We start from the raw sequence: 56,391 nt of genomic DNA on the forward strand, positions 1-56,391 counted from the left end.
TCCCAGGCGCTGGTGGTGTTAAAGATGTTGGCCAACTTGTTGACCAACGTCGACTTGCCGCTCGATTCGCCGCCGAGGATCGCTACGGTGCGCACGAAGAACGGCTTCACCTCGGTCGGGATGTAGTCCCAATAGCGGAACGGATCCTGGCGGATCTGATTGCCGCTGATGTTCATGAACGAACGCTCGGGGTCGACCAAAATGGTTTCGATGCCCAGATGCTCGCGGTAGCGCGGCGCATCCTGCGCTTCGCTGGAATAGATGAAGCTCGGCACGATGCCCTTCTGTTCCATAAAGGCCTTCATGCCGTCGCTCCACACGTTCCAGCCGTGCGGATAGGGTTCGATGCCCTGCTCGTCGAACGAGTGGATATGGATATTTTTCTGGTACTTGAAGGTTTGCAGCAGCCAGCGCAGGCGATCGCTGACCGTCGGCTGTTGCGACATCGAACTGTTCTCGAACAGCTCGCGATCGCGCGGCTCGTCATGGCACAAGATAACGTGCAGCTCGTCCACCTGGCTGCAGGCGCGCTGGATCAGGTAGATGTGGCCGGTGTGCAGCGGGTAAAATTTACCAAACACCACGCCGACTTTAACCTCTTTACGCGGGAACTCCAGCCCGAGAAAACGGTGCAACGCCTCGAGCTTTTGCGCGCTCGGGCTTTTGATCTTGTCGTTCAACAGCTGGCTGAGATAGCCTTTGGTCATGCCGCTGGCATCCGCCACCTGCTGCAAAGTACAGCCCTTTTGCTTAATGGACGTCTTCAGGTAATCAAATTGCGGCATGGCCACCTCCGTTTAGTATGCTAAACAAAATAGCATATCTTTCTCGCCGTCGGCGACATTAATAAAACTCTTCCAGCACGTCCAGCGCGTCCGCCAGCTTCTTGACCCCGAACACCTGCATGTTGGCCGGCGGCTTCTTCGGCATGTTGCCGTGCGGCACGATGGCGCGCTTGAAGCCGTGCTTGGCCGCTTCGGAGATGCGCTCCTGGCCGCTCGGCACCGGGCGAATCTCCCCCGCCAACCCCACTTCGCCGAACACCACCAGATCGTTCGGCAGCGGCCGATCGCGCAGGCTCGAAACCAGCGACATCAGCAGCGCCAGATCGGCGCTGGTCTCGCTGACTTTCACCCCGCCGACCACGTTGACGAACACGTCCTGATCCGACATCTGCAGCCCGCCGTGGCGGTGCAGCACCGCCAGCAGGATCGCCAACCGGTTCTGCTCCAGGCCCACCGCCACGCGGCGCGGGTTGGACATCATCGAGTGATCCACCAGCGCCTGGATCTCCACCAGCAGCGGCCGGGTGCCTTCCCACACCACCATCACCGAGCTGCCGGAGGTGACTTCATCGCCGCGGCTGAGGAAGATCGCCGAAGGGTTGCTGACTTCGCGCAGCCCCTGTTCGGTCATGGCAAACACGCCCAGCTCGTTGACCGCGCCGAAACGGTTCTTGTGGCTGCGCAGAGTGCGGAAGCGGGAATCGGCGTCGCCATCCAGCAGCACCGAACAGTCGATACAGTGTTCCAGCACTTTCGGCCCGGCCAGCGAGCCGTCTTTGGTGACGTGGCCGACCATGACGATCGCCACGCCGCGCGTCTTGGCGAAGCGCGTCAGATAGGCGGCGGTTTCCCGCACCTGCGCCACGCTGCCCGGCGAAGACTGAATGTCCGCCATGTGCATCACCTGGATCGAGTCGATCACCATCAGCTTCGGCTGTTCCTGCTCGGCGATCAGGCAGATCTGCTCGATGCTGGTTTCCGACAGCATGTTCAGGCCGCCGGTCGGCAGCCCCAGACGGTGAGCGCGCATCGCCACCTGCTGCAGCGACTCCTCGCCGGTGACGTACAGGGTTTTCATCTGTTCGGACAGTTTGCACAGCACCTGCAGCAACAGGGTACTCTTACCGGCGCCGGGATTACCGCCGATCAGAATGGCGCTGCCGGGCACCACGCCGCCGCCCAGCACGCGGTCGAACTCGAGAAAGCCGGTGGTAAAGCGCGGCAGCGCCTCAAGGCTGATTTCCGACAGCTTCTGTACCTTGCTGACGCCGGCGTCGCCGGCATAACCGCTGAGGCGATCGTTGCGCGCCGCTGCGGGCGACGCGGCCAAACGCACTTCCGTGATGGTGTTCCAGGCATGACAGGCGCTGCACTGCCCCTGCCAACGCGGATAGTCCGCCCCGCACTCATTGCACACAAATGCCCGTTTTGCCGCTTTTGCCACGTCTTACCTCAATCTTTCGTTATCGCACTTCGTGTTTCAGGCTGCCGGTGAGAATACACAGCACGCCCATCAGATCCGCATGCCGGATCGCCACCTGCGCTTTTTCATACACTTTCGGTTTGGCGTGGTAGGCGATACCCAACCCCGCCGCCTGCATCATTTTCAAATCGTTGGCGCCGTCGCCGATGGCCACGGTCTGCGCCAGCGGGATCTCAAGCTTCTCCGCCAGCCGCAGCAGCGTGTCGGCTTTGAACTGTGCGTCCACCACCGGCCCCAGCACTTCGCCGGTCAGCTTGCCGTCGCGGATCTCCAGCTCATTGGCCGCTGCCGCCACCAGCCGCAGCCGGTTGCGCAGGTATTCGGCATAGTAGGTGAAGCCGCCGGAGGCGATCGCCACATGCCAGCCCATCGCCTGCAGCTTGCCCACCAGGCTGGTCAGCCCCGGCATCAGCGGCAGCTCGTCGCGCACCTGCTTGAGGATGTTGGCGTCGGCCCCTTTCAGCGTGCCGACGCGCTGGCGCAGGCTGGCGGTAAAGTCCAGCTCGCCGCGCATCGCGCGCTCGGTGACTTCCGCCACCTGCTCGCCGACGCCCGCCAGCTTGGCGATCTCGTCGATGCACTCGATCTCGATCGCCGTCGAATCCATGTCCATCACCAGCAGCCCCGGCGTGCGCAGGTGTGGGATCTTGCCGAGCGGCGCCACGTCCAGCCCGCTCTCCGCCGCCAGCAGCTTGGCGCGCGGCGTTAACGTGCCCGCCAACCGCACCACCTGATAGTCGTCCACGCCCCAGGCGGTGACGATCACCATCGCCGCGCCGAGCTTGCGTTGGAATTGCGTAATGCGCGCCTTGTCCAGCTTCCTGCCGTATAACAGCCACCCGGTATTGCCTGCCCGGTAGTCCAGCGGCATCACTTCGTCGCCGCTGAGCGAAAGGGGAAGACCCGGCCATTGAGAGATCTCCGCCGGAAGATCGCAATAGGTCAGACTGTTTGACATCATTGACTCCTGAATGGACAAAAACGCTGCATGATAAAACGACGCATCAAGCTATCCTATCGCCAGCGGTTCTGGCAACATAAAGTGTCCCCGATGCCCAAGGAACCTGCATGGCTCGCGCTAAACTGAAATTTCGCCTGCACCGCACCGCTATTATCCTGATTTGCCTAGCTTTGCTGGTGCTGCTGATGCAGGGCGCCTCTTATTTTAGCCTGAGTCACCAAATGGCGCGATCCGAGCAGGTTGAAGAACTGGCGCAGACGCTGACCAAACAGGTCGCCTACAGCCTGGCGCCGCTGCTGGACGACGACGGCAACACCCCGCGCATCGACGCCATCCTCAAGCAGCTCACCGATCACAGCCGCATTCTCGACGTCAGCGTGTATCAGCTGGACGGCACGCTGGTCTCCCACGCCGGGGAACAGATAAGTATACGCGATCGCCTGTCGCTCGACGGCAAACGCGCCGGCAGCTACTTCAACCACCAGTTGGTCGAATCCATTCAGGGCAAAGACGGCCCGATCGGCTTTATCCGCATCACCCTCGACACCCACGTGCTGGCGACCGAATCCAAGCAGGTGGACAACACCACCAATCTGCTGCGCCTGATGATCCTGCTGGCGCTGGCGATCGGCATCATTCTGGCGCGCACCCTGCTGCAACACCGCCGCAGCCGCTGGCAGCAGTCGCCGTACCTGTTGACCGCCAACACGCCGTTGGCAGAAGGCAATACGGTGGAAGACGACGAAGAGGATGCGCCGGAGACAAAACAGGAAGCGCCGAAGAAGGGGTAACTCAGGCCAGGCGCTGAATGCGCTCGTGCAGCTTCTGCAGTTGCACCAACATTTGCTCGGCAATCGCCCGGAACGCCTCGCTGATGTCGTCATGTTGCGCCGTTCGCCGCCAGAACTCGAGAGCCAATAGCTCCGCTTGCCGCCAGACGGCGCCGCTCACCTCGTTGCTCAAACGGATCTCCACCGCGTCGCGGCGCAGATTACCGCTGCTTGCCGGCGCAAAAGCCATCGGTAACATATCATACAAAGGCGCCAACATGACCGGCCGCTGGGTTATTCGCAAGAACGACAGGTTGCCTTGGTGCATATCGCTGTTGGCGATCAACCGGCCAAAGGCCCAATACAGGGCAATCCGTTGGTAGACTGAGTGATTGATCACCCCTTGCTGCAATAGCCGCTCGGCGGCCACGACCCAGTTGGCATGGCCGCTGCCGCTGAACTCGGCATCCAGCGCCTCCAGCGACACCATCGCTACCCGCCCTTCTTCACCGATGCGATCAAAGCGCTCTACCTCTAAAAAGCATTGCCGGTCGGCGCCGAACAGGATTTGCGCCGATGCGGCAGGCAATCCCGCAGCGGCGACCGTCTGCAACGCCAGCGACTCGGCGATCAGCAAATCGCTCCAGCGCTGTGCAATGACATGCGTCGGCGCCAGGCTGAACTTCACCAACACATGCGCGCGGCGCCCAGGCGCCAGCTCAGCATAGGCGGCAAATTTGGGTTGCTCGCCACCGGCGGAAGAGCCCACCAGCTCCCCGGCCAGCGCCTGGACAGACAATGCGGCGTAACGCTCGGTTTTATCTTCCACCGTGATGGCGACGGCAGTATCCCGGATTAACCAGCGCTGATAGCTGTCAGCACCAGGCAGCAGATCGCCGGTCATGTCTTCGCCATAACGGCAGAGCGCCAACAAGCGTTGGCCTTCATCCCATCGCCGCACATCCCCCGGCAAATTCAACTCGCGCGCCGCTGCTTTTCCCCAGGCTCGCCCGAGAAAGCCAATCGGCCGTAGGTCGTTTAAATACCATGGCATGCCGTCATAGAGCTGCCACTCTCCGCTGCGCTCATCGCACACCGCACAGTTATCGGCAGGATACAGCGGGCAAAGTGTGGCAAACAGGTGCGCCTTGCCCCGCTCATCAATCTGATACAGCGGAAACTGTCTCTCACCGCCGATCCCGCGCCGCAATACATAGCGCGTCGCCTTACCTTTACCGAGGATCAATACTGCGCCTGCCAGTTCGCGGATACGGCGCGATAGCGTCGGCTGGCTGATGCCTAACGCTTCTGTCAGTTGACGAGCCGTAGCCGGCCCATGGCGCAAAACTTGTTCAACGGTGATCATCAGATGAATAGATTGGTGAATAGATTGATAGAGGAAGTAATAGCGTTAAACGGCAGAAAGGTAAAGCGTTAGCCAAAACTGGCCAAGCGGAATGAATAGATTGACGGGCGGGCGCCATGATGACGCCCGCCGGGGTATTACGCTTTGTCGCCCAGCAGCACGGATTCCAGCGCGATAACGATCATTTCGTTAAAGGTGGTCTGGCGTTCCGCCGCCGTGGTCGCTTCGTGACGCAGGATGTGGTCGGACACGGTGCAGATGGTCAGCGCCTTGCAGCCGAACTCTTCGTACAGCTCCGCCGCCACGCCGTAGATGCCGGCCGCTTCCATTTCCACGCCCAGGATGCCGTACTTCTTCATCACCTGGAACATGTCCGGATCCGGCGTGTAGAACAGATCGGCGGAGAAGATGTTGCCCACTCGCGCCGGGATGCCCTGCGCCGCCGCCGCGTCGACCGCGTTGCGCACCATGTCGAAGTCGGCGATCGCCGCGTAGTCGTTGTCCTTGAAGCGCAGACGGTTCACCTTGGAGTCGGTGCACGCGCCCATGCCGATCACCACGTCACGCAGTTTGATATCGTCACGCACCGCGCCGCAGGAGCCCACGCGAATGATCTTCTTCACGCCGAATTCGGCGATCAGCTCGCGCGCATAGATGGAGCAGGACGGGATGCCCATGCCGTGGCCCATTACGGAGATGCGGCGGCCTTTGTAGGTGCCGGTGAAGCCCAACATGCCGCGCACGTTGTTCACTTCCACCGCGCCTTCCAGGAAGGTTTCGGCGATGTATTTTGCACGCAGCGGATCGCCCGGCATCAGTACTACGTCAGCGAAATCACCCATCTCAGCATTAATGTGCGGCGTAGCCATAATTTTCTTCCTTTAGAAATCTTATTTAATAAAAACGTCAAACATCTAAGCCTTGAATTTCGAGTTGCAGCTAGGCAGCTAACGGGTGAATCCCCAGGAGCTTACTTGAGTAAGTGACTGGGGTTCACGCATGAAGCTAACAACGCTGCGGCTTGAAAGACAGGGCTTAGAACATGCTCTTACCGTAATCCATCGGCGACAGGCCAAAGTAATTGGCGACGGTCTGGCCGATGTCGGCAAAGGTCTCGCGGTGGCCCAGCGAGCCCGGCTTCACTTTCGGGCCGTAAACCAGCACCGGGATGTGCTCGCGGGTGTGGTCAGTGCCCGGCCAGGTCGGGTCGCAGCCGTGGTCGGCGGTGAAGATGATGATGTCTTCGTCTTTCACCAGCTTCAGCAGCTCCGGCAGGCGGCGGTCGAACAGCTCCAGCGCGGCGGCGTAGCCCGCCACGTCGCGGCGGTGGCCATAGGAGGAGTCGAAGTCCACGAAGTTGGTGAACACGATGGTGTTGTCGCCGGCCTTTTCCATTTCGATCAGGGTCGCGTCGAACAGCGCGTCGATGCCGGTCGCCTTCACCTTCTTGGTGATGCCGACGTTGGCGTAGATGTCGGCGATTTTACCGATCGACACCACTTCACCGCCCTTCTCGTCCACCAGCTTTTTCAGCACGGTCGGCGCCGGCGGCTCTACCGCCAGATCGTGGCGGTTACCGGTGCGCTGGAAGTGGCCCGGCTTATCGCCGATGAACGGACGCGCGATCACGCGGCCGATGTTGTACCCGCCTTCGGTCAACTCTTCACGCGCGATTTCGCACAGCTCATACAGGCGATCCAGGCCGAAGGTTTCTTCATGGCAGGCGATCTGGAACACTGAGTCGGCGGAGGTGTAGAAAATCGGCTTGCCGGTTTTCATGTGCTCTTCGCCCAGCTGATCGAGGATCACGGTGCCGGACGAGTGGCAGTTGCCCAGGTAACCCGGCAGCTTGGCGCGCTCGACCAGCTTGTCCAGCAGTGCCTGCGGGAAGCTGTTGTGCTCGTCCGTGAAGTAGCCCCAGTCGAACAGCACCGGCACGCCGGCGATTTCCCAGTGGCCCGACGGCGTGTCTTTACCGGAAGAGAGCTCGCTGGCGTAAGCGTAAGCGCCGATGATGTCGGCGTTGCGGTCCAGCCCCTGCGGGAAGTTGCCGGTGGACTCTTCCGCCGCTTTACCGAGGCCCAGACGGCTCAGGTTAGGCAACGTCAGCGGCCCCTGGCGGCCCACGTTGGCCTCACCGCGCGCGCAAACCTCGGCGATGTGGCCCAGGGTGTCGGAACCCTGGTCGCCAAAACGTTCGGCGTCTTCGCTGGCGCCGATGCCGAAGGAGTCCAATACCATAATAAATGTGCGTTTCATCTGTGCTCTCCTGCGTGTTCTCACGCTATTGCGACCGCAAAACTGCAATCGCCCTTATTCTCTAAATTTATACCCAATGGATTTCAAGTTGTAGCTAGGCGGCTAGCGCGTGTATCCCCAGGAGCTTACTCAAGTAAGTGACTGGGGTGCACGCGTGCAGCCAACAACGCTACGGCTTGAAAGACGAGGGTCATCACGCTTGAGTGATGCGCTTATACACCACCGGCGTCGCCTCCGGCGCCTTGTCGCTCAGCGTCATTGCGCTGCGCACCGCATCGGCCGCCTGCTGCCAGCTCTCTTCATCGTTGGCGTGGATCATCGCCAACGGCTGCTGGGCATCCACTTTATCGCCCAGGCGCGCCACCTCGGTCAGGCCAACGCTGTAGTCGATGGCGTCGCTCGCCCGGCGACGGCCGCCGCCCAGCGAAACCACCGCCATGCCCAGCGCGCGGGTATCCATGGCGCTGATGATGCCCGGCTTTTCAGCATACACCGGCTTGCTCAGCGTTGCCGCCGGCAGATAGCTATCGTAGCGTTCGACGAAGTCTATCGGCCCCTGCTGCGCCGCCACCATGCGGCCAAACACCTCCGCCGCCTTGCCGTTGTCCAGCACCGCCTGCAGTTTGGCGCGCGCGTCGGCCTCGTCTTGCGCCAGGCCGCCGGACAGCAGCATTTCCACGCACAGCGCCAGCGTCACTTCCAGCAGGCGCGGGTTACGGTATTCGCCGGTCAGGAAGCGCACCGCTTCGCGCACTTCCACCGCGTTGCCGGCGCTGGAGGCCAGCACCTGGTTCATGTCGGTCAGCAGCGCGGTGGTCTTGCAGCCCGCGCCATTGGCCACGCCGACGATCGCCTGCGCCAAGTCTTGCGACAGCGCATAGGTCGGCATAAAGGCGCCGGAGCCGACCTTCACGTCCATCACCAGCGCATCCAGCCCTTCCGCCAGCTTCTTGGCCAGAATGGAGGCGGTGATCAGCGGGATCGAATCCACGGTAGCGGTAATGTCGCGGGTGGCGTAGAAACGTTTGTCCGCCGGTGCCAGCGAGCTTGTCTGGCCGATGATCGCCACGCCGACGTCCTGAATGATTTTGCGGAAGGCGTTATCGTCCGGGAAAATATTGAAGCCCGGAATAGCTTCCAGCTTGTCCAGCGTGCCGCCGGTATGCCCCAGGCCGCGGCCGGAGATCATCGGCACATAGCCGCCGCAGGCCGCCACCATCGGGCCAAGCATCAGCGAGGTCACGTCACCCACGCCGCCGGTCGAATGCTTGTCGACGATCGGGCCGTTCAGCGCCAGACTCTTCCAATCCAGCACGGTGCCGGAATCGCGCATCGCCATGGTGAGCGCCACGCGCTCCGGCATGCTCATGTCATGGAAATAAATGGTCATCGCCAGCGCGGCGATCTGCCCTTCCGACACCACGTTGTCGCGAATGCCGTTGATGAAAAAGCGGATTTCCGCTTCGCTTAACGGTTGGCCGTCGCGTTTTTTACGAATAATTTCTTGAGCCAGGAACAAGGTATCCCCCTGTGTCGCCGAGAGTCGGTGCAGACGGGCGCGCCTGGCGCCCGCCAACGAAATCGATCAGTAGCCGCCGCCGGCGGTCTGGGTCTGGTGGCCCAGTGCGGTCAGCAAGCTGGCCAGCAGGCTGGAAGCGCCAAAGCGGAAATGCCGCGCGTCGGCCCAGCCTTCGCCCAGAATACGATCGGCAAGTTGCAGATAATGCAGCGCATCCTCTGCGGTGCGCACGCCGCCGGCCGGCTTGAAGCCCACCGTCTTCGCCACGCCCAGATCGCGGATCACCGACATCATCAGCTCGGCGCTTTCCAGCGTGGCGTTGACCGGCACCTTGCCGGTGGAGGTCTTGATAAAGTCCGCCCCGGCCTTGATGGCGATCTCGGACGCCTTGCGGATCAGGTCGGCCTGCTTCAGCTCACCGGTTTCGATGATCACTTTCAGCAGCACGTTGGCCGCCTGACAAGCCTGCTTGCACTGTTTCACCAGCTCGAAGCCGACCTGTTCGTTGCCGGCGATCAGCGCGCGGTAAGGGAACACCACGTCCACTTCATCCGCGCCATAGGCGATGGCCGCGCGGGTTTCCGCCAGCGCGATGTCGATATCGTCGTTGCCATGCGGGAAGTTGGTCACGGTGGCGATACGGATATCCGGCGTGCCTTGCTCACGCAGCGCCTTGCGCGCTACCGGGATAAAACGCGGGTAAATGCAGATGGCCGCCGTGTGGCCGGCCGGGCTGTTGGCCTGACGACAGAGGGCGATCACTTTCTCGTCGGTGTCATCATCATTCAGCGTGGTTAAATCCATCAGGTTCAGCGCACGTTGCGCTGCTGCGGTTAATTCGGTCATAAAACTCTCCAACTGAGTACCTGGGTGTTGGCGAGCGGACTTGGTTCCATGAAGATAGCGCAGGGGAACGGCGTTCCCGCGGCGGCAACTGAGATCCTTCTCACCGCACATGGCCACCCGCCTTGCGGCCGGCCAGTAATAGCTATTTGAACACGGATGCCGAGGGCAATTCGCGTTCATCGTCACACTATATGAAATATCACTGTAACAGACCGGAATTATATGTGAAGAACATCACAAAATAACGCGATATCGTTCACAAATTCGCTAAAGAAGCGGCTGAAGATCGCGGGTGCGGCAAGCACCCGCGTTGCTTAGAGTATAGGCGGAGTCCCGCGATTGGTCGCGCCGTCGCGGGCACCGGGATGGCTTACAGCGCCAGGAAGAAACCAGCGATGGTGGCGCTCATCAGGTTGGACAGCGTGCCCGCCGCCACGGCCTTCAGACCGAAACGCGCGATGTCGTGGCGACGGTTGGGCGCCATGCTGCCCAGACCGCCCAGCAGGATCGCCACCGAGGAGAGGTTGGCGAAGCCGCACAGCGCGAAGGAGATGATCGCCTTGGTGTGGGCCGACAGCACCTGCAGGCCTTCCGCCGCCACCACGTCGTCCGGACGCAGATAGGCGCCGAAGTTCATGTAGGCAACGAACTCGTTGACGATGATTTTCTGGCCGATAAACGAACCGGCGGTCATCGCCTCGCTCCACGGCACGCCGATCAGGAAGGCGATCGGCGAGAACACCCAGCCGAGGATCAGTTCAAGCGACAGCTGCGGATAATCGAACCAGCCGCCGATACCGCCGAGAATACCGTTAAGCAAGGCGATCAGCGCGATAAACGCCAGCAGCATCGCACCGACGTTCAGCGCCAACTGCATGCCGGAAGCCGCGCCGGAAGCCGCCGCGTCGATCACGTTGGCCGGACGATCTTCTTCGGCGATCAGCTTCATCGCATCGTCTCTATCGTGGGTCTGCTCGGTTTCCGGCACCATCAGCTTAGCGAACAGCAGCCCGCCCGGCGCGGCCATGAAGGACGCGGCGATCAGGTATTCCAGCGGCACGCCCATCTGCGCGTACCCTGCCAGCACCGAACCGGCTACCGAGGCCAGGCCGCCGCACATCACGGCGAACAGCTCTGACTGGCTCATGGTGGCGATATACGGACGCACCACCAGCGGCGCTTCGGTCTGGCCAACGAAAATGTTGGCGGTCGCCGACAGCGATTCAGTGCGCGAGGTGCCCAGCAGCTTGTGCAGGCCGCCGCCCAGAACGCGGATCACCAACTGCATGATGCCGAGGTAGTACAGCACCGCAATCAGCGAGGAGAAGAACACGATCACCGGCAGAACGCGCAGCGCGAATACGAAGCCGCCGCCGCCGAACACCTCGAACATCTTGTCGGACACCAGCCCGCCGAAAATGAACGAAATGCCCTGATTGCCGTAGGCGATAACGTTTGCCACGCCGTTAGACATACTGCCGAGGATGCTGCGGCCCAGCGGCACGTACAGCACCAGCGCGCCGATGCCGATCTGGATGATGAACGCCCACACGACGGTGCGCAGTTTAATGGCCCGGCGGTTGCTGGAGAGCAGCACCGCAATGGCGATCAGCACCGCCATACCGACCAGACTCATGATGAGTTGCATGCAAAGTTTCCCTGTTGCAAAAAATAAAGTACATCCCTGCTCATGAAGAGAGGTCTGCTATTGGAGTGTTTCGGGGGGGATTATACTGAGCGAGGTCACCCTCGCACCGATTTATGTCACAAATGTATACAACGAGACGCAAATGAAAATCTTATAACGTGACGCAGGTCACGTTATAACCCCATCAATCCGGCATGGCGAACAGTGCCTGAGTATTGCGTTGCAGGTGGGCGGCGATCTCGTCGGCCGGTTCCGGCCGCAGCTCGCACAGCGTTTGAAACACCTCGGCGGCGCGTTCGGGGCGATTCGGCTGCCCCTGATAGCCGGCCAGCGGCATGTCCGGCGCATCGGTCTCCAGCAGCAGCGCCTCGAGCGGCAACTGCGCCATCACGCCGCGCGTTTTCTGCGCCCGCTCATAGGTGATGGTGCCGCCCACGCCGATGTAATAGCCGAGCCGGATAAAGGCCTGCGCCTGCGACAGGCTGCCGGCGAAGCCGTGCACCACGCCGCGACGCGGCAACTGCATGCGCCGCAGCGCCGCGGCCAGCTGATCGTGGGTGCGACGCGAATGGAGGATCACCGGCAGGTCATGCTGTTTCGCCAGCTTCAGCTGGGCCTGCAGCACGCTTTGCTGGCGCTCGAACTGCGGGTTGTCCATATACAGATCGAGTCCGATCTCCCCCACCGCCACCAGCTTGCGCGGCCGTTCGGCCAGCAGCGTCGCCAGCTGGTCCAACTGCGGCTCATGATGCTGCGCGATATACAGCGGGTGCAGTCCCAGCGCGGCGAACAGCGGCGCGTGATCCTGCGCCAGCCGCAGCACCCGGGCAAAGCGATCGGCGGTGACCGTCGGGACGATGATGCGCTGCACGCCGGCGCTTGCCGACCGCGTCAGGCTCTCGGCCTCATGCCCGGTAAAGGGCGGAAAATCGAAATGGCAGTGAGTATCGGTAAAGGCGTAACTCACAGCGCGCCCCCTTCACCCGGCGGCAGATCGCCCGGCAGGATGATTTTCGGCGCCGCTACCGCGGCCTCCGGCTGCGCCGCCCGCTCGGTGGGCATGGCGATGTCGGTCACGATCGGCGAAGGCATTCTGACGTTCTCCGGCTGGATCAGGCGGCGCGACAGCGCTTTTCGCACCTTCATGCCGTCGGGCTCCTGCTGCGCCATCCACTGGCCGACGGTGGCCAGGAAGTAGCGGCCGCAGCGGCGCCCCAGGTGATAATCCTGATTGAGCGCCCCCAATCGGCTGCCCAGCGCATTGCTGGCCAGCGGCTTCGGCGGGAAGATCTCGAAGATGCGCAGCTTGCCCGGCGGCTTTTCGATAAAGCGCTGGATACGGTGATAGCTTTGCTCGTGATGCTGCAGGATGCGCACCATCTGTTGCAGGCTGCTGTCGCTCAGCCAATGCTCCATACGCTTCATCCACTGCGGGGTGTAGTACATTTGCGAAGGCACGGTGCGGATCACCACGATGGTGTCGGCGCCGCGACGATAGGCCTCTTCCACCGGGATCGCATCGCTGATGCCGCCGTCCTGATAGCTGACGCCGTCCAACTCCACGCCCTGACGGTAGAAGCCGGGAATGGCGCTGGACGCCTTGATGGCCGGCAGCCAGCGTTCGCGCTGCGCCGGCAGGTAGGTCGGCTCAAAGTCATCGCTGCGGCAGGCGCACAGCAGGAACTCGCGCCCGTCGGTAAAGTGCTGTTCCGCCACGTCCATCGCCAACGGCATCTGCGCCGCCGCCGTATCGACCAGCCAATCGAGATCGATCAGATGCCCGCCGCGCACGAAGCGCAGCGGATTGAAGAACTGGGCCGAGGTGGTATAACGGGTAATCACCCGACGCGCGTATCCCACCTGCCCGCAGATATAGGCGGACAGATTCTGGGCGCCGGCCGACGTGCCGATCAGCAGATCGAAAGGGTTAAAGCTCGCGCGCTGAAACTCGTCCAGTACGCCGGCGGTGAAAATGCCGCGCTGGCCGCCGCCTTCGCAGACCAGCGCCATCTTACCTGGCCGAAAGGGTTTAGACGCCAGCGGTTCTATATTGCCGAGCGTGATGGGTATTCTGTATCCCAACTTGGCATCCTCAGTGAGACGTTTTCTCCGAGGATACCGCGTCTCGCTCTCTTCCGTAATCCTCTTGCAGTACGCCGGCGAGGAAATCGTTGCTGCCGGCCAGCCAGGCGCAATCGCTGCCGGACCATTCGGCCCACGCCTGCCATACCTGGCCTTTCAGCTGTTTCCAGCGCCCGACGATGATGTCGCTGTTCATGGCCGGCCCTCCCCGACGTGAGAAAAGGAGTTAAGCTTTGTTACAGTTTACGGGAAAATGCCGGCCGGCTAAGGGCGCCGACGGCCGGTGAACAGGCTGACCAGGAACAGGATGATACCGACGACGAACACGATTTTAGCCGCCCAGGCAGCAGTACCCGCCAACGAACCGAACCCTAACGCCGCAGCGATAAGCGCGATAACTAAAAAGATAATGCCCCAACGAAACATAAGCTTCTCCTTACCATTGTGAAAAATTCGCTGCTGCCTACCGCCCCGACAACGGGACGTCGGCGGCAAATCAGTTTCTTTTTTTGGTGGTACATGCCGGACCGCCTTCACGGCCCGGCAGATGCGGCTTGTTGTTGCTTGTTACGGGCGCCTGGCGGGGGTTACTGCTTGACCACCAGGTCGTTTTTCACGCTTTTCACGCCGTCGATGGCCTTGGCGATGCTTTCCGCACGTTCAGACTGCGCCTGCGTTTTCACCTCACCGGAAAGCTGCACCACGCCATCGGTGGTTTCCACTTTCACATTGCGCGACGGCACGATGTCATCGGCCAACAGCTTGGCTTTCAGCTCGCTGGTGGTGGCGGTGTCGCCGGCATACGATTTGATCGACTGGTTGGCTTCATCTTTCACATGCAGCTTGTCGCTGACGGTCTTGACGCCTTCCACCTTACCGGCGACCGCGACCGCATGCTCCGCCTGCGCCTGGCTGCCGACGAACCCGCTCAGGATCACGGTGCCTTTTTCGGTTTTCACCGAAATGTCAGAACTTTTGATGGTCTTATCTTCCACCAACGCACTTTTAACTTTAGCCGTTATCGCGCTGTCATCCATGTAACCGTCAACTTTTTTCATGGAGCTATCGATTTTGGCACCGGCACTATCCGCGGCGTTAGACGCCTTGTTGAGCAGACTGTCTTCAGCCAGCGCACTGCCGCTTACCAAAACAGAACCCAATACGACGGCCATCAGCGAGTGTGCAAATTTGGTCTTTTTCATCGATCTCTTCCTTTTGTTGGGGGCTCTCGACGCCAGAGCGCCGGAACCCTGCGGCCACCTTCACGCGGCCTTCTCGGTAAATACTTCATCATCGCTATACGATTAAGCGTTCACGACAGGAGTATAGCAACGGCCGTGCCAACTCAAAAAACACCTTAAAAATCAAAGAAAAAAATTCAGAAGTCGAATTTTTAGCCAAAAAACTGTCGCCTATTGGCGACAGGCTAAGTTACACAAAACTGAAATATAGCTATCTCATTGATATTTAAAGACACTGACTGTCTCCTATCGGCAACACATCAGAATAACTCACCAAACAAATAGCGTATTACAGTGATTTACTCTCAAGCAATGTGCGGACAACTCGTTAAAGATAGACCATCAGACGGAAAACGCAGGCCGAACGAACATCGCCTGGCGATAGCGGTTCGCAGGATAAAATATGAGGAAGATTTATTAATTAGCGCAGTGAGGATAGGAGAAGCGTGCAGGGCGCACTGGGCGCCCTGCCGAGCGATCAGTGTTCGCGGGTTTTGCGGAAGGTCACGTCAGGATAGCGTTCCTGCGTCAGGTTGAGGTTCACCATGGTCGGCGCGATGTAGGACAGGTTGTCCCCACCGTCCAGCGCCAGGTTGATCTCGTTCTTGCGCTTGAACTCTTCGAACTTCTTCACGTCGTCGCACTCGACCCAGCGCGCGGTCGACACGTTGACCGATTCGTACAGCGCTTCCACGTTGTACTCGCTCTTCAAACGCGCCACCACCACGTCGAACTGCAGCACCCCGACCGCGCCGACGATCAGATCGTTGTTGGCGATCGGGCGGAACACCTGTACTGCGCCCTCTTCAGACAGCTGCACCAGCCCCTTCAGCAGCTGTTTCTGCTTCAGCGGATCGCGCAGGCGAATGCGACGGAACAGCTCCGGCGCGAAGTTCGGAATACCGGTGAACTTCATGTCTTCACCCTGGGTGAAGGTATCGCCGATCTGAATGGTGCCGTGGTTGTGCAGGCCGATGATGTCGCCCGGGTAGGCTTCTTCCACGTGCGAACGGTCGCCGGCCATAAAGGTCAGCGCGTCGGAGATCACCACGTCTTTGCCGGTGCGCACCTGGCGCAGCTTCATGCCCTTCTCGTAGCGGCCGGACACCACGCGCATGAAGGCCACACGGTCGCGGTGTTTCGGATCCATGTTGGCCTGGATCTTGAAAACGAAGCCGGTGAATTTCTCTTCCGCCGCCGTCACTTCGCGGGTGTCGGTTTTGCGCGGCATCGGCGCCGGCGCCCAGGCCACCAGACCGTCCAGCATGTGATCCACGCCGAAGTTACCGAGTGCGGTACCGAAGAACACCGGGGTCAGCTCGCCGCTCAGGAAAGCCTCCTGATCGAACTCGTGGGAAGCGCCTTGCACCAGCTCCAGCTCATCGCGCAGCTGCGCCGCCAGATCTTCACCCACCGCCGCATCCAGCTCCGGGTTGTCCAGGCCTTTGACGATGCGCACTTCCTGGATGGTGTGGCCTTTACCGGTCTGATACAGGTAGGTTTCATCCTTGTACAGGTGGTAAACACCCTTGAACAGCTTACCGCAGCCGATCGGCCAGGTGATAGGCGAGCAGGCGATCTTCAGTTCGCGCTCGACTTCATCCATCACTTCCATCGGATCGCGGATGTCGCGGTCCAGTTTGTTCATGAAGGTCAGGATCGGCGTGTCGCGCAGACGGGTGACTTCCATCAGCTTACGGGTACGATCCTCAACGCCCTTGGCGGCGTCGATCACCATCAGACAGCAGTCGACGGCGGTCAGGGTACGGTAAGTATCTTCGGAGAAGTCTTCGTGCCCCGGGGTATCCAGCAGGTTAACCAGGCTGTCGCGGTACGGGAACTGCATCACGGAGGTGGTGATCGAGATCCCACGCTGCTTTTCCATTTCCATCCAGTCGGATTTGGCGTGCTGGCTGGAGCCACGGCCTTTTACCGTACCGGCAGTCTGGATCGCCTGTCCGAAGAGCAGCACTTTTTCGGTAATGGTGGTTTTACCGGCATCGGGGTGCGAGATGATGGCGAAAGTTCTTCTTTTGGAGACTTCGCGGGCAAATTCACTAGGAGACATGGTTTTCAGGTTCTACGGTTAGTCCGCCCTGCGACATCATCAGAACGCGCCGATCGCGGCGCCGGGCAAAGCGGTGAATAAAAGATAACGGCCGGGCATTTTCGCCGATTTGCCAATCGGTGACAATCAATGCTTTTACCGGCCGGGCGGATTACCCCAGCGGCAGCGCCATCACGATCGCGTCTTCGCGGCCGTGGGCGCTCGGGTAATAATTGCGGCGCACGGTGACCTCGTTGAAACCGAGATCTTCATACAGTGCGATCGCCGCCTGGTTGGAGGCGCGCACCTCCAGCCACAGCGTCACCACGCCACGGCTCTCCAGCTGTTCAATCACCGCGTTGAGCAGCAGGCGGCCAAAGCCCCGGCGCTGGTGCTGCGGATGAATGGCGATGTTGAACAGCGTAGCTTCGTCCAGCACGATCTGCGTGATGGCAAACCCCGCCATCTCCCCATCGGCGCTCAGCTTCAGGTTAAGGTAGCGATCGCCCTGATTGCTGGCAAAGGTGGTTTCCGTCCAGGGGAAAGCGTGGCTGGCTTGCTCAATGTTGAAGGCCGTGGCCAGGTCGGCCGCCGTCAGGGTAGAAATCGTGTTCATGATGACAAATCTGCTGCCAGAGGGCACGTTTGGCCCCCGCGTCTTGGGAAAGCTCGGCCAGCGCCGGGCTGTGTAGCTGCGCGCCGGCGACCGCGAGCGGTTCCGTCACGCCCAGCCGCCAACTGTTGCATGCGGTCTCTTCAGGCAGCATCGCCACCTGTTCCGGCGTCAGGCTGTAGGTTTGCGCCGGCGTCAGCCCCAGGCTACGCAGCACGTCGCAAAACAGCGGATCGTCGGGCGCGGGCAGCGTCTGCGCCACCACCAGCAGGCGCGTCTCGGGCGGCAGACTGACCGCCACTTCGCCCTGCAACACGCTCGGGCGGCGCAATGTCCACTGCGTAATACCCAGTTGTTGTAACAGCCAGTCGCGTTTTGATGCCATGCCGATTCCTACCCGTTGTGGTGCGCCATGCCTGCCATGCGCCGCGCTATGCTAACAAACCCGCGCCCCCCGCGCCAACAAACCCGTCGAACATATCGCCACAAAGCTCTATAATCCCCGGTCTCATTTCCAGGAGCCAATATCTGATGTCTGCATTAACCCCCGCCAGTGAAGTCATGCTGCGCCACAGTGATGAATTTATCGAACGCCGCGTGCTGTTTGCCGGCGACCTGCAGGACAGCCTGCCGGCCCAATTCGAGGCCGCGGACGTGCGCGTCCACACTCAGCAATACCATCACTGGCAGTTACTGAACCGGACGATGGGCGATAACGTGCAGTTCGGTTTGACCGTCGATCCCGCTTTCGTCGCTAACTGCGACACGCTGGTTTACTACTGGCCGAAGAGCAAGCAGGAAGCGCAATTCCAGCTGTGCAACATCCTGGCGCTGCTGCCGGTGGGCGTAGACGTGTTCGTGGTCGGTGAAAACCGCAGCGGCGTGCGCAGCGCCGAGCCAACGCTGGAAGGCCACGTCACGCTGGTGAAAATCGACAGCGCGCGCCGCTGCGGCCTGTATCACGGCCGCCTGGACGCGCAGACCGAGTTCGACCTGAACGACTGGTGGGACAGCTATCAGCTGCACGATCTGGAAGTGAAAACGCTGCCGGGCGTGTTCAGCCGCGACGGCCTGGACGTCGGCAGCTCGCTGCTGCTGTCGACGCTGGAAAAACACATGAAAGGCAAGGTGCTGGACATCGGCTGCGGCGCCGGCGTCATGGCCTCGGTAATGTCCAAGCTGTCGCCGAAGGTGAAACTGACCCTCAGCGACGTCAACGCCGCCGCGGTGGAATCCAGTCGCGCGACGCTGGCCGCCAACGGCATCGAAGGGGAAGTGATCGTCAGCAACGTTTACTCCGACATCACTGGCCGTTTCGACATGATCATCTCCAACCCGCCGTTCCACGACGGGCTGCAGACCAGCCTGACCGCCGCCGAAACCCTGATCCGCGGCGCGGTGAAGCACCTGCCGATCGGCGGCCAACTGCGCATTGTCGCCAACGCCTTCCTGCCATACCCGGACATTCTGGACGCCACCTTCGGCAGCCACGAAGTGCTGGCGCAGAACGGCCGCTTCAAGGTATACCAGGCGACCGTCGGCCGTCCGCCGCGCGCGCCGAAGAAGAAATAATTCTCCGTTGGCGGAAAACGACAGAGCGCGGCCTGCAGGCCGCGCTTTTTTTTAACCGTTGATGTAGGTCATCGACTCCGCGCCGTAGCGATCGCCGGCCGCCGCACTCAGCGGGAACACCGCTTCAATCGCCGCCAGCTCAGCCGCGCTCAGCGTTATCTCCGCCGCCGCGACGTTCTCTTCCAGGTAACGACGGCGCTTGGTGCCGGGGATCGGCACGATGTGTTTCCCCTGCGCCAATACCCAGGCCAGCGCCAGCTGCGAAGGTTTGACACCCTTCTGCGCCGCCAGCTCCCCCACCTTCTCCACCAGCGCCAGGTTGCGGGTGAAGTTTTCCCCCTGGAAGCGCGGGTTGCCGCGGCGGAAATCGTCCTCGGCCAGATCCTCCGGCCGCCGGATAGCGCCGGTAAGGAAACCGCGCCCTAACGGACTGTAAGGCACAAAGCCGATGCCCAGGCGCTCACAGGCCGCCAGCACGCCCTGCTCGGCATCGCGCGTCCACAGCGAATACTCTGTCTGCAGCGCGGTGATCGGATGTACCTTGTGCGCCCGCTCCAGCGTGGCGACCGACGCCTCGCTCAGGCCGATATGGCGGATCTTGCCTTCGCGGATCAGATCCGCCATCGTGCCGACGACGTCCTCGATCGGCACCTGCGGATCGACCCGGTGCTGATAATAAAGATCGATCTCCTCCACGCCCAAGCGCCGCAGGCTGCCCTCGACGGAGCGCCGGATATACTCGGGCCGGCTGCTGACGCCGCGCGCCGAAGGATCCGCCGGATCGCGCAGGATGCCGAACTTGGTGGCCAGGAACACCTGTTGCCGCTTGCCCTTGATCGCTTCCCCCACCAACTCTTCGTTGGTGTGCGGGCCATACATGTCGGCGGTGTCGAGCAGCGTGACGCCCAGCTCCAGCGCCCGGTGCAGCGTAGCGATGGCTTCCTGCCGATCGGCGCCGGTGGAGTAGAAGTCGCTCATGCCCATGCATCCCAAACCCAGGGCGGAGACGACGGGGCCGTGGGAACCGAGTTTACGTTGTTGCATTGTGCTGCCCTCATGCGGTGAATGGATAACGCAGCAAAGTCTGGTTGTTTACGCGACAAAGATAAATAATGCAGATTGCACATCACTGTTCAAAAATCACCAACAATACGGAGTGGACATGGATCAGGTTCAAGCCATGCGCATTTTTACCCGCATCGTCGAACTGGGCAGCTTCAGCCGGGCGGCCGAACGCCTGCAGCTGCCGCGCGCCACGGTCAGCAACGCGCTGAAACGGCTGGAACAGCGGCTGGGCGTGCGCCTGCTGATCCGCACCACTCGCCAGGTGCAGGTGACCAGCGAAGGCAGTCTCTACTATCAACGCTGCGTGCAGTTGCTGGGCGCACTGGAGGAGGCGGACACGCTGTTCAGCCACCATAAGCTGCAGCCGTCCGGCAAGGTGCGCATCGATATGCCCCATTCGCTGGCGCGCCAGATCGTCATTCCGGCGCTGGACGACTTCTACCGGCGCTATCCCGACATCACGCTGGCGCTGGGTGCCAACGACACCCACGTCGATCTGCTGCGCGAAGGCGTGGACTGCGTGCTGCGCGCCTGGGAAACCGAAGACGACAGCCTGGTGGCGCGGCGCATCGCCCAGCTGCCGCAGATCACCTGCGCTTCCCCCGCTTATCTGCAGGCCCACGGCACGCCGCTCGACATCGATAGCCTGGCGCCCCACCGTGCGGTGGGGTATTTTTCCCTGGCCAGCAACCGCGATTACCCGCTGGAGTTCTGCCGCGGCGGCAAGCTGGAACTGCGCGAACTCCCCGCCCGGCTGAGCGTCAGCGGCGCCGACGCTTACATCGCCGGCGCACGTGCCGGCATGGGGTTGATTCAGGCGGCGCGCTATTCGCTTGCCCCTTGGCTGGAACAGGGCGAACTGGTGGAAGTGCTGGCGGAAACGCCGCCTCCGCCGATGCCGATTTACATCATGTATCCGCCCGGCCGTTTCCTGGCGCCGCGGGTCAGAGTGTTGATTGATTGGCTGATTTGGCTGTTTGACCAGCAGAAAAGCGGTGATATGGCTGTTTTTCCAGCAAACGCCCGCAAAGCGGGGAAATAACTGTTGACGTGCCCGCCAAAATCTCTAGAATTCGCCTCCGTGGTAACGTTACTCCGGTAATGTTTCTGGTACGCGAAGGTGGCGGAATTGGTAGACGCGCTAGCTTCAGGTGTTAGTGTCCTTACGGACGTGAGGGTTCAAGTCCCTCTCTTCGCACCAAATAACCACATGATTTATATTGCACTCAGCATCGATGCGAAGGTGGCGGAATTGGTAGACGCGCTAGCTTCAGGTGTTAGTGTTCTTACGGACGTGAGGGTTCAAGTCCCTCTCTTCGCACCACGCTGGCGACGTAATATAAATCAAAGCAACAACATCGACTGTGCGAAGGTGGCGGAATTGGTAGACGCGCTAGCTTCAGGTGTTAGTGTCCTTACGGACGTGAGGGTTCAAGTCCCTCTCTTCGCACCAATTGATGATCTCTCCGGTAGTTCCTTCGAAAAAATCCCAACGCATTGATGATAAACACGCCTAAGCGTGGTTTTACCGTTTCCGGCGTTTACGCGAAGCTGAAGTTCAGGCTGATTGCCGCCAGGCCGCCCGCCAGCGCCATGCAGGAAGGCAGCAGCAGATAGTGACGCAGCCGGCTGTTGAACAGCATCACCAGCGTGGCCAGCATCGCTATCACAATCAGGGTGCGCAGCTGCATCATATTCAGATCGATCAAGGCCAGCAGCGGCATCAGCGCGCACGGCAGCAAAACCCCCCAGGCGCTGGCCAGGCGATCGCCGAGGCACCAGCTGACGCCCCACAGTCCACACGCGGCAATCATGGCGGTGAGCATGATACCCCCTTTAAGTGATAATGATAACCAATATCATATAACACTTTTTTGGCCACCGCATCATTTTCACTGCGCTGACCAAACCCAGATGACACCAGCATGAAAAAATGATAATTTGACATAAGAAAATTCCTAGTCCTGTTTGCATGATAATAATCACAATCCTCAACCATGCAATTCAAGTGGATATTCGCGCCAAAGGAATGCTTCTCAACCTTAATTATTCGACAGAACGACTTTGCAAAGAGTGACCTCCGTATGAACGCCCGTTCTTATCAGGAATTACTGAACAGCAAGCAGCGCCTGGCATTATTTCTTTTTCTGATAATGAATGCCGCCTCTTCCGTATTTACATTATTGTTCCCTTTTAGGGATACGCCCGCATTTACCCTACCTTTATTATGTATACCGCTATTTTGTCTGGTAGCGGCGCTATTGTCCCTGCAAACGCCACGCAAATACTTGTGCAAACTCAACCTGTTCGCCGGCGTGCTCGGCCTGCTGTGGGCCGCCCATACTTACGTTAAAAGTCAATATTGCCTACCGAATAACCAAGATTTTTTATTAATTAGTTTGTTTAGCATCTTTTTTATCAGCGCTATTTCTCTGACGGATAACTTTACCGCCTTTTGTTTACACGCCGTGCCTTCCGCAATGGTGATCCTGGCTTTAGACGGCATGCATAATACCCTGCGGATATTATTCACCACGCTATTACCTATTATCGCTTTCTCCATCCACCACCTGATGTTGAAACGCAGTGAAATCTTTACTCACGCGCTGGTGGCCAACCTGTATAACGAGCGAGATAAATTCAATAATTTGAGCATGATCGATCCTCTGACCGGCCTTTATAACCGGCGCGGGCTGGAGAATAAGATCACGATGCTGCTGGAACCGCAAACCGGCCACCATTACGTGCTGTTGCTGGATATCGACCACTTCAAGGTCTATAACGACAGCTACGGCCACGCCATGGGCGATCGGGCGTTGGTGCAGGTGGCGGTCGCCATCCGCGATGCGGTGCGTTCGCGCGACATCGTGGTGCGCTACGGCGGGGAAGAGTTTTTGGTGCTGCTGACCAACGTGCACGAAGGCTACGCGGCGCAGCTGGCCGAGCGGGTGCGCCAACGGGTGGCGGAACTGAACATTCCACACGGCGCCAGCCCGCAGCACAGCGGCACGCTGACGCTCAGCGCCGGCATCTCCGCGCTGGAAAAGCTGGACGTCGAATCGGCGATCGGCGCGGCCGACGCCGCGCTCTATCTGGCAAAGCACAGCGGCCGCAACAATATCCAGCTGGCACAAAACGTCCAGCCCGCCCTGCTGCAGCCGCAGGAATAAATACCCTGTCCGGTTAAGCGGCCCTTGGCCGCAAGCCGTTCAGCAACAGCGTCAAACCGGCCAATGCCTGCTCCAACGCAGTCTTCTCATCCTGCTGATTCGCGATCCAAAGCGCGGCATCCATCAGGCCGCCATTGATTAAATGCGCCAATACCTCAGGTGCGGTCGTCGCGATAGTCCGCTGTTCCATCAACTTTTGCAGCATATTCGTCATGGAGGCGATACATTGCAACCTGCTGGCCTGAAGATGTTCCGCCCCCAATACGGAAGGTGAGTCACGCAATAAAATGCGCTGCACTTGCGGTTCAATCGTCATCGCCAGATAGGCGCGACAGCGCCCGGCGAAAGCGCTCCACTCATCGGGCGCGCTGGCGGAAATTGCCGCCAGACGCGCGTCCATCTCGGCGTCAATTTCTTGCACGACGGCCAAAAATAAACCTTTCTTGTCGCCAAAGTGGTGATAGAGCGCACCGCGCGTCATACCGGCTTGCGCGGTGAGTTCATCCATCACCGTCTCGGCATACCCCACGCTGCCAAACTGCTGACGGGCAGCCGCCACCAGTTTTTGTCGGGTTTCTTCAATCATTTCTGCGCGCGCTTTACGTGCCATGGGTCCACTCCGCCTCGTTATTGATGACGTTATAATTGACATACGCCATGTATGTCAATTAACGTAACATACGTGGCGTATGTCAATGATGGACATTGAGCGAATACCGAGCCGCCAACATTCCGGAGCCCTTTCCATGGCAAATCCTTATTTCAAACTGTTCAACGCCCCGGGCAGCAAGACGTTTTCCTCTGCCGGGCTGATCGCGCGCCTGCCGGTCTCGATGACCGGTATCGGCATCATCTCCATGCTCTCGCAGGTACGCGGCTCCTATTGGTTGGCGGGCGCGGTGGCGGCGACGTTCGCCTTTTCCATGGCGCTGCTTGCGCCGCAAATCGCGCGCGCGGCGGATCGTCACGGCCAAAGCCGCGTGTTGCCCTACGCCACCGGGGTCAGCGCGATAGCCCTGCTGCTGCTGTTGCTCTGCACCCACTATCGGGCGCCGGACTGGACGCTGTTTGTCTTCGCCGTGCTCGCGGGCAGCATGCCCAGCATCTCTGCGATGGTCAGGGCCCGCTGGAGCGAAATTTATCGCAGCACGCCACAGCTGCACACGGCATTTTCATTCGAGTCCGTATTGGACGAAGTGGCCTTTATCGTCGGCCCACCGATCGCCGTGGGGTTTAGCGTTTCACTCTTCCCAGAGGCCGGCCCTCTGGTGGCCGCGCTGCTTCTGGTGGCGGGCGTTGCGGCATTCGCCTCGCAAAAAAGCACTCAGCCTCCGGTTTACGCCCACAATAACCAGCGGCAGCGCGCCATCCTGGCCATGCCGTCGATGCAGATCCTGGTGCTGGCGCTGATCGCTCTGGGTACCATCGTCGGCACCGTGGACGTTATCAGCGTGGCCTTCGCCGAGCAGCAAGGGCAGCCGGCCGCCGCCAGCATCGTGCTGTCGGTTTACGCGTTCGGCTCCTGCCTGGCCGGGCTGATTTTCGGCGCAATTAAGATCCCCGTCCCCTTGCCTCGTCTGTTCTTATACGCGGCATTCGCCACCGCCTTCACCACCCTGCCGCTGCTGTGGGTGCACAATGTCTTGATGCTGGCGGCGGCGATGTTTGTCGCCGGATTGTTTTTTGCGCCGACCATGATCGTTGCCATGGGGCTGGTTGAAAACATCGTGCCGCCCGCCAGACTGACGGAGGGGTTGACCTGGATGGTCACCGGCCTGGGGATAGGCGTGGCGCTCGGCGCCGCATTGGCGGGCCTGGCGATCGATGCCATAGGGATAACGGCCGGCTTCAGCGTCACGCTCACCGCCGGGCTGATCGTGCTGCTGGTGGCGGCAGGCGGCTACCGCTTAATGCGGCGAACGCTGGCCTTGAAAGGGGCGTGAATCGCCCGCGCTAAGCGGTTTCCCAAATCGCCCTGCCCTGCCAGCGCCGTTCGATCGCCGCCAGGAACAGTTTCACCTTGGGGGAGAGATGGCGTCGGCTGGGATAGACGGCGCAGATCGGCGGCCCCGGGCGACAATAGCGCTCCAGCACCGGCACCAGCGTGCCGGCCGCAATCTGCTCGCCGACCAGAAACGCCCCCACCTGGCACAGGCCGGCCCCGGCGACGGCCGCATCCCGCAAGGCCTCGACGTTGTTGAAACGCATCCGGCCGCGCACCGGCTGTTCGTGCAGTTGGCCGTTGACCAAATAGCGCCAGGGCGCCGGCAGCCCCTGATGGCTGAAGACCAGCGTCTCGTGCTCGCCCAGCGCCTCCGGTTTTGCAGGCGTACCGTGCCGCGCCAGATAATCCGGCGCCGCGCAGGTGATCAGGCGATGCGGCGCGAGCACCCGCCGCACCAGCCGGCTGTCGTCGCTGCCGCCGACGCGGACAGCCACGTCGATGCCGTCGCGCACCAGATCGCTGTACTCATCGGAGAAGCTGACGTCGGCGTCCACCTCCGGCCACTGCGCCAAAAACTCCCGCAGAATCGGCAGGATATGCAATCGCCCCAACGAGACCGGCAGATCCAGCCGCAGCCGCCCGCGCGGCGTTTGCCGCCGCGTATTCAGCGCCGTTTCCGCCTCTTCGGCCTGCGACAGGATGCGCTGCGCATACTCGTAAAACACCGCGCCGTCTTCGGTCAGGCTGACGCTGCGCGTGGTGCGCTGCAGCAGCCGGGTGGCCAATCGCTCCTCCAACCGGTTCACGCATTTGCCCGCCGCCGATCGGGAAATGCCCAGCCTCTCGGCCGCCAGCGTGAAGCTGCAGGCGTCGGCGACGCGAATGAACACCAGCAGGTCGGTCAGGTTATCCAACGGCATAGACGGTAAATTAGCCACGATATGTCCCCAATGTTGCGCATTCAGACCAGTTTATCAGCCATTTTGGCGCGGATACACTGAGGCTCTTCATCGGTTGGGAGAGTCATTATGAGTGCCTTACACGCCGGCGGCGGCGCAAAACCCTGGCTGGCGACTTTCGCTATCGCCCTGTCCACCTTTACCGTCGTCACGGCAGAAATGCTGCCCGTCGGGCTGCTGACTCCGATCGTCAGTACCCTGAATGCGACGATCGGCCGCGCCGGATTACTGGTTTCCCTGCCCGCCCTGTTTGCCGCGCTGTTCGCCCCGCTGGTGGTGCTGGGTGCCCGGCGCACGGATCGCCGCAGCCTGCTGATCGCCTTTCTGCTGCTGCTGATCGCCGCCAACCTGCTGGCCGCCGCCGCCACCTCCATGGCGCTGCTGTTCACTGCGCGCATCCTGCTGGGCTTTTGCATCGGCGGTATCTGGGCCATCGCAGGTGGGTTGGCGGAACGTCTGGTGCCGCCGACTTCCGTAGGATTGGCGCTGTCCGTCATCTTCAGCGGCGTAGCGGCAGCCTCGGTGTTCGGCGTGCCGCTCGGGGTATTCCTCGGCGAAGCGCTGGGCTGGCGCATGGCGTTTCTGGCCGTCGCCGTCCTCGCGGCGCTGACCCTGCTCCTGCTGCTGTGCGTGCTGCCGCCGCTGCCGGTCACGCAGACGGTGAGCTGGCGTTTATTCACCGCGCAGCGTGCGAATCGCCGACTGCTCCTCGGGCTGCTGCTGACGTTTCTGCTGGTCGCCGGCCACTTTATGGCCTACACCTTTGTCCGCCCGCTGCTGCAGACGGTCGCCGGCATCGAGGGCCGCTGGGTGGGGCCGCTGCTGTTCGCCTACGGCGCCGCCGGTATCGTCGGGAATTTCATCGCCGGCCAGGCCGCGGCCAAACGGCTACGCCGCACCCTGGCGCTGATCGCCCTCGGGCTGGCGCTCGCCGTCCTGCTGCTGCCGCTGCTGGGCCACGCGCCGCTGAGCGGCAGCGCCTTCCTCCTGCTGTGGGGCATCGCCTACGGCGGCGTTTCCGTTTCGCTGATGGCATGGATGCTCAAGGCGGCCCCCGATGCGGTCGAGGTCGCCTCTTCGCTGTATATCGCGCTGTTTAATCTGGCGATTTCCTGCGGTTCACTGGCGGGCGGGCTGGTAGTGGACGCCGGAGGCTTGACGATAAACGGCGTGCTGTCCGGCATCGTGCTGCTGCTGGCGTTGGCGATCCTGATGCGAACCCGCCCACAGGCGCTGACAACGGCGGCGAAGGCCGATTCGCCGCCGGGTTGAATCAGGCGCGGCGCTGCCGCAGGCCGTAGACCAGCACCACCGCGAAGCACAGCAGCGGCAGCAGATAAGAGAGCGCGGTGCTGTAACGGTCAGCCAGCGCCCCCATAAAGTACGGCATGATGGCGCCGCCGACGATCGCCATGATCATAAAGGAACTGGCGCGCTTGGTGTGTTTACCGAGGTTTTTCACCCCCAGGGCGAAAATGGTCGGGAACATGATCGACATAAAGAAGAACACCGCGATCAGCGCCACCACCGACACCCCGTCAACGCTCAGCATCACCACGCCGCACAGCGCGATGTTGATCAGCGCATAGGCCGCCAACAGCGTCGCCGGCTTGACTCGCCCCATCAACCAGGTGCTGAAGAAGCGCCCAACCATAAAGCAGATCATGGCGATTGACAGCAGGTAAGAGGCGCTCTGGTTAGACACCTCGCGCCAGTGCTCGGTGGCGTAGTTGATGAAGAACGCCCCTACGCCCACCTGCGCCGCCACGTAGAAGAACTGCGTGATAACCCCGCCGACGAAATGCGGATGCTGCCACAATCCCTGCGCTATCATGCCATGCACCGGTTTTTCCTCTTCGCGGATCGCCGGCAGCCGGGTGCGGCTGAACAACAGCGCGATCAGCAGCACCAGCACGGCGATCGCCACATAGGTCATCTTCACCGCGCTCTGATCGCCGCCGCCGGCGGACTGGCTGGCAGAGAAGAACAGCGTGCCGCCGATCAACGGGCCGATAAACTGCCCGAGGCCGTTGAACGACTGGGCCAGGTTGAGCCGCCGTTCGGCGCCCTGCGCGTCGCCCAACACCGTGGCGTACGGGTTGGCGGCCGTTTCCAGGCAGCCCAAACCGCTGGCGATAACGAACAGCGCGAACAGGAACACGCCGAAGCTGTTGGCCGACGCCGCCGGCACGAACAGCAGCGCCCCCAGCGCATACAGGCACAGCCCGACCAGAATGCCCGCCTTATAGCCCTTGCGGTCCATAAAGTATCCGGCGGGCAGCGCCACCAGGAAATAGGCGCCGAAATAGGCCGCCTGCAACAAACCCGACTGCGCCTTGGTAACGTGCAACGTCTCCTGAAAATGTTTGTTTAATACGTCCAGCAGGCCATAGGACAGCCCCCACATGAAGAACAGGCTGGTGACCAGGATAAAGGCCCAGCGCAGATTGGCGGTCACGGCGACGCCCGGCTGCGCGGAGGCCGCACTTTTTTCAGCAAGCATGGTGATACCCTCGTATCGTCTGGCGATGATGATGTTGGCGTTATTGCTGTTGCAGAGAAAATATCCGCGCCATTTCCACCCATTTTTCGCCCTGCGGCGTCCAGGGGGTGGCGGCCTGGTAGTGCCACATCAGCGCTTCCCATCGCTGTACTTCGGGGTTGTTCAGGCTGGCGGCGTCAAAACCCGCAGCGTCGAAATCGGCGCTGACCTCCACGATCATGAACAGCCGGGTGCCCAACCGGTAAATCTCCATGTCCAGAATGCCGTGCTCGCGCAAATGCGCGGCGATGCCCGGCCAGATGCGCTGATGCTGCTGCTGGTACTCCGCAATCAGCTCCGGTGAGTCAATCAGATCGAGCGCCTGGCAGAAACGGCGCCGCCCTGCCGCCGCGCCGCTCACGTCAGCGCCCGATCGAGATGCAGGTAGCCGCCGTCCACCGACAGCCACTGCCCGGTGGTGTGCGACGACCGCGACGACAACAGGAACGCCACGGTGTCGGCGATCTCCTGCGGCGTGGTCATGCGCTGCCCGAGCGGAATGCGCGCGGTGATTTTCGCCATCTGCCGCTGCGGCTCGGCGAAGGTGTTGAGCCAGCGCTGGTACTGCGGGGTGATCACCTCCGCCGGCACCACCGCGTTCACCCGCACCCCGTCATGGCGCAGCGACACCGCCCATTCGCGCGTCAGCGCCAACACCGCGCCCTTGGCGGCGGTGTAGCCGCTGGTGCCGCCCTGACCGCTGAGCGCGGTCTTGGAGGCGATATTGACGATGGCGCCCCGGCTCTCCTGCAGCGCCGCCTGGCACAGGTGTGCCATCAGGTAGTAGTGCACCAGGTTCTTTTCCAGCGAGCCGACGAACGCTTCGCGCCCTGCCTCCAGCCCGACGCCATCGTTGACCCCGGCGTTATTCACCAGCCCGTCGATGCGGCCGAAGGCCGCCAGCGTCTGGCTGACCGCGCGGCGGCAGGCCGCCTCGTCGCACAGTTCGGTGAGGATCACCTCGGTGCGCGGCTGCAGCCGCTGCAAATCGGCCAGCAGCGCCGCTTCCGGCGCGGCGTTAGTGACCAGCACCGGGATCGCGCCTTCTGCGGCCAGCACATGAGCAATCGCCGCGCCGATGCCGGCACCACCGCCAGTGACCAGCACCACCTTATCTTGCAGATACAGATCCATAACCAGACTCCGTTAAACCGTAAATTCGCCGGGCGGTGTCGCCCCAAATCGCCGCTTGTTCGGCGGCCCCCAGCGTCAACAGCGCCCGTTCGCACAGTTGCACCACCTGGCGGTAGTCGCCGGCCAGCAGGCACACCGGCCAGTCGGAGCCGAACATCAGCCGCTGCGGGCCGAACGCCTCCAGCGCGGCGTCGAAAAACGGCAGCAGTTCTTCCGCCCGCCACCGGCCACCCGGTGCCTCGGTGATCAACCCCGACAGCTTGCAGGCCACGTGCGGCAGCGCCGCCAGCGGCCGGATTTGCTGCGCCCAGTGCCGCACGCCGCGCGCGATGTCCGGCTTGCCGAAATGATCCAACACCAGCCAGTGCTCATCGTGGCGGGTGGCAAACGCCGCCGCGGCCGCCAGATGCCGGTGCGTCACCAGGATCTCGTACACATACCCGGCGCGCTGCAGCGTTTGCATGCCGCGTTCCACCTCCGGCCGCGCCAGCCAGGCCGCCGGATCCGCTTCGTCCTGCACCTGATGGCGCACCCCGCGCAGCGCGCCGTAAGGCCGCAAGGCCTCCAGACGCTGCGCCAGCTGCGGCGCGGCGATATCCAGCCAGCCCACCACGCCGCATACGCCCTCGCACTGTTCAGCCAGCGCCAGCAGGGCCAGCGTCTCGTCCTCGCTCGGGCGCGCCTGCACCGCCAGCGCGCCGTCGAACCCCTGTTCCTGCAACAGCGGCCGCAGCCGGGGCGGATCGAAATCCTGCCGCAGCACGCTCATCCGCTCGTCGATCCACGGATAGTGCTGGGGGCGATAGCGCCAGTAGTGCTGGTGAGCGTCAATGCGCGGCATGCGATCCTCCCGCCTCACCCGCGGAACCGATACTGCGCGATCGAAGACGGATGCATCTCGATCGAATAGCCGGGACGGCTCGGCGGCATGTAGGCCGCACCGTTGATCACGCAGGGATCGACAAAGTGTTCATGCAAATGATCGACATACTCGATCACCCGGCCTTCGTGGGTGCCGGCAATGCACAGGTAGTCGATCATCGACAGGTGCTGCACGTACTCGCACAGCCCGACGCCGCCGGCGTGCGGGCAGACCGGCAGCTGGTATTTGGCCGCCATCAGCATCACCGCCAGCACTTCGTTGACGCCGCCGAGGCGGCAGGCGTCGATCTGCACCACGTCTACCGCGCCGCGCATGATGAACTGCTTGAACATGATGCGGTTCTGACACATCTCACCGGTGGCCACCTTGACCGGCGCCACCCCTTCGCGGATGCGGCGATGGCCTTCCACGTCGTCCGGGCTGGTCGGCTCTTCGATAAACCAGGGTTTGGCGAACGCCAGATGCTTCACCCACGGAATGGCTTCGTCCACCTCCCACACCTGGTTGGCGTCGATCATCAGCCGGCGATCCGGGCCGATCACCTCGCGGGCGATGCGCACCCGGCGAATGTCGTCTTCCAGATCGCGCCCGACCTTCAGCTTCAGGTAGGAGAAACCGGCGTCGACCGCTTCCTGGCACAGGCGGCGCAGCTTGTCGTCCGGATACCCCAGCCAGCCGGCGGAGGTGGTGTAGCAGGGATAGCCTTCCTGCAGCAGCCGCACCAGGCGCTGCTCTTTGCCCTCGGCCCGCTGTTTCAGCAGCGCCAGCGCCTCCTGCGGCGTGATGCAGTCGGTGATGTAACGGAAGTCGATGCAGCGCACCAGCTCCTCTGGCGTCATCTCCGCCACCAGCCGCCACACCGGCTTGCCGACCGATTTGGCCCACAGATCCCACACCGCGTTGACCACCGCGCCGGTCGCCAGGTGAATGGCCCCCTTGTCCGGCCCGATCCAGCGCAGCTGGCTGTCGCTGGTGAAGCGCCGCCAGAAGGCGCCCATGTCGGCGGCGATATCCTCCAGCCGCTCGCCGACGATCTGATGCTCCAGCGCGCGGATCGCCGCGCAGCAGATCTCGTTGCCGCGGCCGATGGTGAACGTCAGCCCGTGGCCGCTGAGATCCGCGCGATCGGTCTCCAGGATCACGTAGGCGGCGGAATAGTCGGGATCCGGATTCATGGCATCGGATCCGTCCAGCCCCAACGAGGTGGGGAAACGAATGTCTTCAACCCGCAGTGCGGTAATGGTGGTCATGGCGGCGCTCCCGGTTAGGCCTGTACGGTTTGCTGGCGCTGTTCGCCCAGCCCTTCGATGCCCAGACGCATCGTCTGGCCCGCCCGCAGATAGACGGGCTGCGGTTTCTGCCCCATCCCGACGCCCGGCGGCGTGCCGGTGGAGATCACGTCGCCCGGCTGCAGGCTCATAAAGCGGCTGAGGTAGCTGACGATCTGTGGAATGCGGAAAATCATGGTGCTGGTGTTGCCGTCCTGATAGCGCTTGCCGTCCACCTCCAGCCACAAATTCAGGCTGTGCGGATCGGCGATCTCGTCGGCGGTCACCAGCCAGGGCCCGATCGGCCCGAAGGTGTCGCAGCCTTTGCCCTTGTCCCAGGTGCCGCCGCGCTCAATTTGATATTCGCGTTCGGAGACGTCGTTAATCACGCAATAACCGGCGACGTGGCGCATCGCGTCCGCTTCGCTGATGTAGCGCCCGCCCAGGCCGATCACCACGCCCAGCTCCACTTCCCAATCGGTTTTCTGCGAGCCGCGCGGGATCTCCACCCGGTCGTAGGGGCCGATCACCGCGCTGGTCCATTTGTTGAACACCACCGGTTCTTCAGGAATGGCCGCACCGGTCTCCGCCGCGTGATCGGCGTAATTCAGGCCGATGCAGATAAACTTGCCGATGCCGCCGACGCAGGCACCAATGCGCGGCTGCCCTTCGACCAGCGGCAGCGTGGCGCTGTCCAGCGCGCGCAGTTTGGCGAGCGACGCCGGCAATAACGCGGCGCCCCCCACGTCGGCAATATGCTGCGACAGATCGCGCAGGCGGCCTTGCGTATCCAACATGCCGGGGCGCTCTTGCCCGGGTTGCCCGTAACGTAAAAGTTTCATGCCGTCCTCTCTCAAAAAATATGCGGGAGGAATGGGCCCACAGGTGCCGTGAGCGCAGGCAGTTTGGGTGCGGACAGCGCGCAGGACCCGGAGCGTACACGGAGTACGTGAGGAGTCCGAGCACTGCCCAAGCTCAAAATGGCAAGCGCAACCGCCTGAGGGCCCATTCCTTCAGTTGCTCCAGCCGCCGTCGATGATCTGCACCGTGCCGGTGGTGTATGAACTGGCGTCAGAGGCCAGATACAGCGCCAGTTGGGCGATTTCCTCGGTGGTGCCGATGCGCCCGATCGGCTGACGGGCGACGAACGCCTGATACACCTCTTGCTCGCTGCGCCCCTGCTCGCGCGCCTGCTCGGCAATGCGCTGGCGCAGCGACGGCGACTCCACCGTGCCGGGGCAGATGGCGTTGCAGCGGATGCCCTGCGTAACGTAGTCCGCCGCCACCGAGCGCGTCAGGCCGATCACCGCCGCCTTGCTGGCGCTGTAAGCGAAGCGGTTCGGCACCCCTTTCACGCTCGAGGCCACCGAGGACATGTTGATGATCGAGCCTTTGCCGCGCGCCAACATGCCCGGCAGGAAGGCGCGGATCATGCGGTACATCGCGGTGACGTTGAGATCGAGCGCGAACGCCCACTGATCTTCGCTGCAATCGAGGATCGATCCGCTGTGCACCACGCCGGCGCAGTTGAACAGCACGTCGATCGGGCCGATCGCTTCCGCCGCCGCCGCGATGGCGGCCGAATCGGTGACGTTCAGCGTCAGCGCGCGGATCCCGGCAGAGCCCTGCAGGCGCTCGAGGTTGATGTCGCTGGCGATCACCTCGGCGCCGGCGGCGGCGAACAGCCTGGCGGTGGTAAAACCGATCCCTTGCCCGGCGGCGGTGATCAGTACGCGTTTCCCGGTTAAATCCATCTTGACTCCTCGGCCTAAAGGTCTAATGGTCAGGCCATTAAAGGCGGTTAAAGGTCAGGCCTCTAACATGACAAAAGACGCTTTACGCGTTATCGTTGGGGGAAGAAGTTAATAAAACAGCCTTGAAACCGCATTTCAATTAACCATTTTTTTACACTTGAATAACGATTACTCAAGCGCCTTGTCGCATAATTGTGCGCCAAATCACTGAACGCCGAATCGTCAAAGGTCAAAAATGCCGATTACCCGACTGGAAAACCCAAGAATTTACAGACAGATAGCTGACCAGCTCAAACGTCTTATCGAAAATAACGAATTTCCGCCGGGCAGCCGCCTGCCCTCGGAGCGCGATCTCGCCCAGCAGTTGCAGGTCAGCCGCGCATCGGTGCGCGAGGCGCTTATCGCGCTGGAAGTGATCGGCCTGGTGGACGTCAAGGTCGGCAACGGGGTGATCGTGCGCTCGCAAACGCCGCTGGCGCCGTCGCAGGAGCCGGTGATGGCCCAGGCCGGCCGCAACCAGTGGGCGGAGATCGACGACGAACTGAACATCGAGCTGGATTTCAACGCCGAGCTGCCGCCGTTTTCTCTGCTGCAAACCCGTCTGCTGATCGAACCGGAGACCGCCGCACTGGCCGCGCGCCACGCCACCGACGAAGAGCTGGCGGGCATCCGCGCTGCCTACGAGCAGAAGTGCCGCGATAACCGCGCCGGTTCCGCCACCCACCCCGGCGATCGGCTGTTCCACATCCGCATCGCCCAGGCCAGCGGCAACCCGGCCTATGCGTTCATCATCGGCCACCTGCTCGGCCACCGTTACGGCAGCATGTTCCGCGTGCTGCAACGTCACTATACGCCGGACGACATGCCGCACCGTTCCGAACTGGAACACCGGGCGATCCTGGCGGCGATCGAAGCGCGTGACGTGCGCGGCGCCCGCAAGGCGATGAAGGCGCACCTCGATGAAGTGATCGCCATTTTCGCCCGCGCGCAGTAGGCCGCCGGCGGTGAAAAAATTTTATCGCCACCGCTCTTTTTTCTACATGCAGCCGGGGCCCGGGCACATTACACTGGGCGACGGATGAGCCCTTTCCCCGCTGCATTGTTAAATGGATAACGACCGTTGAAGAATTCTGTCTCCGCTTTATTGCTGGCGCTGGGCCTGTGCGCCGCGCCGCTGGCCGTGCAGGCCGCGCCCCCGCAGCTGGCTTCGCAAATCGTCGACCAGTATGCCGAACATATTTTCTACAACAGCGGCGCCACCGGCATGGCGCTGGTGGTGATCGACGGCAATCAAGTGGTTAACCGCAGCTTTGGCGACACCAAGCCCGGCAACAACCTGCGCCCGCGCCCGGATTCGCTGATCCGCATCGCCTCGATCACCAAGCTGATGACCAGCGAAGTGATGGTGAAGATGGCGGCGGAAGGCCAGGTCAAGCTGACCGACCCGCTGCGCAAATACGCCCCCAAGGGCGCCTATGTGCCGGCTTACAACGCCGGCCAGCCGATCACCTTATTGAACCTGGCGACCCACACCAGCGCGCTGCCGCGCGAGCAGCCGGGCAAGAAGCCGCCGAAAACGCCGGTGTTCACCTGGCCGACCAAGGCCCAGCGCTGGCAGTGGCTGGCGCATGCCAACATCACGACGCCGCCGGGCGTGCACGCCGCGTATTCCAACCTGGCCTATGATCTGCTGGCCGACGCGCTGTCGCGCGCCGCGGGCAAGCCCTACAACGCGCTGCTGAAAGAGAAAATCACCGCACCGCTCGGCATGGTCGACACCACGCTGACGCCGAGCCCTGAACAATGCTCGCGCCTGATGGTGGCGGCGGCCGGCCCAAGCGCCTGTCGCGACACCACCGCCGCGGCCGGCAGCGGCGGCGTCTACTCCACCCCGCGCGACATGCAGCGCTGGATGCAGCAGTTCCTCTCCTCCAGTGCCAGCGGCCCGCGCAAAGCCACCGCCGCCAGCGAGCAAACCATGTACTTCCAGCGCCACGATCTGGTGTCGCTGAAGGGCATGGACGTGCCGGGGCAAGCGGATGCATTGGGATTGGGCTGGGTGTATATGGCGCCGAAGGACGGGCTGCCGGGCATCATTCAGAAGACCGGCGGCGGCGGCGGATTCATCACCTACATGGCGATGATCCCGGCGAAAAACGTCGGGGTGTTCGTGGTGGTGACCCGTTCGGAGCTGAGCAAGTTCACCAACATGAGCGATCCGGTCAACCGCCTGGTGAGCGATCTGGCGGCCAACAAGAGTTGAGATGAGGGGCGCAGCTGGCTGCGCCCCCAAGCGTCAGGCCGGCACCGCCATCTGATGAATCACCGGATGGAAGTTGCGCTTGAAGTAGATCAGGCCGTTGCCCGCTTCGCTCAGCGCGATCTGCTTGATCTGCACCAGGTACATCTGGTGGGTGCCGATGCTCTGGATCTGCTCGATCTCCCCTTCCAGGCTGGCCAGGGTATTGCGCAGCACCGGCTGCCCCAGCGCGCCGAGCTGCCACTCTTCCAGCCGGAAACGATCTTCCATGCTGACGCCGGTCATGCCGGCGAAGTGTCGCGCCATCAGCTCCTGCTCGTGGTTAAGCACGTTGACGCACAGCCTGCGGTTTTCCTGAAACACCGGGTTCATCGCGCTGTTGCGGTTGATGCACACCAGCAGCGTCGGCGGCGTATCGGTCACCGAACACACCGCCGTGGCGGTGATGCCGCAGCGCCCCGCCGGGCCGTCGGTGGTGATGATATTCACCGCCGCCGACAGGCTGGCCATGGCGTCGCGAAAGCGCAGGCGCTGTTCATTTTCCTGAGACATACAACCTCCTCCTGAATTACTTCAGCAGATTATCCAACTGATTAATATCGTCATTGTTCCGCAGGTGCGGCACTTTCCAGCCGTGCTGATCGTAATCGGCCAGACACTTGTCGACCATCTGCATCATGCGATCCATGTTGCCGGATCCCTGCGCGTGGCGCAGGCACTGCAGGCGGATCTCATCCTGGCTGCCGGCGTAGTTGATCTCATACAGCTCGTGGCGCCCGCCGAACTCGCTGCCGATCGCATCCCACATCAGCTTGAGGATCTTGATGCGCTCGACGTGATCCATACCGTCCGATCCGCGCACGTAGCGCGCCAGGTACTTGTCGATCTCCGGGTTGTTCATGTCGCGCACGCTGGACGGCAGGTAGATCAGGCCGCTGGTGACATTCTTCTCGATGATGTGTTTCACCTTGGTGTAGGCCATCGGCGCCATCACGCGGTAGGTTTGCAGCGCGGCGGAATCCGGCAGGTAGGCGCCGTTTTCCCATTTAGTGGCTTCAGCGCACATCGCGTCGCTCAGCGACCAGAACAGGTTGCGCCAGGCCACCACTTCGCCCAGATCGGCCTGCACGCCGCGGAACTCCAGCACGCCGGTGCACGAGAGGCTCTTTTGCAGCAGCGCGGTGATAAAGTCCATCTTCACCGCCAGGCGCACGCAGGCCTGCAGCGGGAACAGCCGGGCGAAACCGCCCTGGGTGCTCCAGCGGCGGCAGCGGTCGAAATCGCGGTAGATCAGCACGTTTTCCCAGGGGATCAGCACGTGATCCATGATCAGGATCGCGTCGTTCTCGTCGAAGCGGCTGGTGAGCGGGTAGTCGAACGGCGATCCGGTGGCGCCGGCCACCAGCTCGTAGGAGGCGCGCGAAATCAGCTTCACCCCTTCGGCGTCCATCGGTGCCACAAACATCAGCGCGAAGTCCGGGTTATCGCCCATCACCTGCGCCGAACCGAAGCCAATGAAGTTGTAGTGGGTCAACGCCGAGTTGGTAGCCACCACTTTGGCGCCGCTGACGATGATGCCGGCGTCGGTCTCTTTCTCCACCTGAATGTAGACATCCTTCACCTCGTTGACCGGCTTGTGGCGGTCGATCGGCGGGTTGACGATGGCGTGGTTGAAATAGAGCCCGGTTTCCTGAATGCGTTTGTACCAGTGGCGCGCGTTGTCGGCGAACTGGCCGTAGAACTCCGGATAAGCGCCCAGCGCGCAGCCGAAGGCCGCCTTGTAGTCCGGCGTACGCCCCATCCAGCCGTAGCTTTGGCGCGACCAGTCGGCGATGGCATCGCGCTGCTGGCGCATCTCTTCCGGGCTGCGGGCGTAGCGGAAGAATTTGTGGGTATAGCCGCCGTTGCCGGTGTCGGTATTCCAGCACAGGCGATCCTGGCTGGCCGGATCGTGCAGCGCGTCGTACAGCTGGCCGACTGATGCCGCCGCGTTGCGGAACGCCGGGTGCGTGGTGACGTCTTTCACGCGCTCGCCGTAAATGTAGATTTCGCGGCTGTCCTGCAAACTTTTCAAGTATTCAGCGCCGGTGAACGGGCGTTTGCTGTCGGCACGAAAGTCTTCTGGTTTCATCGGGTCTTCCTCGTCATCGGCATTTTTCAGGCCGTGGAATCGGCCATTTGTTAAAATAATGTTTTCTTTTGGTTGCTTAATTGAAGCTGCCAAAGCCGATTTCGAGAAGAGACTTTTGCGGCAATCGCCGGTACTTTTCAGGTCAGTTTGCCGCTTTCGCGGCAAACTGTGATCGCGGTTACGAAAGGGCGTGTTGCGCCGCGCGGTAGGTCGAGGGGGAACAGCCTTCCAGCCGATTGAAAAAACGGGCGAAATAGGCCGGATCCTTGAAGCCGAGGCTGTAGGCGGTTTCATGCACCGTACAGGCGCTGAACAGCAGCATGCGTTTGGCCTCGCGCAGCAGCCGATCGAAGATCAGCCGCTTGGGCGGCCGGTTGGCGAAGCGCCGGCACAGGTCGTTGAGCCGCGATTCGGTCACCCCCAGCGCCTGCGCATACTCCGGCACCGGCAGGTGCTCGCGAAAACGCTCGTCCACCATCTTGTTGAACCGCTGAAACAGCTGCAGTTCGCCGCGCACGCCGCTGTTGGCGCTGTCTTCCAGCGCGGTGTTGCGCAGCAGCAGCGTGAACACCGCCTGCGCCAGCAGCGCCAGCGTCTGTTCGCGCCCGGCCAGGTTCTGCCCGAACTCACGGCGGATCAGCGCCCAGTAGTGGCTGAGCGCCGTCAGCTCCTGCGGCGCGTCGGCCAGCGACAGGCAGATGCCCGGCATGTCCAGCGCCAGGTTGCTGCCGGGATACAGGCGCTCCAGCAGCGGCCAAATCAGCTCCTGGCGCACCGTCAGCACGTGGCCATCGCTGTCCGGTTCGGTGAAGAACGCATGCGGCACCGACGGCGGCGTGAGGATGAACAGCGGCGCCTGCACTGAATAGTGCTGATCGTCGAGCTGCAGCTCTATCTTGCCGGTCTCCAGGAAATGCACCTGGAAGAAGCAGTCGTGCCAATGCACCTGCATGTCGCGGCCGAAGAACGCCGCCAACCCGGCGAAGGTTTCGTAGTGCACCTCGTCGGCGGCGTAGCGCGCGTCATACTCTTTGCAAATATCGATGTTGGCGATAAAGCCGGTACTTTTCCGCACCTCATGACCTCCTGCAATCATGCCCACTTGCGCATCAAGGCGTCGCTCTCGGGCGCGAATCCTTCATCGGGATGCGCCACACCAGCACGGCGCCGACGATCAACAGCGCCGAGACGAAATACAGCCCGGAGTTGAAGCTGCCGGTCAGATCCTTGAACCAGCCGATCAACAGCGGGCTGAGCGCCGATCCGATGTTGCCGGTGGCGTTGATCACCGCGATCCCCACCGCGCGCGCCTCCAGACTGATCGACTGATCCGGCGTGGTCCAGAAGATCGCCATGGCGGTAAAGGAGCCGACCGAGGCCATCACGATCCCGAGCAACTGGATCAGGCTGTGATCGGTGGCGGACGCCAGCAGCCAGCCGGCGGCGGCGAACAGGTACGGCAGCGCGGTGTGATGCTTGCGCTCCTGCAGCCTGTCGGATCGTTTACTCCACCACACCATGCCGGCGATGGTGCAGATCTGCGGGATCGCCGCCAAAATGCCGATCGTCACGTTGCTGCTGCCCTGGTTGAAGCTTTGCAGGATCTGCGGCGTCCAGATGTTGATCGCGCTCAGGGTGTTGGTCAGGCAGAAATAGGCCAGCGTATACATCAGCACGATCGGCGTGCAGATCTCGCGCCACAGGCTGCGCTGTTGCAGCGCGCGGTGGCTGCTCGGCCCGTTGGGCTGCACCAGCTGCAGCTTGTCGGCCTCCATCATCGCCTGCAGGCTGGCTTTCTCCTCGTCGGTCAGCCACTTGGCCTTGGCCGGCGTATCGTCGAGGTAGAACCACACCACCACGCCCAGCAGCACCGACGGAATGCCTTCCAGCAGGAACAGCCACTGCCAGCCCTTCAGGTTCATCACCCCGTCCAGCGCCAGGATATAGCCGGAGACCAGCGAGCCGATCGCCATGGTCACCGGCATGGCGATCATGAACAGCGCGTTGGCGCGGGCGCGGTAGAACGCCGGGAACCAGTAGGTGAGGTACACCAGAATGCCCGGCAGGAAACCGGCCTCGGTGATGCCGACGATCATGCGCAGCACGTACAGGCTGGTCGGCCCGGTGGCGAACATGGTGCAGGTGGAGGCGATGCCCCACAGCACCATGATGGTGGCGATCCAGCGCCGCGCGCCGACCCGGCTCAGCATCATGTTGCTCGGAATGCCGAAGATCACGTAGGTGACATAGAACAACGTCGCCGCCAGCCCGAACATGGTCGAGCTGAGGCCGAGATCTTTGCCCATCGTCAGCCCGGCGAAGCCGATGTTGATACGGTCGAGGAAAGAGAAAACAAACAACACGAACAGGAAAATGATCAGGCGCCGAAACAACTTTTTAATCACCGATTGCTCGGCGGCGGTTAACGCTTTATGTTGCTGCGCCGGGTTGGCCGGCTGCAGCGAATCGACGTGGTTCATGGTTCAGTAGACTCCCGATGAAGGCGCTTGTGCCCCGCCCCGTTTGAATTCGTCCGCCAGGGCTTCCGCCGCCCGCGCCAGCAGGGTGGTATCCACCCCCACCGCGACAAACAGCGCGCCGGCCTCCAGATAGCGCTGCGCCAGTGCCTTGTTGGCCATCAAAATGCCCGGCGCCTTGCCGGCGGCGCGGATGCGCGCGATGGCGTCGTCGATGGTGTGCTGCACCTCCGGGTGCTGCGGATTACCGGCAAAGCCCATGTCGGCGCTGAGATCCGCCGGGCCGATAAACACGCCGTCCACCCCTTCCACCTGCAAAATGGCGTCGAGGTTTTTCACCGCTTCGCGGGTTTCAATCTGCACCAGCACGCACATCTGCTCATCGGCCTGCTGCAGGTAATCAGGCACCCGGTTCCAGCGCGAAGCGCGCGCCAGGGCGCTGCCGACGCCGCGCACGCCGTGCGGCGGATAGCGCGTGGCGCGCACCGCGTCGCGCGCCTGTTCGGCGTTTTGAATCATCGGGATAAGCAGGGTTTGCGCGCCGACGTCCAGCAGCTGCTTGATGATCACCGCGTCGTTCCACGGTGGCCGCACCACCGGCTGGCTCGGGTAAGGCGCAACCGCCTGCAGCTGCCCCAGCACCGTTTGCACGTTGTTGGGCGCATGTTCGCCGTCGATCAGCAGCCAGTCGAAACCGGCGCCGGCCAGCAGCTCGGCGCTGTAGCTGCTGCACAGCCCGAGCCACAGCCCGATCTGCGGGCGTTTTTCCTGCAGTGCACGCTTGAAGTGGTTGGTTAACATCGCATTCTCCCTGACAAGCGGGCGTAGCGCATGGCCCGCCCGGTTTATTGCGGCCCGGTTCGCCGAGCCTGCTTTTTAGACGAAGCGGCAGCTGATGCAGCCCATCGGGCCGTAGTCGACGTGGAAGGTATCACCTCGCCGCGCCGGCACCGGCCGGGTGAAGGAGCCGCCGAGGATCACCTGCCCCGCTTCCAGCTCCACTTCATACGGCGCCAGCTTGTTGGCCAGCCAGGCCACGCCGTTGGCCGGGTGGTTGAGCACCGCCGCCGCCACGCCGGATTCTTCAATCACGCCGTTGCGGTACAGCAGCGCGGAGATCCAGCGCAGATCCAGCACATCCGGCTTGATCGGCCGCCCGCCCATCACCACCCCGGCGTTGGCGGCGTTGTCGGAGATGGTGTCGAACACCTTGCGCGGCCGCTGAGTCTCGGGATCGACGTTGTGGCTGCGCGCGTCGATAATCTCCAGCGCGGGAATGACGTAGTCGGTGGCGTTGTAGACGTCGAACAGCGTGCAGTTCGGCCCGCGCAGCGGCTTGGCCAGCACGAACGCCAGCTCCACCTCCACCCGCGGCACGATAAAGCGATCGATCGGAATGTCGCTGCCGTCGTTGAAGAACATGTCGTCCAGCAGCGCGCCGTAGTCCGGCTCGGTGATCTGCGAGCTCACCTGCATGGCGCGCGAGGTCAGGCCGATCTTGTGGCCTTTGAGCGTGCGCCCCTCGGCGATCTTCAGCTCCACCCACTGCCGCTGAATGGCATAGGCGTCTTCGATGGTGATCTCGGGATGATCGAGCGACAGCGCGCGGATCTGTTCACGACTCTTTTCCGCCTGATGCAGGCGCTGTACGGCGCGGTTAACCTGCTCTTTATCCAGCATTTACGACCCCTTATTCACGCCTTGTTGAACAGCGCGTGGACATTGTTCTGTTTGTAATTCAGCACCGGATCCAGCTCTTCCATAGTGAAAGAGAGCGCCAGGTAACGCTGCGCCATCAGCGCGGCAAAGTGTTCCTTGATCAGCGCAAACAGCATCTCGCCCACCTGCTGGCGGCTTTCCAGAGTGCGGCCGTGGCCGATCTTCAGCGTCATGTGCACGAAGGCGTAGTCCTGCTTGCCGTCGGCCATCTGCCAGGTGTCGAGCCAGATGGCGCGGCTGCGCACGCCGGCCAGCGGAAAGATGCCGGTCGCCGCCAGCGCCTCGTTGACCTTGGCGAACAGGGTGGGCAAATCCGCCTCGCGGCGGATGTTGTCGGTACATTCAGCGTAAAAATGGGGCATTCACACACCTCAGGCTTCAGCGGGCAAAGGGAACACGGCGTTAACCTGCCCGGTGCCGGAACTGGCGAACAGCGGGGTGATGAACTCCACCTTACCGTCGTACTTGTCCCAGCCGAGCAGGCCCAGCAGCATCACGGTGTCGTGCATGTTGCCTTCGCCGTAGCAGTAATCGGCATACTCCGGCAGCATTTCGCAGAACTCGCGAAAGCGCCCCTCTTCCCACAGCTTGACCACCCGTTCGTCCATTTGCTGATCGAACTGGCGGGTGTAGCTGTTCATGCCCTCTTCGGCGCGCTGATCGTCGATGAAGCGGTGCGACAGCGAGCCGCTGGCCAGCACCGCCACGGTGCCGTCGTATTTCTCGATGGCGCTTTTCAGCGCCTCGCCCAGCCGGCGGCTGTCGGCGAAGTCATGCACGGTGCAAAACGCCGAAATCGATACCACCTTGAAATGCTTGTCGGCGTTCATGTAGCGCATCGGCACCAGCGTGCCGTATTCCAGCTTCAGGCTCGGGATGTCGTGCGCCTTGGCGCGCACGCCCAGCTTGCAGGCCTCGTCGGCGATCAACTGCCCCAGCGCCGGGTTGCCGTCGTAGTCGTAGGTCATGTCGCGAATGAAGTGCGGCAGCTCGTTGCTGGTGTACACGCCGGAGAAGTGCGCGCTGCAGTTGATGTGATAGGCGCTGTTTACCAGCCAGTGGGTGTCGAACACCACGATGGTGTCGACGCCCATCTCGCGGCAACGCGCGCCGATCTCTTTATGGCCGTCGATGGCCGCCTGCCGACAGCCAAAGTTTTTCCCAGGGATTTCCGACAGATACATCGATGGAACATGTGTAATCTTGGCGGCTAGCGCTAACTTACCCATAAGTCCTCCTATCCCCGTCATACTTCAAGCCGCAGATGCGTTGGCTGCCTTTACTCACCCGAATCGCTTACCTGAGTAAGCTCATCGGGACTCGCTCAGTTGCCGCCTTCCTGCAACTCGAATTATTTAGGGGATGTTTGTCAATTTTAAACGCCAGAGACGCTATCAAACGCCCCAACGCGGGATCGGGTGATCACCCATGGAAATGCACACGTTCTTCATTTCGGCGAACACTTCGAAGCTGTATTCGCCGCCTTCGCGGCCGGTGCCGGAGGCTTTCACGCCGCCGAACGGTTGGCGCAGATCGCGTACGTTTTGGGTGTTGACGAAAACCATGCCCGCTTCAATGCCGCGGGCCAGGCGCAGAACCTTGCTCACATCCTGCGTCCAGATGTACGACGCCAGACCGTACTCCACGTCGTTGGCCATGCGCAGGCCGTCTTCTTCTGATTTGAACGGCAACAGGCAGGCCACCGGCCCGAAGATCTCCTCCTGCGCCACGCGCATCCGGTTGTCGACATCCGCCAGCACCGTGGGGCGCAGGAAGTTGCCGTGGCTCAAGCCGGCCGGTTTGTCCGGGCCGCCGGCCAGCAGGGTCGCCCCTTCTTCCACCCCGAGGCGGATATAGCCGGAGACTTTTTCCCAGTGCTGCGGGCTGATCAGCGCCCCCACCTGGGTGTTGGGATCTTGCGGATCGCCCACGCGCAGGCGGTTGGCGCGCTCGGCGAAACGTTTGACGAATTCCGGGTAGATGCTCTCCTGAATGAAGATGCGCGAACCGGCGGTGCAGCGTTCGCCGTTGATCGAGAAGATGGTGAACAACGCGGCGTCGAGCGCCCGCTCGATGTCGGCGTCTTCAAAGATCAGCACCGGCGACTTGCCGCCCAGTTCCATGGAGAATTTCTTCAGCCCGGCGCTTTCGATGATGCGGCGGCCGGTGGCGGTGCCGCCGGTGAAGGAGACCGCGCGTACGTCTTTATGGCGCACCAGCGCGTCGCCGGCGGTGGCGCCGTAGCCCTGCACCACGTTCAGCACCCCGGCCGGAATGCCGGCCTCCAGCGCCAGCTCGCCCAGGCGATCGGCGGTCAGCGGCGACAGTTCGGACATCTTCAGCACCGCGGTGTTGCCCAGCGCCAGGCAAGGCGCGGTTTTCCAGGTGGCGGTCATGAACGGCACGTTCCACGGCGACACCAGCGCGCACACCCCCACCGGCTGCACCAGCGTGTAGTTGAGCATCTTGTCGTCTACCGGGTAGGTCTTGCCGTTCATCTGCTGGCACACTTCGGCGAAGAACTCAAAGTTGTGCGAAGCGCGCGGGATCAGCACATTTTTGGTCTGGTGGATCGGCAGGCCGGTGTCGGCGGTTTCCAGTTCGGCGATCTGCGGCACGTTCTGGTCGATCAGCTCGCCCAGGCGGCGCATCAGGCGCGCGCGCTCTTTCATCGGCGTGTTGGCCCACTTGGGGAACGCCTCTTTCGCCGCCGCCACCGCCTGGTCTATCTCCAGCTGGCCGCCGGAGGCCACCTCCGCCAGCACCTCGCCGTTCGCCGGGTTGGTGGTGGTGAAGTACTCTTTGCTGGCGACGTTCTTGCCGTTGATCCAGTGGTTGATGGTTTTCATCGCAGGCTCTCCTCGTAATCTTTTTCACTGATAATGTGGTTAACCAGACGGCCGATGCCCTCGATCTCCACCACCACTTCGTCGCCCGGCTGCACGTCGGCCAGCCCTTTCGGCGTGCCGGTGGCGATCATGTCGCCCGGCTGCAGCGTCATGAATTCACTCAGGTAGGCGATCAGGAACGGAATGTCGAAAATCATGTCGGCGGTGCTGCCGCGCTGGCGCAGCTCGCCGTTGACGTAAGTGCTGAGCGCCAGCCGGTGCGGATCGGCGACGTCGTCGCGATCGACGATGTAAGGCCCGATCGGCGTCAGGGTGTCGCGGCTCTTCACCCGCAGATTCGGCCGGTAGTAGTTCTCCAGGTAATCGCGAATGGCGTAGTCGTTGCACAGGCTGTAGCCCGCCACATACTCCATGGCGTGCTCGCGGCTGACGTTGCGCGCGGTCTTGCCGATCACCGCCACCAGCTCGGCTTCGTAATGCATATACTCCACGCCGGCCGGGCGCACCGACACCTGGCGGTGGCCGGTCAGGGTGTTCGGCGCCTTGAGGAACACCAGCGGTTCTTCCGGCGCCTTGAATTCCAGCTCGCTGGCGTGGTCGGCATAGTTCAGCCCCAGGGCGAACACCGTGCCCTGCGCCGGCGGCAGCCATTCCACTTCGCGCTCCTGCAGCACCTCGCCGTTCGGCAGCGTGACGCGCAGCTGCTCGTCCACCTGCACGTTGAAGATCTGGCCATGATGGCGAATACGGGCATGTTTCATGATGCGGCTCCTGCCTGGGTGACGCGGTTGGTCAGCGTGGGCAGGCCGGCGGCGCGCACCGTCACCTCATCCCCCGGTTTGATCTCCACCCGCTGGTGCGGGGTGCCGATCAGCACCGCATCGCCCGGCTGCAGGGTGATAAAGTCGCTGATGGCGGCGATCAGCTCCGGCACCGAGCGCACCAGATCGGCGGTGGACCAGCGATCCTGCTCCACGCCGTTGATCTCGGTGACGATCTCCAGCCGATCGGCATTCGCCAACTGGCCGATCTCCCCCAGCGGGCAGAATCCGTCGCGGCATTTGGCCTTGATCGCCGGGCGGTAGAAGCTGCTCTCCGGCAGGCTGACGTCGTTGGCCAACGCGTAACCGGCCAGATAACGGCTCACCTGCGCCGCCGGCACCTTACGCGCGGTATCGCCGATGATCACCGCCAGCGTGCCGCCGCTGTGCACGGTTTCACCGGCCGGAAACGGGATCGCCCCGCCGTTGGCGAGGTGGGTGTTGCGCGGTTTGATAAACCAGACCGGGGTTTTGGGCGGGGTCTGATACGGCGGCTGGTGAAACGCCTGATCCCAGGCGTCCAGTTGGCTGCGGTGGTTCAGCGCAACGGAAAATACGGTGCCTTTCATGCGAACTCCTCCAATGGCAAAACATGACAACCGGCATTCATTAACATATTAATGATTACTTTTATACGCTGTGCAGCTTTTACGCAATGCGCTTGGAGTGATTTGTGATCGTGATAACAAAATATTCACAAATAACGAACATTAGCGTGATTATTCAATGCATTAATCATTTTTATCGCCATTTTTCGCTGCGCCCCGCATTTTTGCTTTATCCCTACGGGTAACTTTGGCTACTATTAAGTTATTAACAAAATCGGGCTTTGCGGGGCAGGCGCCCCCATAACGAGCGCCGTAACAACGAACACCTTGATAGCTAAGGCCAAACTTATGCATGAATCGTTAACCATCGCCCTGCTGCAGGCGCGTGAAACCGCCATGGGGTTCTTCCGCCCGATCCTGAAAAGCCACAATTTGACCGAACAGCAGTGGCGCATCATCCGCGTGCTGGCCAACAGCCGCTCGATCGAATTCCACGAGCTGGCGGCGGAAACCTGCATTCTGCGCCCCAGCCTGACCGGCATTCTGTCGCGCATGGAGCGTGACAAGCTGATCTTCCGCCTGAAGCCGGTCAACGATCAGCGCAAGCTGTACGTGTCGCTGACCCAGCAGGGCCAGGATCTGTATGAAGTGGCGCGCCACCAGGTGGAACAGGGCTACGCCGAGATTGAAGCCGCTTTCTCGCGGCAGAAAATGGACCAGCTGATGACGCTGCTGGACGAGCTGATCACGCTGGGCGACAGCCTGCCCGCCAACGTCACCGCGCATCCCGCCAAGCAGTGATTTAACCAACCGGAATTCTCAAATTAATTGACGTTGCAGCCAACAACGCTGCAGCGTCAGGTAAGCAGAGCATTCGTTTCCGGCAACAGCGCACCGCCGTCCACCACCAGCGTCTGGCCGGTGATGTAGGCCGCCGCCGGCGAGGCGAGAAACACCATCGCCGCGGCGATGTCTTCCGGTTCCCCCAGCCGCCCGAGCGGCACCGAGGCGGCGATCGCCTGATTCACCTGCGCGTCGCCCAGGTTGGCCATCGCCGGCGTGCGGATCATCCCCGGCTCCACGCCGTTGACGCGAATTTTCTCCGCCGCCAGCTCCAGCGCCGCCGCGCGAATAAACCCGTTCACCCCGGCCTTGGAGGCGGCGTAGTGCGCCAGCCCCGGGTAGGCCACCCGCGGGCCGGTCACCGACGAGGTCACCAGAAGGCAGCCGCCGCCCCGGTGGCGCATCCACGGCAGCGCCGCCTGCGCCAGAAAGAACGGCGCCATCAGATTGACGCTCAGCGTGCGTTGCAGCAGAGCCGCGTCGATGGCGGCGAACGGCGTCAGCGGAAAGTAAGCGGCGTTGTGAATCACCACGTCCAGCCGTTGATGCCACTCACCTACCGCCGTCACCAGCTCAGCGATCTGCCCCGGTTCGGCCAGATCGCAAGCCAGCGCCTGCACGCTCAGCCCTTCACCCCGCAGCGTTTGCGCCGCCGCCTGCGCCTGCGGCAGTTGCACGTCCGCGATCGTCACCTCCGCGCCCAGCCGGGCAAAGGCGCTGACGATCGCCAGCCCAATGCCCTGAGCGCCGCCGGTCACCAGCACCGCCTGCCCCGCAAAGGCGTCGGCCGCATAGGTTGCGCTCATCGCCCTATCCTCGCGGGTGGCGCGTGGTGTTCAACACCTGCGCATGGGCGCCGACCGCAAAGTTGCTCAGCGCGCTGAAATCGCTGCCCTGATAACCGAGGATCTTGCCGTCGGTGCGCATGCCCTGCAGATCGATCATCACCACGCCCAGCGTCGGTATGATCTTCTCGCGCCAGACGAACAGATAAAGCTGCTCCGCCACCTTCACGTAGTGGCAGCGATCGACGTCCGCCAGCCCTTTCTCCACCCCGTCCAGACACTGCCAGGCGTAGAAGTTATCGTTCAGGTAGATGTGCTCGTACCGTTCGGTCGGGCTGTAGGTGTACATGTTGCGCATGCCGATCAGCTCATCGGTAAAGCCCGGTGGCGCCACGTCGGCGTCATCCAGCGTGCCGAAGCGGAATTCGGCCTCGACCGCGGTCAGCGGCAGCCCCTGCTCCACCCGGCTGAAGGCGTCGAGCCGCGCCTGCGCTTCGTCCGGCAACTGGCCGTACACCGCGGTGAAGTTGCCCTGATTGCGGTCGCATACCAGCGTAATGCTGGCGTTGGCGCGGGCAGGATCGAGAAAATCGATGAACAGCACGCCGGGGCGAATGCTGGTGGCGCGATAGGCGACGCTGCGCCGTTCGCCCCACTCCAGCGTCTGCTCGTCGGTAAACCGGCAGCGCTGCGTCGCGCCGTCGCTAAAGCGCAGCGTCAGCGTGGTGCCCGCCAGCCCGTGCTGCCGTTCCAGCGTATTGCTGTGCGGCGCAAAGCCTTCCGCCAGCGCGCCAACCTGAATGAATACCGCTTCTGAACTCATGGAAATGCTCCTTACAGGGAAGTGAAAGCCAGGGTCGGCACATCGACGATGGTGGAGCCGCCGTCGGCCACCAGCGCCGCGCCGGTAATGATTGAAGCTTCGCTGGAACACAGGAAACGGCAGACGCGGGCGATCTCCTCGGCGCTGGCCGGGCGGCGCAGCGGCACGTCGCGGCAGACCATCTGGTAAGCCTGCTCCAGCGAAATCTGATGGGCGTCCATCAGCAGTTGCATCTCTTCGTCCGCCATCGGCGTGGTCACCCAGCCGGGGCACACCGCGTTGGCGCGCACGCCCAGCGGGCCATAATCGCGGGCGATGGAGCGCATCAGCCCGATCAGCGCGTGCTTGGCGGTGACGTAGCCGCAGACCTCCGGCCCGGCGGCCAGCGAGGCGATCGAGGCCACGAACAGCAGGTTGCCGCCGCTTTTAATCAGCTCCGGCAGGCAGGCGCGCGCGCTGGCGAAAGCGCTGTTGAGGTTGCTGTCCATCGCCCCTTGCCACTGCGCGTCGGTCATCTCGGTGACGCGCTTGAAGCCCATTCCGCCGGCGCTGCCGATCAGGCAGTCGATGCGCCCGGCTTCGCGCAGAATGGCCGGCAGCAGCGCGTGGTTCCAGCTCTCGCCGCTGGCGGCATCGCCCACCAGCGCCTGCGCGCCGATCTCTTGCGCCAGCGCCGCCAGCGGTTCCGGGCGGCGGCCGATGATGAACACCCGATCGCCCTGCGCCGCCAGCAGACGGGCGCAGGCGGCGCCGACGCCGGTGCCGCCGCCGGTAATCACAACCACTCTATTCATGATTCAGCTTCTCCATCAGTTGGCCGATCATCAGCAGGCTGCTCAACAGCAGCCGCCGCTGTTCGGCATCCAGCCGCAGGTAGCGGCGGCCGGCCGGCAAACGGCTGACCACCTCCGATGCGGCGAAATGCTCAATCTCCACCTGCCAACGCCCGTCGTTCACCGTCAGCCGCACGCGGCGAAAATCCAGCTGCGCCAGCGTCTCGCCGATCTGCGGGTAACGCTGCAGGCCGTCCAGCACCCGCTGCGCAGCCGCATGGCGCTGGCGCAGCAGATAACGCACCCCGCGCCGCCGCAGCCAGCCGCCGGTCACCACGTCCAGCGTCAGCGGAAGCTGCATCGCGCACGGGCCCTGCAACCGAAAGCGGTGGCTGACGATATGCGCCATAAACAGCCCCTGGACCTGTTCGCCGATCTCGATCTGTGGCCCCTGCGGCAGCGTCAGCCGCAGCAGGCTCGGCGCCAGGCGTTCGCACGCGTAGGGTTCCAGGTTGCGCGCCAGACGATCCAGCGCGGCGCCCGGCCGATAGCCCGACGGCGCTCGCCGCCAGGCGCGATTAAGTGAGGGAAGTAAGCCGATCAAACTGCGCCTCCTCGTTTTCACCCTTGGCGAACGCGTTCTCCAGCACCTGCTCGACCGGCACCGGCTTGAACGGATTCACTTTCTGCACGCACAGCGTCCAGAACAGCGCATAGGCGGCGGTCAGGCCGATCATCCAACCGAAAGGAATGTAGATGTCGCTCGGGTTCATTCCCGGCGGCGTGATGTAAACGATGGCCAGCACGATGCCGACGCTGGAAACGATCTGCGGTAGCGGGAACCACGGCGATTTATAGGCGCGCGGCAGATCGGGGCGGCGTACGCGCAGGATCACCACCGAACAGGTCACCAGCAGGTAGGCCACACCCCAGGCGCACACCGCCGCCAGCACCAGCGGAATGATCCTGTCAAGGTTGCCCTGAATGGCGAAGGCGTGTACGCAGGGGATCAACACCGCCACCAGAATACCGACCACCGGCGTCTTAAAGCGCGGGTGCAGATAAGCGAACATGCGCGGCAGCGCGCCGTCCAGCGCCATGCCGTACAAAATGCGCGGCACCGCCGCCATCAGCGTGTTGATGGTCGCCGCGCCCGCCAACAGCAGGCCGACGCCCAGCCAGTATTTGCCGAACTGGCCCATCACCTGGCCGGCGAACGCCGGGATGGCCATCGGCGTTTCCAGCAGGCGCGTGCCGCTGGCGGCGTCGATCACCACGTTTTCCACCTGGTGGCTGAGCGCCGCGCCATACAGCGCCATGCACACCGCCACGCCGCACAGCCCCAGCGCCATCGCGCGCGGGATCACCCGATCGCAGCGCTTGATCTCCGGCGCCATCGGCGTCACCAGCTCACAGCCGACGAACATGAACATCGCCATGCCGATCAGGCTGAACACCGCGAAGGGATCGTTCAGGCTCAGCGTGCTGCCGAACCAGCCCTCAAGCGGCACCGCATGCGGCGACAGCAGCCCGACGATACCGAAAATCACCAGCGTGCTCCACATGGCGAAGGTCAGCACGATCTCCGCCTTGCCGAAGGCCTCGATGCCGAACGCGTTGAGCAGGCCGAACACGATTACCAGCCCGACGCCGACCATCCAGGAGGCGTTGTGGCTTTCCATCAGGGTATTGAGGTGCTCGAAGTTCACCAGCGCCATGATGCCGGAGAGAATGGTCTCGGCGGTGCCGGCGAAGATGTGCACGATCAGGTAGGCCGACAGCGCGCCGGTGATGGCGAAAAAGCGCCCCATGCCGCAGGAGATGTAGTCGTAAACCGAACCGGAGGTCGGCAGCAGCGCCGCCGCTTCGGAGAAGGTGGTGAGCTGCGCCTGCATCATGATGAAAGCGATCAGCATCGCCAGCGCGAAGGTGTCGCCGCCGATGCCGAAGCCGCTGGTGACCGTCAGGATCACCGGGCTGGCCATGATCACCCCGACCGAACTGGCCAGGGTGGTGGGAAAGCCGACCTTGCCTCGAGCCAGGTGGGCGTGCAACCGCGACGACAGGTTCATGGTTATTTCCTCTTATAGTTTTGGCCTGATGCATGCAGGTGCTTGCAGGTTTTTCACCGCCAGCGGCGGTAATCTCACTATAGAGAGGAAAGGAAAATGCTGACTATCGTCCTTAAGGATGAGGGCTTAGTGATGAACGAGTGAGAGAGATGGGTGGCGGTGAAGGCAAACAGGAGATTTTTCGACAAGCGCCAATCTGATAAGTGCTAATTACATCTAATCTGCAATGCAGTCAAAAAACGGCTGACTAAATCGAAACTGCACTCGCATTTTCACAGGAAACTTACGCTACCGAGAAAAGAACAGTTCATATCAGAATATCTATTATTTATTATTCCTGCAACCTGTAACCAACAAAGCGGAATTAAAAAAATTAAAAACCCTCATAGAAAAAACAAAGAATACTTACCCAATACCCTCTCCATCTACAATTAACGCACCTTTCCTTTTAAATACAAAAAAGGATTGAATGTTTTAATGTGTATCCTGGCCACAACCCCTTGATTGAATAAATAATTCAACGCCGTCAATGAAATAAATTCTGTTATTAACATACTATATGCAGCTCCCAAAACACTGTAGTGAGAAATTAGAAACATGCTTAACGGAAAATTAATAATGAAAACAAAAAATGTTTTGTATGATATAAATTTATACCCAGACTCCTTAATTATATAACGATAAGCTACTGGCCCCATAGCTGAAAAAGCGGTAGCGACAGCCAATATAATCATGATAGGGTAGGCATCCCTATATTGCTCACCATAGAGCACACTTATGAAAAATCGACCAAAAATGATAATTAATGTAACCGTAACAAGACAAAATAACAGCACGATACCATTTAATCTCGCAGCTTCATTAATGGATTTTTCTCTGTCACTCTCTTTATAAATGATGGCGAACGAGGAGGTAATAAACGCCAGACTAATAAATGCCCAAGAGGAGGCCAACGTATTGGCTGCCGCGAATAGCCCCAGTTCAGCTGTTGTTCCAAACTTAGCCAGCAATACCTGTGACAGACGAGTATATATCGAAATTGATATCCCTGATATCGCCAATGGCAGTCCAGCATATAGCATGTATATAATATAGCGCCTATCCCTAAATCTATCCCCATTAATTCTTTTATGCCGCGCTTTAAAAAAAAACACTCTTATATAATAAGGAATAATGGCCACAGTAATAATAGGGATTGCCAGAAACTTTATATCAAGATTGGCATGCACAACAACCAACCTAAGCAACAGGCTGACACCTAGCCCAATAACGTTCGCAAAAGCATTAAACTTAGAATTCAAAGCCGCATCGTTATAAATGGCAATAACATCCTGAGAAAAAAAATAGGCAGCAATACTCGCAGCCAGGCAAAAAACAAACGTCAATGTATCTGTCATGAAATAAAAATAGATTATTAATACCGTTGCCAGCACAAAGAAGATACTTCGCCTCAATTTTTTTGCCGACAGCATGAGCCGAATACCGGAGCGCTCATTGCTACTCATTCGTTTAAAAATTATGGTCTCAGTCCCAAACAAGGAAACAGCTTGAACAATTCCAAAAACTGAGATAGCAAAAGCCATTGTACCAAAAGCGGATGGCCCAATATACTTAGCGACATAAGACGTAACAAAAATCAGTCCAAAAACTGACACGATCTTTTCAATGACCATCCAGGAGAAGTTTTTTAACACACTAATATTCACAATCTAACTCTTCACATTGTTTAATTTCCAGTTTTCATCTAAATGGCCTACAGATTAATTTAAATAGTTATCCCATCAGCCACCACTTCGTAAACATGATTCATGTCTTAAAAATCATAGAAACATAGAGAAATCTCGCAATTAAAATGAATACCCTCTGCCACAGATAAAAAAGGCACGCTACCGCGCCCAGCTTAACTAAATGATTTTTATAAAAAATCAATGCTGCAGCCACATGAGCACCTCGTCATTTCTTAATCCATATATGGCTTCATTTCATTCAACCAACCAACCAACCAACCAACCAACCAATAAGAAACTATAGAGCATTTTTATCGATTAGCCACTGCACGGTTACGGTCTGCATATTCACCGGGCCAGTAACCCGCACCTTTTCGGGGAGGGATAAGCGCGCTGATTTTCTTACGCCGCAGTTCATCGTGACAGAGCCGGGTGTCGTAAGCGCCGTCTGCCGATGCTGCCCTGATTTTTCTGTGAGTCTGCCGGATAAGACCCGGGAAGGCTTCTGAGTCCGTCACATTGTTCAGCGACAGGTCTGCACAGATGATTTCATGTGTGTTGCTGTCAACTGCCAGATGCAGCTTACGCCAGATACGGCGGCGTTCCTGGCCATGCTTTTTGACTTTCCACTCGCCTTCACCGAAGACCTTCAGCCCGGTGGAATCAATCACCAGATGCGCGATTTCACCCCGGGTGAACGTTTTGAAACTGACATTAACCGACTTTGCGCGCTTGCTGACACTGGTGTAATCCGGGCAGCGCAACGGAACATTCATCAGTGTAAAAATGGAATCAATAAAACCCTGTGCAGCCCGCTATTCTGACAACAAAAATCAGAATAGTGTTCTGAAATATCAATCGAATGCCAGATTTAATCGTATCCATTTCCTCTTTCAACACCATCATTGGGTCCATCGCCCGCGACGCCGCCCCTCAATGTGCCATCATGCCCACTCGTGGCAAACGAGACATCAAATGCAATTGCAATCGTTCCTAAGAACGAGACATTCCCTTCCCTAGCATTACCATATCCCAAGGAAAATGATAGAACAGCGACTGGCTGCAAGAAAAAAATCTTTAAGTTCAAAGGAAAAGTATTCGCAGATAGTTAATACATTAACAAATGTACCTTTTCGAAACCGATCAACCATCTAAAAAGCATGACTTTTTATTTGTTATTTATGTATTTTATTGCAACCCACCTCACGTTGTTAATATGTTTTTATTGTGTTGCCAAATTGCTACAACTATGCTTGTATCGTTCATATCTTGACCGCCAACCTTCTCCAGATTGAATGATAAAGGGAGGAACACGAATCATGCACAGCACCGCATCCGATGCCTTTATCAACAGTTGTTTGGCGACCATCACGCACCTGATCCCGGTGTCCGCCGGGGTGTTTTATCTGGTCGATCGCGACCTGCGGCCGGATCACTACATCCTGCACGGCATGCCCGATAAAACGCATCAGCAGTATCTGAACCACTTCCAGCAGATAGATCCGCTGCAGCCGGCCAATTTCCATCGCCAGGACATCACCATGGTCGGCATGAGCCCGGCGGCGATCGCCGGCAACCGCCGCTATTACCACGACTTTATGCTGCCGAACGACATGCGCGACATGACGGAGATCTTCATCCGCCAGCGCAAGCGCATCGTCGCCGGGGTATCGCTGATCCGCGATACGCCGTTCACTGAAGTGGAGCGCGGCCGCCTGCGCGCGGTGCTGCCGCTGATCGAGCTGGCGACGCGCGATCTGCTGCCCGACGGCGAGGCGCAGCTGCTGACAGCCAAAGAGCAAGAGATCGTCAACATGGTGCGCGAAGGCGCCAGCAATAAGCGCATCGCCCTGAAGCTGGGCATTTCGCTGTCCACGGTGAAAACCCATATGCGCAATATTTTCGCCAAAACCGACGTGGTGAACCGCACCGAACTGGTCGCCGGCGGCTTTCTCGCCCACGGTTAACGCCCGATAACGGCCGCCGCTGCCGGCGGCCGGAAAATAATGCCAAAACATATTCGCCATTTATGGCGCGGCCTCCCCCTGCCCGCAATCGGGCCGGGCGGGATATTTCATCGTCACTCAACGCTTGGGGAAAAGGTTTATGTCCAGTGATTCAGTTTCCGCGCCCGCCGTCGGCGCGGCGCTCCCCTGCCCGCCGCGGCTGCTGACCGCCATTATCGTCTTCGCCGCCATCGCGCCGGGCATTCTGATGACCGCCCCCGCCGTGGCCGCCCAGCTCGCCGCACAATGGCAGCTCGGCCCGGCGCAGATCGGCCACCTGTTCTCCACCGAACTCGGCGCCATGAGCCTGGCCACGCTGCCGGCGTGGTGGTGGATCGGGCGCATCAACTGGCGGCGGGTCGCTACGCTGTCGGCGCTGGTGTTTATCGTCGGCAACCTGGCTTCGGCGCTGGTGCAGGATTTTACCCTGCTGCTGCCGCTGCGCTTTATCGCCTCACTGGCGGGCGGCACCCTGATGATCCTGTGCATCACCTGCGCCGCCGGCACCGCCAATCCCAGTCGAGTCTATGCCTTCTGGGTGCTCGGCCAGCTAGTGCTGGGCGCGGTCGGGCTGCTGGTGCTGCCGCCGCTGTTCGCGCACTTCGGCCTGATGGCGGTCTACCTGATTCTGGCGGCCATCATGCT

General features: G+C 61.2%; 56 protein-coding genes, 3 tRNA genes and 1 pseudogene (2 of these 60 running past the window's edge). 14 read left to right on the forward strand and 46 right to left on the reverse strand.

Annotated features, from left to right (window positions below; genetic code table 11):
• The 3 genes in view from nadR to serB are tightly spaced (at most 58 nt apart) and all read right to left on the reverse strand, a layout consistent with a single transcriptional unit that may run on beyond the window.
• Positions 1-785, reverse strand: the 5' portion of a protein-coding gene (gene nadR / locus GF111_RS09725) for a multifunctional transcriptional regulator/nicotinamide-nucleotide adenylyltransferase/ribosylnicotinamide kinase NadR (RefSeq protein WP_038878512.1). It extends 487 nt beyond the left edge of the window; 785 of the gene's 1,272 nt are visible here — the first part of the coding sequence; it begins with the start codon at positions 783-785; the stop codon falls past the left edge of the window.
• 58 nt (positions 786-843) lie between these two features.
• Positions 844-2,229, reverse strand: coding sequence for a DNA repair protein RadA (gene radA, locus GF111_RS09730; protein ID WP_025159617.1), 1,386 nt, complete (start codon positions 2,227-2,229; stop codon positions 844-846).
• Positions 2,230-2,248: 19 nt separating this feature from the next.
• Positions 2,249-3,226, reverse strand: coding sequence for a phosphoserine phosphatase (gene serB / locus GF111_RS09735; RefSeq protein WP_016929162.1), 978 nt, complete (start codon positions 3,224-3,226; stop codon positions 2,249-2,251).
• Between the two features lie 110 nt (positions 3,227-3,336).
• Between serB and GF111_RS09740 the strand changes: the two genes are divergently transcribed.
• Positions 3,337-4,020, forward strand: a complete 684-nt coding sequence (locus GF111_RS09740; RefSeq protein WP_038878506.1) for a YtjB family periplasmic protein — start codon at positions 3,337-3,339, stop codon at positions 4,018-4,020.
• A gap of 1 nt (position 4,021) precedes the next feature.
• Here the strand turns inward: GF111_RS09740 and yjjJ are convergent, their stop codons facing one another.
• The 14 genes from yjjJ to GF111_RS09810 all read right to left on the reverse strand — a co-directional run bounded on the left by yjjJ (position 4,022) and on the right by GF111_RS09810 (position 18,005).
• Positions 4,022-5,365, reverse strand: coding sequence for a type II toxin-antitoxin system HipA family toxin YjjJ (yjjJ, locus tag GF111_RS09745; protein ID WP_147190134.1), 1,344 nt, complete (start codon positions 5,363-5,365; stop codon positions 4,022-4,024).
• A 137-nt stretch (positions 5,366-5,502) separates the two neighbouring features.
• Entirely contained in the window at positions 5,503-6,234 is a 732-nt protein-coding gene (deoD, locus tag GF111_RS09750) for a purine-nucleoside phosphorylase (protein ID WP_004933059.1), read from the reverse strand.
• A gap of 166 nt (positions 6,235-6,400) precedes the next feature.
• Positions 6,401-7,624, reverse strand: a complete 1,224-nt coding sequence (gene deoB, locus GF111_RS09755; RefSeq protein ID WP_038878500.1) for a phosphopentomutase — start codon at positions 7,622-7,624, stop codon at positions 6,401-6,403.
• A 193-nt stretch (positions 7,625-7,817) separates the two neighbouring features.
• The gene (deoA, locus tag GF111_RS09760) at positions 7,818-9,143 is read right to left on the reverse strand and encodes a thymidine phosphorylase (protein ID WP_038878498.1); all 1,326 of its coding nucleotides are present in this window, start codon (positions 9,141-9,143) and stop codon (positions 7,818-7,820) included.
• Positions 9,144-9,209: 66 nt separating this feature from the next.
• Positions 9,210-9,989: a deoxyribose-phosphate aldolase gene (gene deoC, locus GF111_RS09765; RefSeq protein ID WP_004933072.1), complete on the reverse strand. Its 780-nt coding sequence runs from the start codon at positions 9,987-9,989 to the stop codon at positions 9,210-9,212.
• 370 nt (positions 9,990-10,359) lie between these two features.
• Positions 10,360-11,637: a NupC/NupG family nucleoside CNT transporter gene (locus GF111_RS09770; RefSeq protein WP_147190136.1), complete on the reverse strand. Its 1,278-nt coding sequence runs from the start codon at positions 11,635-11,637 to the stop codon at positions 10,360-10,362.
• Positions 11,638-11,821: 184 nt separating this feature from the next.
• Complete coding sequence (locus tag GF111_RS09775) at positions 11,822-12,604, reverse strand: TatD family hydrolase (RefSeq protein WP_147190138.1); 783 nt, start codon at positions 12,602-12,604, stop codon at positions 11,822-11,824.
• On the reverse strand, positions 12,601-13,719 hold the full coding sequence (locus GF111_RS09780; protein ID WP_038878484.1) for a patatin family protein: 1,119 nt from the start codon (positions 13,717-13,719) through the stop codon (positions 12,601-12,603). The genes GF111_RS09775 and GF111_RS09780 overlap by 4 nt, the downstream gene beginning before the upstream one ends.
• A 10-nt stretch (positions 13,720-13,729) precedes the next feature.
• Complete coding sequence (locus GF111_RS09785; protein ID WP_025305210.1) at positions 13,730-13,915, reverse strand: stress response protein; 186 nt, start codon at positions 13,913-13,915, stop codon at positions 13,730-13,732.
• 68 nt (positions 13,916-13,983) lie between these two features.
• On the reverse strand, positions 13,984-14,145 hold the full coding sequence (locus GF111_RS09790) for a DUF1328 domain-containing protein (RefSeq protein ID WP_004857650.1): 162 nt from the start codon (positions 14,143-14,145) through the stop codon (positions 13,984-13,986).
• Between the two features lie 161 nt (positions 14,146-14,306).
• Complete coding sequence (osmY, locus tag GF111_RS09795) at positions 14,307-14,921, reverse strand: molecular chaperone OsmY (RefSeq protein WP_038878482.1); 615 nt, start codon at positions 14,919-14,921, stop codon at positions 14,307-14,309.
• Positions 14,922-15,438: 517 nt separating this feature from the next.
• Positions 15,439-17,028, reverse strand: coding sequence for a peptide chain release factor 3 (gene prfC / locus GF111_RS09800; RefSeq protein ID WP_038878480.1), 1,590 nt, complete (start codon positions 17,026-17,028; stop codon positions 15,439-15,441).
• Between the two features lie 151 nt (positions 17,029-17,179).
• Positions 17,180-17,623, reverse strand: coding sequence for a ribosomal protein S18-alanine N-acetyltransferase (gene rimI / locus GF111_RS09805; RefSeq protein ID WP_038878477.1), 444 nt, complete (start codon positions 17,621-17,623; stop codon positions 17,180-17,182).
• Positions 17,568-18,005 carry a DNA polymerase III subunit psi gene (locus GF111_RS09810; protein ID WP_025305206.1) on the reverse strand — a complete coding sequence of 146 codons (438 nt, stop codon included), beginning with the start codon at positions 18,003-18,005 and terminating at the stop codon, positions 17,568-17,570. Before GF111_RS09810 ends, rimI begins: the two co-directional genes overlap by 56 nt.
• A gap of 146 nt (positions 18,006-18,151) precedes the next feature.
• Between GF111_RS09810 and rsmC the strand changes: the two genes are divergently transcribed.
• Positions 18,152-19,192: a 16S rRNA (guanine(1207)-N(2))-methyltransferase RsmC gene (gene rsmC, locus GF111_RS09815; RefSeq protein ID WP_038878472.1), complete on the forward strand. Its 1,041-nt coding sequence runs from the start codon at positions 18,152-18,154 to the stop codon at positions 19,190-19,192.
• Positions 19,193-19,243: 51 nt separating this feature from the next.
• On the opposite strand, the gene GF111_RS09820 is transcribed toward rsmC, so the two are convergent.
• Positions 19,244-20,236, reverse strand: a complete 993-nt coding sequence (locus tag GF111_RS09820) for an aldo/keto reductase (RefSeq protein ID WP_055312695.1) — start codon at positions 20,234-20,236, stop codon at positions 19,244-19,246.
• A 118-nt stretch (positions 20,237-20,354) separates the two neighbouring features.
• On the opposite strand from GF111_RS09820, the gene GF111_RS09825 reads away from it, so the two are divergent.
• The 4 genes from GF111_RS09825 (at position 20,355) to GF111_RS09840 (ending at position 21,710) form a co-directional block, all read left to right on the forward strand.
• The gene (locus tag GF111_RS09825; RefSeq protein WP_055317758.1) at positions 20,355-21,299 is read left to right on the forward strand and encodes a LysR family transcriptional regulator; all 945 of its coding nucleotides are present in this window, start codon (positions 20,355-20,357) and stop codon (positions 21,297-21,299) included.
• Positions 21,300-21,371: 72 nt separating this feature from the next.
• A tRNA-Leu gene (locus GF111_RS09830) sits at positions 21,372-21,458 on the forward strand.
• A 36-nt stretch (positions 21,459-21,494) separates the two neighbouring features.
• Positions 21,495-21,581: transfer RNA gene (locus GF111_RS09835), tRNA-Leu, on the forward strand.
• Between the two features lie 42 nt (positions 21,582-21,623).
• Positions 21,624-21,710, forward strand: a tRNA-Leu gene (locus tag GF111_RS09840).
• Between the two features lie 88 nt (positions 21,711-21,798).
• Here the strand turns inward: GF111_RS09840 and GF111_RS09845 are convergent.
• On the reverse strand, positions 21,799-22,083 hold the full coding sequence (locus GF111_RS09845) for a DUF1435 domain-containing protein (RefSeq protein ID WP_048233751.1): 285 nt from the start codon (positions 22,081-22,083) through the stop codon (positions 21,799-21,801).
• Between the two features lie 258 nt (positions 22,084-22,341).
• Here GF111_RS09845 and GF111_RS09850 point away from each other — a divergent pair, with 258 nt between their 5' ends.
• Positions 22,342-23,427 (forward strand): GGDEF domain-containing protein, encoded by a 1,086-nt coding sequence (locus tag GF111_RS09850; protein WP_080491537.1) that lies wholly within the window; start codon positions 22,342-22,344, stop codon positions 23,425-23,427.
• Between the two features lie 13 nt (positions 23,428-23,440).
• Here the strand turns inward: GF111_RS09850 and GF111_RS09855 are convergent, their stop codons facing one another.
• Complete coding sequence (locus GF111_RS09855; protein ID WP_224217831.1) at positions 23,441-24,037, reverse strand: TetR/AcrR family transcriptional regulator; 597 nt, start codon at positions 24,035-24,037, stop codon at positions 23,441-23,443.
• A 136-nt stretch (positions 24,038-24,173) separates the two neighbouring features.
• Between GF111_RS09855 and GF111_RS09860 the strand changes: the two genes are divergently transcribed.
• A complete protein-coding gene (locus GF111_RS09860; protein ID WP_224217832.1) occupies positions 24,174-25,370 on the forward strand; it encodes an MFS transporter in 1,197 nt (398 codons plus the stop codon).
• Positions 25,371-25,380: 10 nt separating this feature from the next.
• On the opposite strand, the gene GF111_RS09865 is transcribed toward GF111_RS09860, so the two are convergent.
• Positions 25,381-26,292 (reverse strand): LysR family transcriptional regulator, encoded by a 912-nt coding sequence (locus GF111_RS09865; protein WP_038878460.1) that lies wholly within the window; start codon positions 26,290-26,292, stop codon positions 25,381-25,383.
• Between the two features lie 108 nt (positions 26,293-26,400).
• Here GF111_RS09865 and GF111_RS09870 point away from each other — a divergent pair, with 108 nt between their 5' ends.
• Entirely contained in the window at positions 26,401-27,603 is a 1,203-nt protein-coding gene (locus GF111_RS09870) for an MFS transporter (protein WP_047729042.1), read from the forward strand.
• Between the two features lies 1 nt (position 27,604).
• Here the strand turns inward: GF111_RS09870 and GF111_RS09875 are convergent, their stop codons facing one another.
• The 7 genes from GF111_RS09875 to GF111_RS09905 all read right to left on the reverse strand — a co-directional run bounded on the left by GF111_RS09875 (position 27,605) and on the right by GF111_RS09905 (position 33,912).
• The gene (locus GF111_RS09875; RefSeq protein WP_038878455.1) at positions 27,605-28,834 is read right to left on the reverse strand and encodes a sugar MFS transporter; all 1,230 of its coding nucleotides are present in this window, start codon (positions 28,832-28,834) and stop codon (positions 27,605-27,607) included.
• 40 nt (positions 28,835-28,874) lie between these two features.
• A complete protein-coding gene (locus GF111_RS09880; protein ID WP_147190831.1) occupies positions 28,875-29,234 on the reverse strand; it encodes an L-rhamnose mutarotase in 360 nt (119 codons plus the stop codon).
• Entirely contained in the window at positions 29,231-30,007 is a 777-nt protein-coding gene (locus GF111_RS09885; RefSeq protein WP_038878449.1) for an SDR family oxidoreductase, read from the reverse strand. The genes GF111_RS09880 and GF111_RS09885 overlap by 4 nt, the downstream gene beginning before the upstream one ends.
• Entirely contained in the window at positions 29,985-30,848 is an 864-nt protein-coding gene (locus tag GF111_RS09890; RefSeq protein WP_061872277.1) for an amidohydrolase, read from the reverse strand. Before GF111_RS09890 ends, GF111_RS09885 begins: the two co-directional genes overlap by 23 nt.
• Before the next feature lie 14 nt (positions 30,849-30,862).
• Positions 30,863-32,140 (reverse strand): L-fuconate dehydratase, encoded by a 1,278-nt coding sequence (locus GF111_RS09895; RefSeq protein WP_055315495.1) that lies wholly within the window; start codon positions 32,138-32,140, stop codon positions 30,863-30,865.
• A 14-nt stretch (positions 32,141-32,154) separates the two neighbouring features.
• Positions 32,155-33,000 carry a fumarylacetoacetate hydrolase family protein gene (locus tag GF111_RS09900; protein WP_055311799.1) on the reverse strand — a complete coding sequence of 282 codons (846 nt, stop codon included), beginning with the start codon at positions 32,998-33,000 and terminating at the stop codon, positions 32,155-32,157.
• Between the two features lie 171 nt (positions 33,001-33,171).
• Positions 33,172-33,912 carry an SDR family oxidoreductase gene (locus tag GF111_RS09905; protein WP_094460563.1) on the reverse strand — a complete coding sequence of 247 codons (741 nt, stop codon included), beginning with the start codon at positions 33,910-33,912 and terminating at the stop codon, positions 33,172-33,174.
• A gap of 235 nt (positions 33,913-34,147) precedes the next feature.
• Between GF111_RS09905 and GF111_RS09910 the strand changes: the two genes are divergently transcribed.
• On the forward strand, positions 34,148-34,906 hold the full coding sequence (locus GF111_RS09910; protein WP_147190827.1) for a FadR/GntR family transcriptional regulator: 759 nt from the start codon (positions 34,148-34,150) through the stop codon (positions 34,904-34,906).
• A gap of 126 nt (positions 34,907-35,032) precedes the next feature.
• Complete coding sequence (ampH, locus tag GF111_RS09915) at positions 35,033-36,175, forward strand: D-alanyl-D-alanine-carboxypeptidase/endopeptidase AmpH (protein WP_033651366.1); 1,143 nt, start codon at positions 35,033-35,035, stop codon at positions 36,173-36,175.
• A 33-nt stretch (positions 36,176-36,208) separates the two neighbouring features.
• Here the strand turns inward: ampH and hpaC are convergent, their stop codons facing one another.
• The 11 genes from hpaC to GF111_RS09970 all read right to left on the reverse strand — a co-directional run bounded on the left by hpaC (position 36,209) and on the right by GF111_RS09970 (position 46,738).
• Complete coding sequence (hpaC, locus tag GF111_RS09920) at positions 36,209-36,724, reverse strand: 4-hydroxyphenylacetate 3-monooxygenase, reductase component (RefSeq protein WP_147190825.1); 516 nt, start codon at positions 36,722-36,724, stop codon at positions 36,209-36,211.
• 16 nt (positions 36,725-36,740) lie between these two features.
• On the reverse strand, positions 36,741-38,303 hold the full coding sequence (gene hpaB / locus GF111_RS09925; protein WP_019454961.1) for a 4-hydroxyphenylacetate 3-monooxygenase, oxygenase component: 1,563 nt from the start codon (positions 38,301-38,303) through the stop codon (positions 36,741-36,743).
• A gap of 178 nt (positions 38,304-38,481) precedes the next feature.
• Positions 38,482-39,378: a 4-hydroxyphenylacetate catabolism regulatory protein HpaA gene (hpaA, locus tag GF111_RS09930; protein WP_038878427.1), complete on the reverse strand. Its 897-nt coding sequence runs from the start codon at positions 39,376-39,378 to the stop codon at positions 38,482-38,484.
• A 34-nt stretch (positions 39,379-39,412) separates the two neighbouring features.
• Entirely contained in the window at positions 39,413-40,783 is a 1,371-nt protein-coding gene (hpaX, locus tag GF111_RS09935) for a 4-hydroxyphenylacetate permease (RefSeq protein WP_038878424.1), read from the reverse strand.
• 3 nt (positions 40,784-40,786) lie between these two features.
• Positions 40,787-41,581, reverse strand: a complete 795-nt coding sequence (hpaI, locus tag GF111_RS09940; protein ID WP_038878422.1) for a 4-hydroxy-2-oxoheptanedioate aldolase — start codon at positions 41,579-41,581, stop codon at positions 40,787-40,789.
• Positions 41,582-41,656: 75 nt separating this feature from the next.
• Complete coding sequence (hpaH, locus tag GF111_RS09945; protein ID WP_047729053.1) at positions 41,657-42,460, reverse strand: 2-oxo-hept-4-ene-1,7-dioate hydratase; 804 nt, start codon at positions 42,458-42,460, stop codon at positions 41,657-41,659.
• A 14-nt stretch (positions 42,461-42,474) separates the two neighbouring features.
• The gene (locus GF111_RS09950; RefSeq protein ID WP_038878420.1) at positions 42,475-42,861 is read right to left on the reverse strand and encodes a 5-carboxymethyl-2-hydroxymuconate Delta-isomerase; all 387 of its coding nucleotides are present in this window, start codon (positions 42,859-42,861) and stop codon (positions 42,475-42,477) included.
• A gap of 9 nt (positions 42,862-42,870) precedes the next feature.
• A complete protein-coding gene (hpaD, locus tag GF111_RS09955) occupies positions 42,871-43,728 on the reverse strand; it encodes a 3,4-dihydroxyphenylacetate 2,3-dioxygenase (protein ID WP_049202357.1) in 858 nt (285 codons plus the stop codon).
• Positions 43,729-43,893: 165 nt separating this feature from the next.
• Positions 43,894-45,348 carry a 5-carboxymethyl-2-hydroxymuconate semialdehyde dehydrogenase gene (gene hpaE, locus GF111_RS09960; protein WP_049202356.1) on the reverse strand — a complete coding sequence of 485 codons (1,455 nt, stop codon included), beginning with the start codon at positions 45,346-45,348 and terminating at the stop codon, positions 43,894-43,896.
• Complete coding sequence (locus GF111_RS09965) at positions 45,345-46,109, reverse strand: fumarylacetoacetate hydrolase family protein (RefSeq protein WP_038878413.1); 765 nt, start codon at positions 46,107-46,109, stop codon at positions 45,345-45,347. Before GF111_RS09965 ends, hpaE begins: the two co-directional genes overlap by 4 nt.
• Positions 46,106-46,738, reverse strand: a complete 633-nt coding sequence (locus GF111_RS09970) for a fumarylacetoacetate hydrolase family protein (protein ID WP_038878411.1) — start codon at positions 46,736-46,738, stop codon at positions 46,106-46,108. Before GF111_RS09970 ends, GF111_RS09965 begins: the two co-directional genes overlap by 4 nt.
• 327 nt (positions 46,739-47,065) lie before the next feature.
• On the opposite strand from GF111_RS09970, the gene hpaR reads away from it, so the two are divergent.
• Positions 47,066-47,518 carry a homoprotocatechuate degradation operon regulator HpaR gene (gene hpaR, locus GF111_RS09975; protein WP_004933183.1) on the forward strand — a complete coding sequence of 151 codons (453 nt, stop codon included), beginning with the start codon at positions 47,066-47,068 and terminating at the stop codon, positions 47,516-47,518.
• Positions 47,519-47,574: 56 nt separating this feature from the next.
• Here the strand turns inward: hpaR and GF111_RS09980 are convergent, their stop codons facing one another.
• The 7 genes and pseudogenes from GF111_RS09980 to GF111_RS10010 form a co-directional block, all read right to left on the reverse strand.
• Positions 47,575-48,366, reverse strand: a complete 792-nt coding sequence (locus tag GF111_RS09980; RefSeq protein ID WP_147190823.1) for an SDR family oxidoreductase — start codon at positions 48,364-48,366, stop codon at positions 47,575-47,577.
• 4 nt (positions 48,367-48,370) lie between these two features.
• Entirely contained in the window at positions 48,371-49,168 is a 798-nt protein-coding gene (locus tag GF111_RS09985; protein WP_038878408.1) for a molybdenum cofactor biosynthesis F family protein, read from the reverse strand.
• Positions 49,169-49,179: 11 nt separating this feature from the next.
• Complete coding sequence (locus GF111_RS09990; RefSeq protein ID WP_147190821.1) at positions 49,180-49,962, reverse strand: SDR family NAD(P)-dependent oxidoreductase; 783 nt, start codon at positions 49,960-49,962, stop codon at positions 49,180-49,182.
• A complete protein-coding gene (locus GF111_RS09995; protein ID WP_060434450.1) occupies positions 49,955-50,545 on the reverse strand; it encodes a DUF3156 family protein in 591 nt (196 codons plus the stop codon). Before GF111_RS09995 ends, GF111_RS09990 begins: the two co-directional genes overlap by 8 nt.
• Entirely contained in the window at positions 50,520-52,013 is a 1,494-nt protein-coding gene (locus tag GF111_RS10000; RefSeq protein WP_033648536.1) for an APC family permease, read from the reverse strand. The genes GF111_RS09995 and GF111_RS10000 overlap by 26 nt, the downstream gene beginning before the upstream one ends.
• 431 nt (positions 52,014-52,444) lie before the next feature.
• Entirely contained in the window at positions 52,445-53,719 is a 1,275-nt protein-coding gene (locus GF111_RS10005; RefSeq protein ID WP_047729065.1) for an oligosaccharide flippase family protein, read from the reverse strand.
• A 335-nt stretch (positions 53,720-54,054) separates the two neighbouring features.
• Positions 54,055-54,555, reverse strand: a pseudogene (locus GF111_RS10010) (IS5 family transposase); the annotation flags it as partial.
• A 504-nt stretch (positions 54,556-55,059) separates the two neighbouring features.
• On the opposite strand from GF111_RS10010, the gene GF111_RS10015 reads away from it, so the two are divergent.
• Positions 55,060-55,707: a LuxR family transcriptional regulator gene (locus tag GF111_RS10015; RefSeq protein ID WP_038878402.1), complete on the forward strand. Its 648-nt coding sequence runs from the start codon at positions 55,060-55,062 to the stop codon at positions 55,705-55,707.
• A 139-nt stretch (positions 55,708-55,846) separates the two neighbouring features.
• Positions 55,847-56,391, forward strand: partial view of an MFS transporter gene (locus GF111_RS10020; protein ID WP_102779609.1) — the start only. Its footprint extends 643 nt past the window's final position; only the first 545 of its 1,188 coding nucleotides appear in the window; it begins with the start codon at positions 55,847-55,849; its stop codon lies beyond the right edge, outside the window.

It is taken from the genome of Serratia sp. HRI (assembly GCF_010119335.3).
Lineage (GTDB): Bacteria > Pseudomonadota > Gammaproteobacteria > Enterobacterales > Enterobacteriaceae > Serratia > Serratia nevei.

What these genes read in the sequence shown, in the direction of transcription:
- GF111_RS10000 (WP_033648536.1), bottom strand. Translation starts at nt 52,013, where the DNA reads ATGAACCTGTCGTCGCGGTTGCACGCCCACCTGGCTCGAGGCAAGGTC.
- rsmC (WP_038878472.1), top strand. Translation starts at nt 18,152, where the DNA reads ATGTCTGCATTAACCCCCGCCAGTGAAGTCATGCTGCGCCACAGTGAT.
- rimI (WP_038878477.1), bottom strand. Translation starts at nt 17,623, where the DNA reads ATGAACACGATTTCTACCCTGACGGCGGCCGACCTGGCCACGGCCTTC.
- GF111_RS09785 (WP_025305210.1), bottom strand. Translation starts at nt 13,915, where the DNA reads ATGAACAGCGACATCATCGTCGGGCGCTGGAAACAGCTGAAAGGCCAG.
- GF111_RS09980 (WP_147190823.1), bottom strand. Translation starts at nt 48,366, where the DNA reads ATGAGCGCAACCTATGCGGCCGACGCCTTTGCGGGGCAGGCGGTGCTG.
- GF111_RS09850 (WP_080491537.1), top strand. Translation starts at nt 22,342, where the DNA reads ATGAACGCCCGTTCTTATCAGGAATTACTGAACAGCAAGCAGCGCCTG.
- GF111_RS09885 (WP_038878449.1), bottom strand. Translation starts at nt 30,007, where the DNA reads ATGGATCTGTATCTGCAAGATAAGGTGGTGCTGGTCACTGGCGGTGGT.
- GF111_RS09820 (WP_055312695.1), bottom strand. Translation starts at nt 20,236, where the DNA reads ATGCAACAACGTAAACTCGGTTCCCACGGCCCCGTCGTCTCCGCCCTG.
- hpaE (WP_049202356.1), bottom strand. Translation starts at nt 45,348, where the DNA reads ATGAAAACCATCAACCACTGGATCAACGGCAAGAACGTCGCCAGCAAA.
- GF111_RS09965 (WP_038878413.1), bottom strand. Translation starts at nt 46,109, where the DNA reads ATGAAACATGCCCGTATTCGCCATCATGGCCAGATCTTCAACGTGCAG.
- GF111_RS09870 (WP_047729042.1), top strand. Translation starts at nt 26,401, where the DNA reads ATGAGTGCCTTACACGCCGGCGGCGGCGCAAAACCCTGGCTGGCGACT.
- GF111_RS09970 (WP_038878411.1), bottom strand. Translation starts at nt 46,738, where the DNA reads ATGAAAGGCACCGTATTTTCCGTTGCGCTGAACCACCGCAGCCAACTG.
- hpaH (WP_047729053.1), bottom strand. Translation starts at nt 42,460, where the DNA reads ATGCTGGATAAAGAGCAGGTTAACCGCGCCGTACAGCGCCTGCATCAG.
- GF111_RS09810 (WP_025305206.1), bottom strand. Translation starts at nt 18,005, where the DNA reads ATGGCATCAAAACGCGACTGGCTGTTACAACAACTGGGTATTACGCAG.
- GF111_RS09860 (WP_224217832.1), top strand. Translation starts at nt 24,174, where the DNA reads ATGGCAAATCCTTATTTCAAACTGTTCAACGCCCCGGGCAGCAAGACG.
- GF111_RS09950 (WP_038878420.1), bottom strand. Translation starts at nt 42,861, where the DNA reads ATGCCCCATTTTTACGCTGAATGTACCGACAACATCCGCCGCGAGGCG.
- GF111_RS09855 (WP_224217831.1), bottom strand. Translation starts at nt 24,037, where the DNA reads ATGGCACGTAAAGCGCGCGCAGAAATGATTGAAGAAACCCGACAAAAA.
- serB (WP_016929162.1), bottom strand. Translation starts at nt 3,226, where the DNA reads ATGTCAAACAGTCTGACCTATTGCGATCTTCCGGCGGAGATCTCTCAA.
- GF111_RS09905 (WP_094460563.1), bottom strand. Translation starts at nt 33,912, where the DNA reads ATGGATTTAACCGGGAAACGCGTACTGATCACCGCCGCCGGGCAAGGG.
- GF111_RS09790 (WP_004857650.1), bottom strand. Translation starts at nt 14,145, where the DNA reads ATGTTTCGTTGGGGCATTATCTTTTTAGTTATCGCGCTTATCGCTGCG.
- GF111_RS10015 (WP_038878402.1), top strand. Translation starts at nt 55,060, where the DNA reads ATGCACAGCACCGCATCCGATGCCTTTATCAACAGTTGTTTGGCGACC.
- deoB (WP_038878500.1), bottom strand. Translation starts at nt 7,624, where the DNA reads ATGAAACGCACATTTATTATGGTATTGGACTCCTTCGGCATCGGCGCC.
- GF111_RS09845 (WP_048233751.1), bottom strand. Translation starts at nt 22,083, where the DNA reads ATGCTCACCGCCATGATTGCCGCGTGTGGACTGTGGGGCGTCAGCTGG.
- GF111_RS09875 (WP_038878455.1), bottom strand. Translation starts at nt 28,834, where the DNA reads ATGCTTGCTGAAAAAAGTGCGGCCTCCGCGCAGCCGGGCGTCGCCGTG.
- hpaD (WP_049202357.1), bottom strand. Translation starts at nt 43,728, where the DNA reads ATGGGTAAGTTAGCGCTAGCCGCCAAGATTACACATGTTCCATCGATG.
- hpaI (WP_038878422.1), bottom strand. Translation starts at nt 41,581, where the DNA reads ATGTTAACCAACCACTTCAAGCGTGCACTGCAGGAAAAACGCCCGCAG.
- GF111_RS09895 (WP_055315495.1), bottom strand. Translation starts at nt 32,140, where the DNA reads ATGACCACCATTACCGCACTGCGGGTTGAAGACATTCGTTTCCCCACC.
- GF111_RS09825 (WP_055317758.1), top strand. Translation starts at nt 20,355, where the DNA reads ATGGATCAGGTTCAAGCCATGCGCATTTTTACCCGCATCGTCGAACTG.
- hpaC (WP_147190825.1), bottom strand. Translation starts at nt 36,724, where the DNA reads ATGTCTCAGGAAAATGAACAGCGCCTGCGCTTTCGCGACGCCATGGCC.
- GF111_RS09770 (WP_147190136.1), bottom strand. Translation starts at nt 11,637, where the DNA reads ATGCAACTCATCATGAGTCTGGTCGGTATGGCGGTGCTGATCGCCATT.
- hpaB (WP_019454961.1), bottom strand. Translation starts at nt 38,303, where the DNA reads ATGAAACCAGAAGACTTTCGTGCCGACAGCAAACGCCCGTTCACCGGC.
- GF111_RS09990 (WP_147190821.1), bottom strand. Translation starts at nt 49,962, where the DNA reads ATGAATAGAGTGGTTGTGATTACCGGCGGCGGCACCGGCGTCGGCGCC.
- osmY (WP_038878482.1), bottom strand. Translation starts at nt 14,921, where the DNA reads ATGAAAAAGACCAAATTTGCACACTCGCTGATGGCCGTCGTATTGGGT.
- GF111_RS09985 (WP_038878408.1), bottom strand. Translation starts at nt 49,168, where the DNA reads ATGAGTTCAGAAGCGGTATTCATTCAGGTTGGCGCGCTGGCGGAAGGC.
- hpaR (WP_004933183.1), top strand. Translation starts at nt 47,066, where the DNA reads ATGCATGAATCGTTAACCATCGCCCTGCTGCAGGCGCGTGAAACCGCC.
- deoC (WP_004933072.1), bottom strand. Translation starts at nt 9,989, where the DNA reads ATGACCGAATTAACCGCAGCAGCGCAACGTGCGCTGAACCTGATGGAT.
- GF111_RS09910 (WP_147190827.1), top strand. Translation starts at nt 34,148, where the DNA reads ATGCCGATTACCCGACTGGAAAACCCAAGAATTTACAGACAGATAGCT.
- yjjJ (WP_147190134.1), bottom strand. Translation starts at nt 5,365, where the DNA reads ATGATCACCGTTGAACAAGTTTTGCGCCATGGGCCGGCTACGGCTCGT.
- GF111_RS09900 (WP_055311799.1), bottom strand. Translation starts at nt 33,000, where the DNA reads ATGAAACTTTTACGTTACGGGCAACCCGGGCAAGAGCGCCCCGGCATG.
- prfC (WP_038878480.1), bottom strand. Translation starts at nt 17,028, where the DNA reads ATGTCTCCTAGTGAATTTGCCCGCGAAGTCTCCAAAAGAAGAACTTTC.
- hpaX (WP_038878424.1), bottom strand. Translation starts at nt 40,783, where the DNA reads ATGAACCACGTCGATTCGCTGCAGCCGGCCAACCCGGCGCAGCAACAT.
- GF111_RS09740 (WP_038878506.1), top strand. Translation starts at nt 3,337, where the DNA reads ATGGCTCGCGCTAAACTGAAATTTCGCCTGCACCGCACCGCTATTATC.
- deoD (WP_004933059.1), bottom strand. Translation starts at nt 6,234, where the DNA reads ATGGCTACGCCGCACATTAATGCTGAGATGGGTGATTTCGCTGACGTA.
- GF111_RS09890 (WP_061872277.1), bottom strand. Translation starts at nt 30,848, where the DNA reads ATGCCGCGCATTGACGCTCACCAGCACTACTGGCGCTATCGCCCCCAG.
- GF111_RS09865 (WP_038878460.1), bottom strand. Translation starts at nt 26,292, where the DNA reads ATGCCGTTGGATAACCTGACCGACCTGCTGGTGTTCATTCGCGTCGCC.